This window comes from Hydrogenobacter hydrogenophilus (assembly GCF_900215655.1).
In the GTDB taxonomy this organism is placed as follows: Bacteria; Aquificota; Aquificia; order Aquificales; family Aquificaceae; genus Hydrogenobacter; species Hydrogenobacter hydrogenophilus.
Genome location: NZ_OBEN01000011.1, coordinates 1 through 49,932, shown reverse-complemented (window position 1 = coordinate 49,932; position 49,932 = coordinate 1). Strand labels below are relative to the sequence as shown.

The 49,932-nt window shown below is 42.2% G+C and carries 48 protein-coding genes, 1 tRNA gene and 1 CRISPR repeat array; of the genes, 29 read left to right on the top strand and 20 right to left on the bottom strand.

All coding sequences use genetic code 11. The features are described 5' to 3' along the window. Positions 1 to 293 precede the first annotated feature (293 nt). The 4 genes from CP948_RS07970 to CP948_RS07955 are packed head-to-tail and all read right to left on the bottom strand — an operon-like array spanning position 294 to position 2,971. Positions 294 to 491, bottom strand: a complete 198-nt coding sequence (locus tag CP948_RS07970; RefSeq protein ID WP_096603174.1) for a DUF542 domain-containing protein — start codon at positions 489 to 491, stop codon at positions 294 to 296. Between the two features lie 15 nt (positions 492 to 506). Beyond that, entirely contained in the window at positions 507 to 809 is a 303-nt protein-coding gene (locus CP948_RS07965; protein ID WP_096603171.1) for a cupin domain-containing protein, read from the bottom strand. A gap of 3 nt (positions 810 to 812) precedes the next feature. Beyond that, a complete protein-coding gene (locus CP948_RS07960) occupies positions 813 to 1,211 on the bottom strand; it encodes a hypothetical protein (RefSeq protein ID WP_096603180.1) in 399 nt (132 codons plus the stop codon). A 50-nt stretch (positions 1,212 to 1,261) separates the two neighbouring features. Then, on the bottom strand, positions 1,262 to 2,971 hold the full coding sequence (locus CP948_RS07955; protein WP_096603168.1) for a proline--tRNA ligase: 1,710 nt from the start codon (positions 2,969 to 2,971) through the stop codon (positions 1,262 to 1,264). 241 nt (positions 2,972 to 3,212) lie between these two features. Between CP948_RS07955 and CP948_RS07950 the strand changes: the two genes are divergently transcribed. The 7 genes from CP948_RS07950 to dprA all read left to right on the top strand — a co-directional run bounded on the left by CP948_RS07950 (position 3,213) and on the right by dprA (position 10,134). Continuing rightward, positions 3,213 to 3,536, top strand: coding sequence for a hypothetical protein (locus CP948_RS07950; protein ID WP_143441279.1), 324 nt, complete (start codon positions 3,213 to 3,215; stop codon positions 3,534 to 3,536). 160 nt (positions 3,537 to 3,696) lie between these two features. After that, positions 3,697 to 4,254, top strand: a complete 558-nt coding sequence (gene thpR, locus CP948_RS07945) for an RNA 2',3'-cyclic phosphodiesterase (RefSeq protein ID WP_096603162.1) — start codon at positions 3,697 to 3,699, stop codon at positions 4,252 to 4,254. Continuing rightward, positions 4,247 to 5,245, top strand: a complete 999-nt coding sequence (purM, locus tag CP948_RS07940) for a phosphoribosylformylglycinamidine cyclo-ligase (RefSeq protein ID WP_096603159.1) — start codon at positions 4,247 to 4,249, stop codon at positions 5,243 to 5,245. Before thpR ends, purM begins: the two co-directional genes overlap by 8 nt. Beyond that, on the top strand, positions 5,229 to 7,565 hold the full coding sequence (gene bamA, locus CP948_RS07935) for an outer membrane protein assembly factor BamA (protein ID WP_096603156.1): 2,337 nt from the start codon (positions 5,229 to 5,231) through the stop codon (positions 7,563 to 7,565). Before purM ends, bamA begins: the two co-directional genes overlap by 17 nt. Beyond that, on the top strand, positions 7,565 to 8,350 hold the full coding sequence (gene thiD, locus CP948_RS07930) for a bifunctional hydroxymethylpyrimidine kinase/phosphomethylpyrimidine kinase (RefSeq protein WP_096603153.1): 786 nt from the start codon (positions 7,565 to 7,567) through the stop codon (positions 8,348 to 8,350). The genes bamA and thiD overlap by 1 nt, the downstream gene beginning before the upstream one ends. A gap of 7 nt (positions 8,351 to 8,357) precedes the next feature. After that, entirely contained in the window at positions 8,358 to 9,131 is a 774-nt protein-coding gene (gene moaC, locus CP948_RS07925; RefSeq protein WP_096603150.1) for a cyclic pyranopterin monophosphate synthase MoaC, read from the top strand. Continuing rightward, positions 9,124 to 10,134, top strand: a complete 1,011-nt coding sequence (gene dprA / locus CP948_RS07920) for a DNA-processing protein DprA (protein ID WP_096603147.1) — start codon at positions 9,124 to 9,126, stop codon at positions 10,132 to 10,134. The genes moaC and dprA overlap by 8 nt, the downstream gene beginning before the upstream one ends. Here dprA and CP948_RS07915 read toward each other — a convergent pair. Together CP948_RS07915 and CP948_RS07910 are read right to left on the bottom strand one after the other, a co-directional pair. Next, positions 10,131 to 11,039, bottom strand: coding sequence for a GNAT family N-acetyltransferase (locus CP948_RS07915; RefSeq protein WP_096603144.1), 909 nt, complete (start codon positions 11,037 to 11,039; stop codon positions 10,131 to 10,133). The two genes, dprA and CP948_RS07915, sit on opposite strands and share 4 nt — an antisense overlap. Next, positions 11,039 to 12,205: a type II secretion system F family protein gene (locus CP948_RS07910; protein ID WP_096603141.1), complete on the bottom strand. Its 1,167-nt coding sequence runs from the start codon at positions 12,203 to 12,205 to the stop codon at positions 11,039 to 11,041. Before CP948_RS07910 ends, CP948_RS07915 begins: the two co-directional genes overlap by 1 nt. Positions 12,206 to 12,245: 40 nt before the next feature. On the opposite strand from CP948_RS07910, the gene CP948_RS07905 reads away from it, so the two are divergent. Genes CP948_RS07905 through nadC form a run of 3 tightly spaced genes read left to right on the top strand, consistent with a single transcriptional unit; the run spans position 12,246 to position 14,973 of the window. Further along, entirely contained in the window at positions 12,246 to 13,442 is a 1,197-nt protein-coding gene (locus tag CP948_RS07905) for a glycosyltransferase (RefSeq protein ID WP_096603138.1), read from the top strand. Between the two features lie 11 nt (positions 13,443 to 13,453). Beyond that, a complete protein-coding gene (locus tag CP948_RS07900; protein WP_096603135.1) occupies positions 13,454 to 14,104 on the top strand; it encodes a DUF554 domain-containing protein in 651 nt (216 codons plus the stop codon). Next, positions 14,101 to 14,973, top strand: coding sequence for a carboxylating nicotinate-nucleotide diphosphorylase (nadC, locus tag CP948_RS07895; protein WP_338033541.1), 873 nt, complete (start codon positions 14,101 to 14,103; stop codon positions 14,971 to 14,973). Before CP948_RS07900 ends, nadC begins: the two co-directional genes overlap by 4 nt. On the opposite strand, the gene CP948_RS07890 is transcribed toward nadC, so the two are convergent. The 9 genes from CP948_RS07890 to CP948_RS07850 all read right to left on the bottom strand — a co-directional run bounded on the left by CP948_RS07890 (position 14,955) and on the right by CP948_RS07850 (position 25,517). Continuing rightward, a tRNA-Ala gene (locus tag CP948_RS07890) sits at positions 14,955 to 15,026 on the bottom strand. The two genes, nadC and CP948_RS07890, sit on opposite strands and share 19 nt — an antisense overlap. Continuing rightward, positions 15,017 to 16,480 (bottom strand): leucyl aminopeptidase, encoded by a 1,464-nt coding sequence (locus CP948_RS07885; protein ID WP_096603130.1) that lies wholly within the window; start codon positions 16,478 to 16,480, stop codon positions 15,017 to 15,019. Before CP948_RS07885 ends, CP948_RS07890 begins: the two co-directional genes overlap by 10 nt. Further along, entirely contained in the window at positions 16,471 to 17,046 is a 576-nt protein-coding gene (gene ilvN, locus CP948_RS07880) for an acetolactate synthase small subunit (protein WP_096603127.1), read from the bottom strand. The genes CP948_RS07885 and ilvN overlap by 10 nt, the downstream gene beginning before the upstream one ends. A 13-nt stretch (positions 17,047 to 17,059) precedes the next feature. Beyond that, positions 17,060 to 18,814 (bottom strand): biosynthetic-type acetolactate synthase large subunit, encoded by a 1,755-nt coding sequence (gene ilvB / locus CP948_RS07875; protein WP_096603125.1) that lies wholly within the window; start codon positions 18,812 to 18,814, stop codon positions 17,060 to 17,062. Positions 18,815 to 18,878: 64 nt separating this feature from the next. Continuing rightward, positions 18,879 to 20,069 carry a cation:proton antiporter gene (locus tag CP948_RS07870; protein ID WP_096603123.1) on the bottom strand — a complete coding sequence of 397 codons (1,191 nt, stop codon included), beginning with the start codon at positions 20,067 to 20,069 and terminating at the stop codon, positions 18,879 to 18,881. Positions 20,070 to 20,072: 3 nt separating this feature from the next. Beyond that, a complete protein-coding gene (gene prfA, locus CP948_RS07865) occupies positions 20,073 to 21,146 on the bottom strand; it encodes a peptide chain release factor 1 (protein ID WP_096603121.1) in 1,074 nt (357 codons plus the stop codon). Next, on the bottom strand, positions 21,146 to 21,340 hold the full coding sequence (rpmE, locus tag CP948_RS07860; RefSeq protein ID WP_096603119.1) for a 50S ribosomal protein L31: 195 nt from the start codon (positions 21,338 to 21,340) through the stop codon (positions 21,146 to 21,148). Before rpmE ends, prfA begins: the two co-directional genes overlap by 1 nt. A 2-nt stretch (positions 21,341 to 21,342) precedes the next feature. Continuing rightward, complete coding sequence (gene alaS / locus CP948_RS07855) at positions 21,343 to 23,952, bottom strand: alanine--tRNA ligase (protein ID WP_096603118.1); 2,610 nt, start codon at positions 23,950 to 23,952, stop codon at positions 21,343 to 21,345. Between the two features lie 2 nt (positions 23,953 to 23,954). Continuing rightward, positions 23,955 to 25,517, bottom strand: a complete 1,563-nt coding sequence (locus CP948_RS07850) for an AAA family ATPase (RefSeq protein ID WP_096603116.1) — start codon at positions 25,515 to 25,517, stop codon at positions 23,955 to 23,957. Positions 25,518 to 25,554: 37 nt separating this feature from the next. Between CP948_RS07850 and atpA the strand changes: the two genes are divergently transcribed. The 8 genes from atpA (at position 25,555) to CP948_RS07810 (ending at position 30,855) form a co-directional block, all read left to right on the top strand. Beyond that, positions 25,555 to 27,066 carry a F0F1 ATP synthase subunit alpha gene (atpA, locus tag CP948_RS07845; protein WP_096603113.1) on the top strand — a complete coding sequence of 504 codons (1,512 nt, stop codon included), beginning with the start codon at positions 25,555 to 25,557 and terminating at the stop codon, positions 27,064 to 27,066. After that, on the top strand, positions 27,063 to 27,854 hold the full coding sequence (locus CP948_RS07840; protein WP_096603111.1) for a DUF72 domain-containing protein: 792 nt from the start codon (positions 27,063 to 27,065) through the stop codon (positions 27,852 to 27,854). Before atpA ends, CP948_RS07840 begins: the two co-directional genes overlap by 4 nt. A gap of 62 nt (positions 27,855 to 27,916) precedes the next feature. Next, positions 27,917 to 28,396, top strand: a complete 480-nt coding sequence (locus CP948_RS07835) for a tetratricopeptide repeat protein (protein ID WP_096603109.1) — start codon at positions 27,917 to 27,919, stop codon at positions 28,394 to 28,396. A 14-nt stretch (positions 28,397 to 28,410) separates the two neighbouring features. Next, the gene (gene gspG / locus CP948_RS07830) at positions 28,411 to 28,812 is read left to right on the top strand and encodes a type II secretion system major pseudopilin GspG (RefSeq protein WP_096603106.1); all 402 of its coding nucleotides are present in this window, start codon (positions 28,411 to 28,413) and stop codon (positions 28,810 to 28,812) included. After that, positions 28,796 to 29,083 (top strand): type II secretion system protein, encoded by a 288-nt coding sequence (locus CP948_RS07825; RefSeq protein ID WP_096603103.1) that lies wholly within the window; start codon positions 28,796 to 28,798, stop codon positions 29,081 to 29,083. The genes gspG and CP948_RS07825 overlap by 17 nt, the downstream gene beginning before the upstream one ends. Continuing rightward, positions 29,043 to 29,582 carry a pilus assembly FimT family protein gene (locus CP948_RS07820; protein ID WP_096603101.1) on the top strand — a complete coding sequence of 180 codons (540 nt, stop codon included), beginning with the start codon at positions 29,043 to 29,045 and terminating at the stop codon, positions 29,580 to 29,582. Before CP948_RS07825 ends, CP948_RS07820 begins: the two co-directional genes overlap by 41 nt. Positions 29,583 to 29,678: 96 nt before the next feature. Next, positions 29,679 to 30,536, top strand: coding sequence for a glycine--tRNA ligase subunit alpha (locus tag CP948_RS07815; RefSeq protein WP_096603099.1), 858 nt, complete (start codon positions 29,679 to 29,681; stop codon positions 30,534 to 30,536). After that, on the top strand, positions 30,514 to 30,855 hold the full coding sequence (locus CP948_RS07810; RefSeq protein WP_096603097.1) for a hypothetical protein: 342 nt from the start codon (positions 30,514 to 30,516) through the stop codon (positions 30,853 to 30,855). Before CP948_RS07815 ends, CP948_RS07810 begins: the two co-directional genes overlap by 23 nt. Before the next feature lie 14 nt (positions 30,856 to 30,869). Here CP948_RS07810 and CP948_RS07805 read toward each other — a convergent pair whose 3' ends face one another. From CP948_RS07805 to CP948_RS07790, 4 genes are read right to left on the bottom strand one after another with little or no spacing between them, the layout of a single operon-like run. Next, positions 30,870 to 31,166: a c-type cytochrome gene (locus CP948_RS07805; RefSeq protein WP_096603095.1), complete on the bottom strand. Its 297-nt coding sequence runs from the start codon at positions 31,164 to 31,166 to the stop codon at positions 30,870 to 30,872. A 47-nt stretch (positions 31,167 to 31,213) separates the two neighbouring features. Next, positions 31,214 to 33,136, bottom strand: a complete 1,923-nt coding sequence (locus CP948_RS07800; protein ID WP_096603093.1) for a S8 family serine peptidase — start codon at positions 33,134 to 33,136, stop codon at positions 31,214 to 31,216. Continuing rightward, a complete protein-coding gene (gene lpdA, locus CP948_RS07795) occupies positions 33,133 to 34,536 on the bottom strand; it encodes a dihydrolipoyl dehydrogenase (RefSeq protein WP_096603091.1) in 1,404 nt (467 codons plus the stop codon). The genes CP948_RS07800 and lpdA overlap by 4 nt, the downstream gene beginning before the upstream one ends. Then, positions 34,533 to 34,730, bottom strand: a complete 198-nt coding sequence (locus CP948_RS07790) for a hypothetical protein (protein ID WP_096603088.1) — start codon at positions 34,728 to 34,730, stop codon at positions 34,533 to 34,535. The genes lpdA and CP948_RS07790 overlap by 4 nt, the downstream gene beginning before the upstream one ends. Before the next feature lie 28 nt (positions 34,731 to 34,758). Here CP948_RS07790 and CP948_RS07785 point away from each other — a divergent pair, with 28 nt between their 5' ends. The 6 genes from CP948_RS07785 to CP948_RS07760 are packed head-to-tail and all read left to right on the top strand — an operon-like array spanning position 34,759 to position 38,382. Continuing rightward, positions 34,759 to 34,992 (top strand): sulfurtransferase TusA family protein, encoded by a 234-nt coding sequence (locus CP948_RS07785; RefSeq protein WP_096603177.1) that lies wholly within the window; start codon positions 34,759 to 34,761, stop codon positions 34,990 to 34,992. Continuing rightward, on the top strand, positions 34,989 to 35,291 hold the full coding sequence (locus CP948_RS07780; protein ID WP_096603086.1) for a DsrE family protein: 303 nt from the start codon (positions 34,989 to 34,991) through the stop codon (positions 35,289 to 35,291). The genes CP948_RS07785 and CP948_RS07780 overlap by 4 nt, the downstream gene beginning before the upstream one ends. Positions 35,292 to 35,293: 2 nt before the next feature. Then, entirely contained in the window at positions 35,294 to 35,638 is a 345-nt protein-coding gene (locus CP948_RS07775; protein WP_096603084.1) for a DsrE family protein, read from the top strand. Continuing rightward, complete coding sequence (locus tag CP948_RS07770) at positions 35,632 to 35,874, top strand: sulfurtransferase TusB (protein WP_096603082.1); 243 nt, start codon at positions 35,632 to 35,634, stop codon at positions 35,872 to 35,874. The genes CP948_RS07775 and CP948_RS07770 overlap by 7 nt, the downstream gene beginning before the upstream one ends. Before the next feature lies 1 nt (position 35,875). After that, entirely contained in the window at positions 35,876 to 36,370 is a 495-nt protein-coding gene (locus CP948_RS07765; protein WP_096603079.1) for a 6-pyruvoyl trahydropterin synthase family protein, read from the top strand. Continuing rightward, on the top strand, positions 36,367 to 38,382 hold the full coding sequence (locus tag CP948_RS07760) for a primosomal protein N' (protein ID WP_096603077.1): 2,016 nt from the start codon (positions 36,367 to 36,369) through the stop codon (positions 38,380 to 38,382). The genes CP948_RS07765 and CP948_RS07760 overlap by 4 nt, the downstream gene beginning before the upstream one ends. Here CP948_RS07760 and trpB read toward each other — a convergent pair. Next, on the bottom strand, positions 38,354 to 39,541 hold the full coding sequence (gene trpB / locus CP948_RS07755) for a tryptophan synthase subunit beta (RefSeq protein ID WP_096603075.1): 1,188 nt from the start codon (positions 39,539 to 39,541) through the stop codon (positions 38,354 to 38,356). The two genes, CP948_RS07760 and trpB, sit on opposite strands and share 29 nt — an antisense overlap. Before the next feature lie 25 nt (positions 39,542 to 39,566). Here trpB and pheT point away from each other — a divergent pair, with 25 nt between their 5' ends. The 5 genes from pheT to lepA all read left to right on the top strand — a co-directional run bounded on the left by pheT (position 39,567) and on the right by lepA (position 49,834). After that, positions 39,567 to 41,882, top strand: coding sequence for a phenylalanine--tRNA ligase subunit beta (gene pheT / locus CP948_RS07750; protein ID WP_096603073.1), 2,316 nt, complete (start codon positions 39,567 to 39,569; stop codon positions 41,880 to 41,882). Between the two features lie 192 nt (positions 41,883 to 42,074). Continuing rightward, the gene (locus CP948_RS07745) at positions 42,075 to 42,650 is read left to right on the top strand and encodes a 5-formyltetrahydrofolate cyclo-ligase (RefSeq protein WP_096603071.1); all 576 of its coding nucleotides are present in this window, start codon (positions 42,075 to 42,077) and stop codon (positions 42,648 to 42,650) included. Then, positions 42,640 to 44,340, top strand: coding sequence for a ribonuclease Y (gene rny / locus CP948_RS07740; protein WP_096603069.1), 1,701 nt, complete (start codon positions 42,640 to 42,642; stop codon positions 44,338 to 44,340). The genes CP948_RS07745 and rny overlap by 11 nt, the downstream gene beginning before the upstream one ends. After that, entirely contained in the window at positions 44,321 to 46,876 is a 2,556-nt protein-coding gene (gene mutS, locus CP948_RS07735; RefSeq protein ID WP_096603067.1) for a DNA mismatch repair protein MutS, read from the top strand. Before rny ends, mutS begins: the two co-directional genes overlap by 20 nt. A 402-nt stretch (positions 46,877 to 47,278) precedes the next feature. Next, positions 47,279 to 47,862: a CRISPR direct-repeat array (repeat unit 30 nt; unit sequence GTTTTTTAGCCCACTGTGTGGGATTGCGAC). A gap of 178 nt (positions 47,863 to 48,040) precedes the next feature. Continuing rightward, complete coding sequence (lepA, locus tag CP948_RS07730; protein WP_096603065.1) at positions 48,041 to 49,834, top strand: translation elongation factor 4; 1,794 nt, start codon at positions 48,041 to 48,043, stop codon at positions 49,832 to 49,834. Positions 49,835 to 49,932 lie beyond the last annotated feature (98 nt).

The following is a 49,932-nucleotide window of genomic DNA, read 5'->3' as shown; positions in this document are numbered from 1 at the left end:
TGGTGCTTTGGGGGATTTACTTATTTTTTGAGCTTTTGAGGGCTGTTTTTAGAAATCAAGTTTTGTCAATGCTCTGGGATTTTTCAAACAGCCTCAGTTAAAAGGAGCTTTTTTGATTAGAATTAAGTAAAATTATCGCTACCACTATCATATACTTTTGAGCTTTCATCCCATGAGGTTCTAATGGTTCGCAAACTACAAGATCGCCTTCTTGTACCTTTATCCACTCTTTTCCTTTTTTGACATACCAGAAGAGGTTTTAAGAGACTCTACATGAAAAGGAAATTGAAAAGCTATGTGCAGTTTTCCTCTTTCAGCTTTTGTTCTACATCCTTTAAAAACTGCTCAAGATCAAAGCAGTCTTGTTCCGCCACTTCTTGAAGGGTTCTGTGTCCTCCACAACAGTAGTCTATGTGATACTCTTCAAGAAGAGTTTGCAGGCAAGGGTAATTTCTCAAAAGCTCGTTAACTGTCATATTTTTGTTTATCATGCTATGTCCTCCTTTTCATGGTGCGGGTGCTATGATAGCTATCACGATCATATCCTTTTGGGCTTTCATACCGTGAGGTTCTAAGGGTTCGCATGCTACAAGGTCGCCTTCTTCCACATCTATCCAATCTTTTCCTTTAAGAAACTTTCCCTCACCTTTTGCACAGTATAGCAAAACCCTTGAAGGGCTGTTGTGAGGGGGAACTTCACTTCCGGAAGGCATAGAAAAAACCACTACCCTTGCTTCCTTTGAATCGTACGCAAGAACATGCCTAAGCCTTGAACCGTTTGGTTGAACCTTCAGAAGGTTGTTCTTCATAGCTCACCCCCAATTCATGCTTTTGAGTATGTTAAAAAGGTACATTAATATGGAAAAGAAGAGCAGGAGAGAACCAAGACTCACAAAGAGACCATCACCCGTGAGCCATCCATAAACCTGCGTCAACAGTCCTATATTCAGAAGAGTGATGTGTATATAACCTATTTTAAAGCTGTTTATTTTTCCCCTGCTCAGCATAGGAACTATGTGATAAGTAACGCCTATAATCATCTGACCGACAAAACCTACAAGTTGAATGTGTGCGTGAGCAAAGGAAGGAGTCCCACCAAGGGAATATAAAAGCTCTCTGGTACGCGCCGTGCTCAGCATAAGTCCCAGTGAGCTTCCTAAGAGAAGATAAAAGAAACTGAGCAGTATGTTTATTTTAGTAAGTGAATTCATACTTATAATTTTAAACAACGGAAAATGTGTGTAAATGATCACCATCATACCTACGCTTTGTCCTTGTCTATGAGTTCCTTTACTACCTGTATAGCATCTTGTATATTTATGTCAGTTTTCTCACCTGTATGTCTGTTTTGGAGTTCCACCTTTCCTTCTTTAACCTTTCTACCCACCACAAGTCTGTAGGGGAATCCGCACAGGTCCGCATCTGCAAATTTAAAACCTGCACTTGCCTCTCTGTCATCGTATATGACATCTAAGCCTACTTCCTGAGCCATCAGGTAGAGTTTTTCTGCTACCTCTTTTTGTTCCTGATCAGAAGGGTTTAGACATATGATGTCAAGCTCAAAGGGGGCAACTATTGTGGGCCATTTTATGCCAAGATGGTCATGATACTGTTCCACTATAGCGGACATGCACCGTGATATACCTATGCCGTAGCATCCCATAAATATAGGTTTGTCTTCGCCTTGCTGATCCTTGTAGTATGCCTTCATGGGTACAGAATAGCGAGTGCCAAGTAAGAATATGTGCCCCAACTCTAAACCTCTACCCACCTTTAGAGGAGATGCACACTTGGGGCATGGATCTCCCTCCATAACTTGTGCCAGGTCAAGGAAATCACCGTAGGAAAAGTCCCTTTCGGGGTTAGCGTTCACATAGTGGTAATCTGGCTCGTTAAAGGCAATCACTGCGTTTTTTATACCAAAGGTGGAGTTATCCCATAGGACTTTCACATTAGTAGGTACATTAAAAGGACCTATAAAGCCTTTCTGTGTTCCAAAAAGCCTGTAGACCTCTTCGTCTGTAGCGAGCCTGAAGTTTTCTGTGCCAAGAGCTTGCGCAAGTTTGTTCTCATCCACTTCCCTGTCTCCCCTTATCATAACCATCACGGGCTGATCCTCAACCATGTAGAGCACCGCTTTGAGTATTTTGCTTTTTGGCACTTTTAAGAACTGGGAGAGCTCTTCTATGGTTTCTGTGTTGGGTGTATATACCTTTTCTAAAGGTTTTTCTTCTTCCTGCTGTTGTTTTCCAAGAGGGAGTTTTACTATCTCTGCGTTAGCAGAGTAGCCACAACTTGGGCAGTAAGCTACTTTTGCCTCTCCGTAGTCTGTGAGGATTACAAATTCGTGAGAGCTTATACCCCCTATGGCTCCCACGCTTGCCTCTACCATCAGGGTGTTTAACCTTAGCTTTTTAAAGATTCTCTCGTAAGCAAACCTCATGGTCTCGTAAGACATCATCGCGGAAAACTCATCTGTATCAAAGGAGTAAGCATCCTTCATGATGAACTCTCTTCCACGGATAAGGCCAAAACGGGGTCTTTTCTCGTCCCTGAACTTTACCTGTATCTGGTAGAGTATGAAAGGTAGTTGTCTATAAGAATTCACAAAACTTCTGACCAAGTCCGTTATCTCCTCTTCGTGGGTGGGTCCCAAGCAGTACTCTCTGCCGTGCCTGTCTTTTAGAGTAAAAAGCTCTCTTCCGTAAAGATCCCACCTTCCTGTCTCTTTCCAGAGCTCCGCAGGGTTTAGAACTGTGAGTAGAACCTCCTGTGCACCGCTCCTTTCCATCTCTTTCCTTACTATATTCTCTATCTTCCTTATCACCCTATAGCCGGGGGGCGTAAGAGCGTAAATGCCGGAAGCGACCTGCTTTATAAAGCCACCTTTGAGTAAATACTTGTGTGAAGGTGCTTCTGCATCCGCAGGGTCATCTTTTGAAGTGTACCAAAAGTAAAGGCTCCATCGCATGGAAAGTTTTATTATACCAAAACTTAGTTTATAATCTTCTCTAAAAGACGCTTAGTGGGAAATCAAGTACATAGCTGAAGCTTTACATTTCTGTAGTTATAAGCATTTTAGTGCCTCATTTAACTTAAGTACCTTTCGGAGGGAGGAAATGTAGATGCTTATACTTCACGCACGGTGTGTGCCTTAGGTTGCGCTCTTACCTCTTTAGTTTCTTTGATGAACTACGCAGGCTGTAATGTTGATGTGTGTAAGGTTAATAGATGTAGGGATTGCTTTACCGAGGATGGTAGTGTCAAGTGGGATAATAATAAGAAAGTACTGCCCCAAATTGAGGTTTGCGGAAAAAAGAGCTTGTCCAAGAGCTATTAATGAATTCAAGAAAATGGTTTGTAATAATAGGAGTGAAGTGTTTATTATAGAAACAGTATCACCAAAAAATCGTAACGATTCTCATTTTGTAATTATTAAGTGCGTAGAAGATAATGTTATTAGAACTATGGATCCGGCTTTTCATGGGTGTGAACATGGTGCAGGAGGGTCTCAAGAGGTATCTGATAAGGAATAGGTAAAAATTTGAGTTTGTTTATAGCCTTTGCTTCACTTGATGATGAAGCTTATATAAGACCACCTATTCACATATGCTGAGTGAGAAATCAAGCACATAGCTTTACACTAAATACTAATTTCTCTACTGGACGTAAAACTTAGTTTATAATCTTCTCTAAATGATCAGAGCTTTCGTAGGTTTTTTTACTACAAAGAAATTGTATGAACATATAGAAAAATTGGAAAAGCAAACGGAGAGCTTTATAAAAGGCAAATGGGTAGAACCCCAGAACCTTCACATAACCTTTCAGTTTCTGGGTGATATAGAGGAAGAAAAACTGATGGATGTTATAAAAAACATACAAACTGTAGCGAACAGATACAAACCTATACAGGTAAAGTACAGGTCTTTGGGAGTTTTTCCTTCAATTGATAAAGCAAGGGTTTTGTGGATAGGCGTCTCGGAAGGTAGTAATCAACTGAGAGATCTTGCTAAGGAAGTTATCAGAGCCAACAGAAGGTCAGGTATAAGAGAGGAGGGTAAACCTTTCCATCCGCATGTAACCATATGTAGGATAAAGGAGTTTGATCGGAAGAAACTCAGAGATCTTCTAAAACACTACGAAAACACAAACTTTGGAGAAGATGTCGTAGATCGCATAGCTTTGGTTAAAAGCTCGCTGAGTTCTATAGGTCCCATTTACACCATTTTGGAGGAGTTTTACTTCCATGGATAAGCTTACTTACAAGTCTGCTGGTGTAGATATTCAAAAGGCTGAGGAGTTCGTAGATTACATAAAACAGAAGGTAAAGCATCTTTCAAAGGGTGTTCTGCTTTGGGGAAGTTTTGCAAGTGGATTGGAAATAAGGGGATACAAAGAGCCTGTGATCATGATGTCCACAGACGGTGTGGGGACAAAGTTAAAGATAGCACAGGCAGTAGGCATTCATCACACTATAGGTATAGACCTTGTTGCCATGAATGTGAACGATGTTATCACATCGGGTGCTAAGCCTATTGCCTTTCTGGACTACATAGCCACTGGAAAGATAGACCTCAATGTTTTGAAGAAGGTTATTGACGGTATAGTTGAAGGTTGCAAAATAGCAAACGTGCCTTTGGTAGGTGGTGAAACCGCAGAAATGCCAGACTTTTATCCTGATGGAGTTTATGACCTTGCAGGTTTTTGCTTGGGAGTTTGTGAGAAAGATGAGCTTATAACGGGTGAGGATATAAAAGAAGGAGATGTTTTAGTGGGTTTTGCATCTTCTGGTTTTCACTCCAATGGCTTCTCTCTCATAAGAAAGGTCTTGGAACTTAAAAGAGTCAGCTACACAGACAAAGTAGATGGCAAATATGTTTATGAATTACTTCTTGAACCTACACGTATATACGCACAAGAGATTGAAAAGCTCAAAGGGAAGGTCAAGCTCAAAGGTATGGCGCACATAACGGGAGGCGGTATAAAGGGCAACTTGATAAGAATTCTGCCAGAAGGCAAAAGGGCGGTGGTGGAAAAGAAACTCATACCCAAAAACTACGTTTTTGATTGGATAAGGGAGCTGGGAGCTATAGAAGAGGATGAGATGTATAGGACCTTTAATATGGGACTTGGTTTTGTGCTGGTAGTAGAAGAAGGGCAAGTTCATAAAGTAAAAGAGCTTGCTGAGTCTGCTTTTGTATGTGGATACATAGAGGAGGGCAAGAAAGATGTCCTACTTGTTTAGAAAAGCATTTTTGATGAGCTTGCTTTTTGCAGGCTTTTCCTTTGGTCAAGTCATACAGAGGGTGGAAATATCCGGAGCTAAGTATGTGCCTGATGAGGTCATAAGAGCTCTAATAAAGGCAAGGGAGGGTATCACTTATACACCTGACTTGGTTAGAGAAGACATAAGAAGACTATACAGAACAGGATTTTTTGATAAGATAGAGGTGCGGGAAGAAAGAGAAGGTGATAAAGTTATACTCTACTATAATGTGGTAGACCTTCCTATTATCTATAAGATAGAATTTACGGGCAACAGAAAGATAAAGTCAGAGGACCTGGAGAGAAAGATAGGCATAGAGACGGAGGTGGGCAAGATAGATATAGAGGAGCTCACCAAAGGCTACACATCATCTCCTGCCATAGAGGAAAAGGTGGAGATCCAAAGGAGACTAAAACTTGGAAGGGTTTTAAGCAGAGAGGAGATGGAGTACATAAAGAGAAAGATCATAGAAGCTTACGCCAAAGAGGGTTATCCCAATGTGGTGGTATCCTACCAACTGGTTCCAAAGAAAGGGGCTTCTAAACTGGTTTATCAAATAGTGGAAGGCTCTCCGGAGTATGTGTCCTCAATAGTATTCAAAGGAAATAAAACTTTCAGGTCTGGCAGGTTGTTGGACCAAATGGAAACAAAACCTCCCAGCCTTTTGGCTTTTAGGCTACACCCACCTTTTAGTGAAGAAGTCCTAAAGGATGATATTAGAAGACTTGAGGACTTTTACAGGTCTGAGGGTTTTTTGGATGCGAAGATATCTTACAACATTACTAAAAAAGACAGCAAATACACGGTGGAAATAGACATATATGAGGGTAAAAGATACAAGCTTGATGAACTTAAAATAGAAGGTAATACCCTTTTCTCTTACAATGAGCTCGTAGGAAAAATCTTGAAAAAAAACAAGGGTGGTTATTACAGAGAACAGGTCATTAATGATCTTATAGAGAATATAAAAAAACAATACTCCTCTATAGGTTTTCTCAATGTTTCTGTTTCCAAAGATGAAAAGGTAGACAGTGAAGGCAAAAAAGTGAACGTGGTACTAAAGATAAACGAAGGAGAACCCGTTTATGTGGATAGAATTCAAATAAGAGGTAACTATGAGACAAGGGACTATGTGATAAGAAGGGAAATGAGATTACAAGAAGGTGAGCTTGCGGACGAAAAAGAGATAGAACGCTCAAGGACTAGGATATTCAACCTCGGATATTACGAGGATGTGTCCATACAGCCTTTACCTTCTGAAGGCAAAAGGTGGGACTTTGAAGTTAATGTCAGGGAAAGGTTTACCGGGCAGTTCTCTGTGGGTCTTGGGTACAATCAGGTCACAAAAGTGGCAGGCTTTGTGTCTCTAAGAAAGGGCAACTTTTTGGGCACGGGTGATATAGCGGGTATATCTGTATCCTACGGTAGCAGATACAAGGACAATTCGGTATCTTACACTAAAAAGTGGTTTCTCAATAGACCCATGGATCTTACCGGGTCTTTATACGATAGGCGTATAGACTACACTACATACACAGTATCCAGAACGGGAATTGATCTTATACTCTCTCGTGAGCTTGCAGAATATTGGCGCGTGAGCGGTGGATTCAGCTTACAAAAAGTCAGGTACTCTAACATTTCACCTAATGCATCTCCTGTAGTCCAGCAGGAAGCAGGCACAAGACAGTCAAGAAAACTCATCTTGGGCATTACCAGAGACACAAGGGACAACTACCTTTTCCCAACAAAGGGAGCTCTGACGGACCTTAACTATTCTGTTGCTGTTCCCGTTCTGGGAGGTACAGAAAAGTTCAACAAGGTGGTTCTGTCTCATCAAATGTTCATGAAGGATAACATCTTTGATACAGGTCTTATATTATCTTTAAAAGGTGTGGTGGGTGTGGTAGAGCCTTACGGTGGAAAGACTGTTCCCCTTGATGAGAGGTTCTTTGTGGGTGGTGATTTTACCATAAGGGGCTACAAGTACGGCTACGCTGGACCTCTTGACCCTAACACCAACGACCCTATAGGAGGAAATAGGGAGCTTATACTGTCCGCAGAACTTAACTATCCCATATACAAGAACATACTTTACGGTGCTGTATTTTATGATACTGGTTTGGCTGCTAACAGCTGGAAGGACTTTAAACCTCAAAACTTCCGTGGTGGCTATGGTGTAGGCATAAGGTTCATAACTCCCTTTGCTCCCATAAAGCTTGACTGGGCTTTCAAGACCAAGAAGGTACCGGGCGATACATCAAGAAGCAAACTTCACTTTGTGCTTGGGGTGTTCTTCTGATGATACCAAAGGCTTTAACCATTGCAGGGTCTGACAGCGGGGGCGGTGCGGGCATTCAGGCGGACCTCAAAACTTTTACCGTTCTTGGCGTTTACGGTATGACTGCAATAACCTCCATTACTGTCCAAAACACAGTGGGAGTGTTTGGTGTTTATGACCTCCCCGCGCATGTAGTATACAACCAGATAAAAGTGGTGGTGGAAGATATAGGCGTAGATGCTGCAAAAACAGGAATGCTCTCTTCTGAAGAGATCATAAAGGCCGTCTCAAAAGCAATAAAGGATTTCAGGATAGAAAATCTCGTGGTAGACCCAGTTATGAGGGCAAAGTCAGGAGACTCACTGCTTGCACCATCTGCAAAAGAAACGCTCATTAAAGAACTTTTACCTCTTGCTCTTGTCGCAACACCCAATATCCCAGAAGCTCAGGAGATGTGCGGTTTTGAGATAAAAGGCTTAGAGGACATGGAAAAAGCTTGCAAAGTCATCTACTCCTTTGGTCCTTCTTATGTGGTAGTAAAGGGTGGGCATCTGGAAGGCGATAAAAAGGTAGATGTGGTTTATGACGGAAAAAGCTTTCACTATCTGGAAGGTAAGTATGTGCTTACAAAAAACACCCACGGTACAGGATGCACCTTTTCTTCCGCTATAACAGCCTTTTTGGCAAAAGGAGAAGAACCTCTTGAAGCCATCAGAAAGGCAAAACACTATCTTCAGTCTGCCATAGAGAAAAGCCTTGACATAGGACACGGGCATGGACCCCTGAACCACATGTGGATGTTATAATTTTCCCATGCGCACTGTAGATGTAAGCTCAAAACCAACTACTCTGAGAACCGCAAAAGCTTACGGTAGGATAAGATTAAGCCCACAAACGGTAAAAGCCATACTGGAGGGAAAGATACCCAAGGGAAATGTCCTTGAGGCAAGCAAGCTTGCTGGTATTATGTCTGTAAAAAGAACCTCAGAGCTTTTGCCTTTCTGCCACCCACTAACTTTTCAACATGCCCAGGTGGATATAAACATTAAGGAAGATACTATAGAAGCATTTTCTTACGTAAAAGGCATAGAAAGGACAGGTTATGAGATGGAAGCTCTAACTTCGGTAGCCATATGTTTGCTTACCATCTACGATATGTGCAAAGGCATGGACCCAAGTATGGTTATTGAGGAGATAAAGCTTATTGAAAAGACGGGCGGCAAGTCTCATTGGGCAAAAGACTTAAGCGATAAAAGAGTGCTTGTCCTTGCAGAAGAAGAACTTTTTAATATTATCGCAGGTTATCTTGAAAAGCTTAATCCGTTGGTAGTATCTACACAAGAAGCTGAAGGATACCATATGGTCATATCTACTCAGGACATACCCATTGCTGAGGAGTTTTATGGGCTTGAAATTGTTGTAAACCAGACATTGTTTAGCTTACTTCCCACATATCTAAGAAAAGGTGTGCGCGTTGGAAAAGATCCTTTGGGGCGTGTGGTTATACATATAGAACCTTCTGAACACATCATATCAGCCTTCTTTGAGAACTTTTCACAACTTCTTGGAACATGGGCAGATGGATAAGCTCTACTTTTGGCTGACTCTCAAAGCCATAAAGGGTTTAGGAGAGAGAAGCATAAAAAAGCTCTACACTTTTTACAAAGACCCAAAGCTCATACTTGAAAGTCATGAAAAAGAGTTAGAGCAAGTAGTAGGCAAAGAAAAAGCCTTTAGGATAAAAAATAGAGAACTGTCCTTTGATCCTCAGGAAGTTCTCAAACAAGTGGAAAGAGAAGGTATAAAGTACCTGACCTTAGATGACGAGGACTACCCAAAACTTCTAAAAAGTATAGAAGACCCTCCGCCTGTGCTCTTCTACATGGGACAGATAAAAGAGCTTCCCTTAGTTGCGGTAGTAGGCACGCGTAAACCTGAGTATTACAGTGTGAGTTTTACAAAGGACTTGATAAAACAGCTTCTTGGTATGTCCTTTGGGGTTGTCTCAGGAGGTGCAAAAGGTATAGACCTGTTATCTCATAGGTATGCGGAGGAGTTTGGCGGATACACTGTGTGTGTGCTTGGTTTTGGTATTCTCAACATGCCCAAATATCTTGAATTTCTTTTATCCAAAGGTTCATCTATTATCTCCGAGTTTTTACCCGCAGAACCTCCCAGCGATTATACCTTTCCCAGGCGCAACAGGATAATAAGCGGTATGTCTCAAGCGGTTTTTATAGTAGAGGCAGGAATAAACAGTGGAGCTCTTATAACTGCAGAGTATGCTTACAAACAAAAGAAGCCCGTCTATGCTCATATTGGTGTAGGCAAAAGCGACAGATGGGATGGATGCGCAAAGCTCATCAACGAAGGGAAGGCAAAGTTTTTCAGAAGCATTGAAGAGATCATACCAAAGGGTAACGTGCATAAAGGAAACGACGAAATTCTGACGCTACTTGCAAGTCCCAAAACCTTTGACGAGCTAATAGACATTTCTGGACTTCCCGCTAAGGAGCTTCTCAGAATACTCACAGACTACGAGCTGAGCGGTAAGGTAGTAAAGGTGGGAGCTTACTACAGACTGGCTTAGGTATCTTCATCAGCATGCATATAAAAAAACTTACCTCTGACTTCCCAAGCCCTTGGTCCTGTAAGAGCGTTAGCCACAAGGTAAGTTTCTGAAGGGATCTCTTCCACATCCAAACCTTTAACCAAAGGTGCTGTCCAAGAGGGAAGCCTCACACTGAAGGGTCCTGTATGCTTGGCAAGACAGGATAAAGCCCTGCTCAGATATTTTAGTTTTCCCACATAGTCATAGAGTCTTGGAGGGTCAGTATCTTTTCTTAAAAGGAGGAGAGCTTTTGGTGTAAATAGAGAGCCGTACATAAAAAGGGAAAAATGAGCATCTGGCATGCTAAGGCGCCACTCTAAGGTCTTCCCATCTCTAAAATTAATGATCAGCTCTCTGTTTTTCATCTGGTGCCACAGAAAGTTAGCAAGAGATATGTCTTTTACTTCCTCAAGCCTCTCGTAAAACTTTCTATTCCCACCTTTTACCACAAGCTCCTTTACAGGTTCTACATCTTCGTAGATGCCAAGTCTTAAAGCCAAAAGCCGAGCTCTCTCCATGGGAAAGCCATAGCCAAAGTGTATAATGCGCTTGCCTTCTAAAGGTGCGTAATGCGTAATGTACTCTTTTACCAACTTGGCAAAGACACCCTCCTTTTTAAAGAACCCTCTGTAGCTTGGGTCTACCATGCTATCAGAGATGACTGCAGATATAACTTCTCTTCCAAAATAAAGGCATCTCCTTGGAACACCACCATAGTGGGCAATTATCTTACCTTTGTCTTCTGCTACAAAGACCATAGTACCAAGTCCGTGTGCTTTGTACTTCCAACGCCAGAGCTCTTGGGACATTTCCTTATTAAAGACTTTGTGAAAAAGCTCCCTTATGCCTTCTTCGTCGCCCTCTCTATAAGGCCTTATTTCCATCAGAGTCCCTCCGAAAGACTAAAGACAGCGAGGATCATGGAAAAGACTATCAGACCTACCACCAAGCCCATTATGAGGATAATGGCAGGTTCCAACAAGCTTATGAACCTTTTCACCGAAGCTTTAAACTCTTCGTTGTAAGTGGTGTATATTTGGTAAAAGGCACCCGTAAGCTCGCCCGTTTGCTCTCCTACTGAAACTATCTCTATGACCATCTCAGGAAACACCGAGCGTAGCTTCATGGCTTTAGAAAGAGATGCTCCCTTTACCACGTCGCTGTGTATAGCTTTGATAGCATCTCTCATTCTGAGAGTTGTGGGCACATCAGTTGCGAGTTCAAGAGCATGGTTTAGTGCTACACCACCTTTAACAAGAGTGTAAAGGGTCTGAAAGGTTCTTATGATCTCCGTGTCTAAAAGGAGCTTTCCCAAAAAGGGTATTTTGTAAAGGATGCTTTCTAACCTTAACCTGTGTTTTCTTATCTTGATAGCGTACCTTAAGTATGCGAACAAGATAAGAAGGGAGATGAGCGCACCTATTATGATGTAGTTTATGGCATCGGTTAGAGAGAACATGAGCCTCGTAAGCAAAGGAAGCTTTATGTCCGTACTCTGAAATACAAGCTTGAACTTAGGTACCACATAAGAAGATATTACAAGCAGAGAAAAAACAGAGACACCAAAAACAAAGGAAGGGTATATCATGGCGGTAAGAATACTACTTTTTAGTTCATTCTCCTCCTTTATAAAGTCAAGGATCAGGCTCAAAGTCTCTTCAAGGCTTCCGCTCTCTTCTGCAGATCTTATCATCTGCACGTAAAAGTCTGGGAACAGATTGGAAAGACGAAGAGCCATACTGAGAGTACTTCCAGACCTTATCTCTTCGTAAACTTTCAGGAGCTTCTCATGGTGCTTTTTCTCCCTCTCTGCTATAAATAAGATGGCTTTATCTACCGTAAGACCAGACTTTAAAAGTTGAAAAAGGTTTGAAGTAAACCTCTCTAAGAACTTAGTATCTATGCGTGAAGCTTTTGAGCTTACCTCTTTTAAGCTCAGGACTTTTATACCCTGAGCCTTGAGCTTAGAGAGTGCGGAAGCTTTATTTTCCGCTTCGAGAAGTCCTTCCACAAGACTTCCCTTGTAAAGGCCTTTGTACGAAAAAATCATCTTTCCAAAGTATTATACACTGTAGTATAATCTTTTAACCATGAAATTAGCCTTTTTGAAAACGGGAAACGAAAAGGGAGTAAACAGACACATACTTTCTTTGCTTGATTACTTTAGAAGTAAAGGTGTAGAGGTTAGGGAGTTTGAACTTGATCATGAAGATGTACAAAGGACCATCAACGACATTCTTGAGTTCTCCCCCACCTTTTCTATGGATATAAACTCAACGGGTATGATAGTAGGACAACAGGAGCAGAACAAGGTACCCATGTGTGACGCTTTTGGGTTTGTGCATGTAAGCATCTTTACTGATGACCCTCTTTTGTACTTTCCCATATTGCTTGAGATTAGACACGCAAACAACTTCCTTCCGGTAGTGTGTGATCTGAAATACGCAGATAGCTTGAAACTGCTTGGTATAAACAAAGGGCTCTTTTACATAACCCCCTTCTTGGACCAAAAGAGTATGAAGCATCCAAGTGGTGATAAGGACATACAAACAGTTTTTGTTGGTCCAGTGGTAGACCCACAGATAATCGCTCGTCAAGTTGTAGATACCCTTCCCCAATACGCTGTACCTCTGTTTTTTGAAGTGGGCGAGTTTATGTTTAGAAATCCAGAAGTGCCTGTTTTTGTTGCCTCTGAGTATATACTTTCCATGTTTCAACAGAGTTTTCAAGAACAGATAGATGAATGGAGGAGGGAAAAGCCAGAGGAGTACCTGCGCTTTCTAAACGATGTGTCCATATACGCTACCTTTAGAAAAAGATGGTACATTCTGAGCTTTCTTGAGGGTATAAACCTGAAGATACTTGGTGATTTTCAAGGTGAGCTCATGGAAGGACACGAGCTTATAGATGCGGATTCTCATGAGGACTTTCTTGAGGTATTTGACAGGTCTTACATGGCTGTGCTCAGCTTTCCCTTTAACATGCCTTCTGGCATAGGGTTTACTCCTCTTGAGGTAGGTTTTATGGGTTGTGCCCCAGTTATAGATTATAGGATGACCCTTCCTGGCTTTCTCACACCCGGGAGCGAGTGTATTACGTATCTGCCTCTTGACAGAGCGGACATAGAAGAAAAACTCCTTTACTACCTTGAACATTTAGATGAGGCACTCTCTATAGGACAGTCTCTACGGGATAAGGTTTTGGAAAAGTTCTCTCCTGAAGATAGGGGTGAGTTTTTGCTCGGTGTGTTTGAGCAGATCCTCAATCAGGCAAGTAAAAACACCTGATACCGAAACTTATGTTTCCGGGCTTTGGTACTTTGGTAAACGCAAGCTTGATAGTTGTGGGATCTTTTTTGGGTATTAAGGCACAGCGTTATATTCCTTGCAGTATTAAAGAAGGGACTATGAACGCCATAGGACTTTTCACTCTCATGTTGGGAATAAAGCTCCTTTATGAAAACAGACCAGAAACGCTGAAGGTGTTTTTTCTTCTGATGGTGGGCTCCATCTTTGGACATGGGATAAAGTTAGAAGAGAGGCTTCATAGACTTTTAAAAGGTAGTGAATCCACGAAAGGTTTCATAACTGCTTCTTTGCTTTTCACTGTAGGACCCATGACACTTTTAGGGTGCATTTTAGAAGGCTCAAAAGCAGATAGTAGTCTTTTACTCTCTAAGGCTTTTATGGACGGTTTTTCTTCTATCATCTTAGCTTCTTCTATGGGAAAGGGCGTAGCTTTCTCAGCTCTTTTTGTTTTAGTCTTTCAGGGCACGCTAACCCTTCTTGCTTTTTACTTGGGCGGTTTTATTTCCCAAAGCTCTATGGCAAACACACTCTTTATAGGAGGTGGGCTTATAATACTCACATCTGCTAAGATATTCGGACTTTTGGAAAAGGTTAAACTGCTCAACATGGTTCCCTCTTTAGTGATAAGTCTGTTTGTGTGAGCTATAATTTTCATGGGTTGTACATGCCAGAACACTTTGCGGAAGAACTGCTAAAAAACTTTCTTAAGGAAGACATAGCCACAGGTGACATAACTACAGAGGGTGTGTGTAGAGGAGAAAAGGCTATAGGTACCATAAAAGCCAAAGAGGAGGGTATGCTTGCTGGAATGCCTTTTGCTATAAGGGTTTTTGAACTTCTCGGAGATGTTAAAGTTATTTATGCAAAAACTGACGGAGAGAGCTTTCAAAAAGGAGAAACTCTAATGACCCTTGAAGGTCCTGCAGAGGTCCTGTTGAAGGGGGAAAGAACCGCTTTAAACATACTTCAGAGGTTAAGTGGGATAGCCACACTGACCAATAAGATAGTTAAAGAGCTTAAAGGTACAAACATTGAGCTCTTGGATACAAGGAAGACTACACCCGGTTTTAGGTACTTTGAAAAGTACGCGGTAAAAGTAGGTGGTGGTAAAAACCATCGCTTCGGACTGTATGACATGGTTTTAATAAAGGATAACCACAAAAAGGTTGCAGGTAGCTTAAGGGAGGCGGTAAGAAGAGTAAAGCAGATGGTAGGACCGGCCTATAGAGTAGAGGTGGAGGTAGAGAGTTTAGAAGAACTCTCAGAAGCTCTGAGCTGTGAGGTAGATGTGGTTATGCTTGATAATTTTAGCCCAAAGGATGTCAGAAGAGCAGTGGAATTGGTAAAGGGTAAAGTCAAAGTGGAAGTTTCTGGCAACATAACGCCCGAGAACATAAAGGAGTATGCAATAGAAGGAGTCAATTACATATCATGCGGTTTTATAACTCATTCTGCAAAATGGATTGATATGAGCATGAAGATAGAAAGGTGTGGAGACGAGGGGATTTGAACCCCCGACCTCCTGCTTGCGATGCAGGCGCTCTCCCGCTGAGCTACGTCCCCTTATCTAAGCTCAGGATATATTCAAGACAAGTCCTGACGCCAAAGCCGGTAGCACCTTTTGAGTAGTATCCAAACTCTTCCTTAAGGTATGCAGGACCTGCTATATCAAGGTGTATCCACTTTATACCTTCACCCACAAACTCCTCAAGGAACATGGCTGCGGTTATAGCACCTCCGTACCTACCACCTGTATTTACTATGTCCGCATCGGACTTTTTTATCTTCTCTTTTAGCTTTTTGTCATCCATGGGAAGTTTCCAAAGTCTCTCCCCCGTCTCTTTAGATATTTCAAAAAGCTTGTTTCCAAACTCATCGTCGTTGGTAAATAGCCCCGCAGTGTACTCTCCCAAAGCTACTATGCAAGCTCCTGTAAGGGTTGCCATGTCTATGATGTAAGAGGGTTTAAGGTTGGAAGCGTAGTGAAGTGCATCTGCAAGTGTGATCCTTCCCTCTGCGTCTGTGTTGTCCACCTCAATGGTCTTTCCGCTCATAGTTTTTATGATGTCATCGGGTCTGTATGCGCTACCGCTTGGCATGTTTTCCGCAGCACCAATTATACCGTGCACTTCTATTTGAGGCTTTAGCTGAGCAAGAGCCTTCATTATACCCAAAACAGCGCAAGCTCCAGACTTATCCATCTTCATAGTCCTCATGTAATCGCCAGTCTTTATGTTGAGCCCACCGCTGTCAAAGGTAAGCCCCTTACCCACAAGAGCTATTCTGTCTTTTGGCTCTCCCTGAGGTTTGTATGTTAGGTGTATGAACCTTGGAGGTGTGGAAGAACCCTTACCTACGCTCCAAAGAGCGTGCATACCCATCTCTTGAATCTGCTTCTCATCGTAAATTTTGCATTCAAGCCCGTAATCCTGAGCGAGCTTTTGTGCTATCTCTGCAAGTGTTATGGGATTTATTACATTTCCAGGTTCGTTTACCAAGTCTCTGGCAAAGGTCTGCGCATCTGCAAAAACAGTACCTACCCTTATACCTTCTTTATCTCCACCGTAGAGCATCACTTTATCTACACGAAAAGAGTTCTCTTTGCTGGTTTTATATTTGTCAAAGCTGTAGTTTCCCAGCAAGAGCCCTTCGGTTATGGCTTTGCTTCTCTTGTAATCCAAGTTCTCCCCTGCGTAAAGGTGTGCGGTAGGAACTTTGTCCTTTCTGAGCCTCTTAACAAAGATAGCAGATGCCCTTCTATAATCGTCAAAGCTAACCTTGTCCTTTTTGCCCAGCCCTACTACATAGAAAGTTCTTACCTTATCTCCATCTAACACAGGCACCTTAGCTATGGTGTCTTCCTTACCCTTGAAGTCCTCCACCGAGAGGATTTTTTCTATAACTTTTGCTAACTCTCCCGCATACTCAAGATGCCCAAAGTCTTCTTCAAAAACAAAGATCCCAACAGGAAGGTCTTTTATAGATTCGTAAGGTTCCCTGTAAGAAATCACTTCCATGATGCATCCTCCTCAGTGTTTGCCATCTCTCTCTTTAGTGCTACCTTACCGGTTCTTGCCATTTCCATTATGCCAAAGGGTTTTACAAGTTCCAAAAAGGCGTTTATCTTGTCTTCTGTACCTGTTATTTCAACAGTATAGGTGCTTTGGGATACATCCACTATCCTACCTCTGAATATCTCGGTAATCCTAAGCACCTCGTCCCTGGCTCTGGGTGTGGAGGTGTGAATCTTGATAAGAGCAAGCTCTCTCTCTATATGAGGCGTATCTGTTAGATCCCTTACCTTTATAGTGTCTATGAGCTTTCTAAGTTGTTTTACTACTTGATCTATTACTACATCGTCTCCTATAACCTCTATAGTCATTCGGGAGAGTCCTTTTTCGTGCGTCTCACCAACTGATAGACCTTCTATGTTATAACCCTTGCCAGCTATAAGCGTGGCTATCCTTGCCAAAACACCAAGTTCATTTCTTACAAGCAGTGTTATTATGTGTTTTCTAACACTACCTTTTTTTGTCTCTCTGAGCATAGGCGTGGGAGCTTTAATTGAGTTTAGTTCATTCATTACAGATACCTCCTTACCCTACAAGGTACATGGTGTCTGCATCAACGCTCTTCTTCCCATCTTCGAGGATCATCTCCCTGTAAGACTTGCCCGCCGGAACCATAGGAAGGACATTTTCTTCTCTGTCTACATGAAAGTCAAGAAGTACAGGTTTGTCTTGGATCTTCATAGCTTCCTCAATTATCTCTCTCACTTCCTTGGGTTTTTCCGCCCTAAAGCCTACCGCACCGCATGCTTCTGCAAGTTTTACAAAATCAGGTTGTATGCTAAGGTCTACTTCTGAATAGCGCTTTTCGTAAAAAAGTTCCTGCCACTGACGTACCATCCCCAAGTATCCGTTATTTATTATAGCTATCTTTACAGGCACTTTGTACTGCACCGCAGTTATGAGCTCCTGCATAGTCATCATAAAAGAACCATCACCGTCTATCACAAAAACCTCTTTTTCTGGTCTTCCTATCTTAGCACCTATACCTGCAGGAAGACCAAAACCCATAGTTCCCAAACCACCCGAGTTTATAAACTGTCTTGGGAATGAATACTTGTAGAACATGGCAGCCCACATCTGATGCTGTCCCACGCCTGTGGCTATAATGGCATCTCCTTTGGTAGCTTTCCATATTTCTTCAATAACATACTGGGGTTTTATGACTTTATCAGAGTTTCTGTAAGTGAGGGGGTGTAGCTTTTTCCACTTTTCTATCTGCTCTATCCACTTTTGTCTCTCTTCTGGGAATAGGATCTTGGCACCTTCTTTTTTTATCTCTTCAATGAGCTTTCTGAGGACTACCTTCACATCACCTACTATGGGAACATCCACCACTATGTTCTTGGATATGGATGCAGGGTCTATGTCTATGTGTATGATACTCGCCTGAGGAGCAAACTCCTCTATTTTTCCTGTGACTCTGTCATCAAACCTTGCACCCACCGCAATAAGAAGATCACAGTTATAAACCGCCATGTTAGCGTAGTATGTGCCGTGCATACCAAGCATGTGAAGTGCCAGAGGATGTAGCTCTGGGAAAGCACCCTTGCCCATGTTGGTGGTAGTAACGGGTATTTTCATAAGCTCTGCGAGCTCCACAAGTTCTTTTTGAGCCTCTGAATGAACCGCACCACCTCCCACATAGAGAACGGGTCTTTTTGCGGACATGATGAGCTTTGCTGCTTTCTTTATCTGTTGGGGATTACCTTCTGTGTGGGGTTTGTAGCCTGGCAGAGAGTTCTTTACTTCATCTAAGGAGGGAATTTTTACATCAGAGAGCTTTTGGGTGATGTCTTTGGGTATATCTACAAGCACTGGTCCTGGTCTTCCTGTCCTTGCTATGTAAAAGGCTTGGCGCAGTATCAAAGGAAGGTCCTCTATCCTCTTTACTAAAAAGTTATGCTTAGTTATGGGTCTTGTGATACCTACTATATCCACCTCCTGAAAGGCATCGTTTCCTATAAGATGCGTAGGCACCTGTCCTGTGATAAAAACCACCGGAACAGAGTCCATATAAGCATCTGCTATTGCGGTCACCAAATTGGTGGCACCCGGACCTGATGTGGACATGGCAACACCTACTTTTCCTGTAGCTTTTGCGTAACCTTCTGCCATGTGTCCTGCGCCCTGTTCATGCCTTGTAAGTATGTGCTTTATGCCTCCGTCTCTGTAGAGAGCATCGTAGACCTCCATTATGGCACCACCGGGGTGTCCAAATATGTACTCAACACCTTCCTCTTTCAGAACTTCTATAACTATGTCCGCTCCTTTCCTTGTCATAACGAAACCTCCACTTTTTCGGAAATATAAAAGTATAAAATATAAAACTTTTGTGAAGATGGGTTTAAGAAATTCTCAGTAAAACCTTGAGGGCAACAGGGGAAAGGAAGGTGGTTATTCCTATCACAAATACTGTCATGGCATAAACAAGTGGATCAAAAGCGCCAGACTTCCTTCCAAGCTCTGCGAATATAAGACCCACCTCACCTCTGGGTAGCATGGAAAATCCTACAAGAAGCCTTTCCCTTAAACTTCCCTTGACTATAAAACCACTAAGGACTTTACCTGCAACTGCTACCATAAGTATAAGGAAAGACATAAGCCAAAACATATAAGAGCTAAGGTTTATGACTCTTAGGTTCATCTCAAGTCCCACATAGACGAAAAATATGGGTGTTAGTATCCACACCAAGGGTGTGATGGTCTGCTCTATTTTGTGAGTCAATTTCTCATCAGTTTTTGGAAGAAGAGCAAAAGGTAAAGAGAAACTTCTTGAGAGAGCAAGGCCTGCGGTAAAAGCTCCCAGTATCTCTGGAGAGCCTACTTTATGTGCCAAAAAGGCAAAGAGGAAGATAAGGGATAATACTGCAGGTGGTATAAAGTCTTCTGTACGAAGAAACACCGATAAAGTCTGTATAATCTTTGCCAATGTTTGCGCAAGTATGGGAGAAAGTATAAAAAATGTGGTTATGTAAAGCATCAGTGTGGTTGTAGCATCAAGTTTTACTACACCTCCTTTTGAGAACTCGTAAAGTCCTGCAAGGAGAACCACACCTAATACATCATCAAGCACCGCAGCACCAAGCACTATCTGAGCAAACCGTTCCTTCATCTTACCAAGTTCTTCAAGCACTTTTACGGTTATACCTATGCTGGTTGCGGTTAGTGTTCCCCCTATGAAAAGACTGGTCAGTAGAGGAAGGTTTAAAAAGTAATAAGAGATGATGGTTCCTAGAGCCATAGGTAAAAAAGCTCCTACAAAGGCAACAAGAAAGGCAAAAATACCTACCTGTTTTAGCCTCTGTAAGTCAGCTTCCAAACCCACATTAAAAAGCAAAAGTATCACGCCTATCTCTGCAAGAAGTTTTATAATCTCGTTAGGCTCTATGATACCCAACGCACTTTTGCCTAAAAGTATCCCTACGAGTATCTCGCCTATAACTGAAGGTATGCCAAGTCTGGAAAAAGTATCTCCCACGATGCGACCAAGAAAAAGAATTAGCGCAAGATGAAGAAAAACTGTGTGAAGGTCCATAGTTTACACCTGAACCTTGAGCTTTTCGTCTATGTCATGCTGTATTAGAGCTTCTATTATTTCGTCAAGCTTTCCTTCAAGTATATCGCTTAGTTTGTAAAGAGTAAGATTTATCCTGTGGTCTGTCACCCTGCCCTGTGGAAAGTTGTATGTTCTTATTTTCTCACTTCTTTCCCCTGTACCTACCTGTGTTTTCCTTTCTTTGGCTATCTCTTCCTCCTTTTGTCTTTCGTAGTAGTCTTTGAGCCTTGCATAGAGTATCTTTAGAGCTTTTTGCTTGTTTTGAAACTGGGACCTCTCATCTTGGCAGACAACTGTTATACCTGTAGGTATGTGAGTTACCCGGACCGCGGTCTCTGTTGTGTTCACATACTGCCCTCCTGCACCACTTGCCCTAAAGGTTTCTATCTTAAGGTCCTGTGGGTTTATTTCAAGCTCCGTTTCGTCCACCTCAGGAAGAACTGCCACAGTTGCAGTAGATGTGTGTATTCTTCCTCCTGATTCGGTACGAGGTATCCTTTGGACTCTGTGTACCCCGCTTTCGTATTTGAGCCTTGAATAAGCTCCTTGCCCTTCTACAAGCGCTATGACTTCTTTGTATCCGCCAAGCCCAGTTCTGTTGGCACTAAGTATGGTGAACTTCCACCCCTTCTCTTCCGCATACTTTTGGTACATGTTAAGTAAGTCTGCTACGAAAAGAGCAGCTTCTTCACCACCTACTCCCGCCCTTATCTCTATGATCACATTCTTTTCATCCCTTTCATCCTTTGGTAGCATAAGCACTCTTAAACGCCTTTCTGTTTCCTCCGCCTCCTTTTCTAACCTCTTTATCTCTTCCTTAGCCAGTTTTTCAAACTCCTCAGATTTTAGAAGTTCTTTAGCATCTTCCAGGTCCTTCTGTATCTTTTTGTATTTCCTGTAGGTTTCTACAACTTCCCTTATGTCCTTTATTTCTTTACTGAGCTTTGCAAACTCCCTTCTGTCCTGAAGCACTTCCTGAGAGGTCAGTTTATTTTGAATCTCTTCGTACTTCTTCTCTAAAGCTTCTAACTTTTTTTCTAACTCTGGAGGAAGCATCACTCCTCTTTTGCACTTCCTGTAAGCTCAAGATAATAAGGTTTTATTCTAAGCTTACCTGTATAGAAAGGATGGCACATGTTGCAAGTTTCAAGATAAACAGTACCACCCTTTGTGGAAAGCAAAGTGAAAGTGTTTCCACATCCACACACGAAAGTTGTGGGTTTTAGCTCTGGATGAATACCCTTTTTCATTGTTATACCTCCGCAAAGGTGCTATTATATATCAGTTCTTTTAGTCTATCAACAGCCTTGCTTATAGCCTCTACCTTTGTGCCGCCTCCTTGAGCCAAGTCTTCTCTTCCACCTCCACCACCTCCTAACAGAGCTCCTATGTCCTTTATCATCTCTTTGGCTGATAGCTTTTTAGTAAGATTTTTGGAAAGCGCCAACAGTGTAGAGAGTTTATCGCCTTTTTTACTTACCAAGAAAATTACACAGTTTCCACAAGAGTTTCTAATGGCATCTGCAGAGCCCCTAAGATCATCAACGTCTACATCTTCAAAAATAGCCCAATAGAGCTTTATACCTTTTACATCTTCCTCCCTGAGTTCCCTTTTCATCTTCTCCTTTAAAAGAAGTTCCTTTAGTTTAGCTAATTCTTTCTCTTTTTCTTTTATCTGCCTTTGTAGTCTTTCAACGGCGTCAAGAAGTTCTTCCTGCCTTGCGCCCAAGGTGGCACTAAGATCCTCAAGAAGTTTGTGCTCTTCAAAGGCTTGCTTCACCGCCCATCTTCCCGTTCTTGCTATAATCCTTCTTACTCCGGCACCCACAGAAGACTCTGATATGATCTTGAAATACCCTATGTCTCCTGTTCTGTCTACATGAGTTCCTCCGCACAGTTCCTTTGAAACATCACCTACCGTTATTACTCTTACTCTGTCGCCGTACTTTTCCTCAAAGATAGCTATAGCGCCTTCTTTTATAGCCTTTTCGTAGTCCATCTCCTGGATGTTTACCTCGTAGTTTTTGCGTATGTGTTCGTTTACCTTTTCTTCTATGAGGGCGATCTGTTCCCAACTTAAAGCTTCGTAGTGAGTAAAATCAAATCGGAGGTACTGATCGCTTACCAAAGAACCAGCCTGACGCACATGCTCACCTATGGTTTGCCTGAGCACAGCGTGAAGAAGGTGCGTAGCAGTGTGATTTCTTCTTATATCTTCCCTCCTCTCCACATCAATACTGGCATAAACTTCGTCTGAAACCTTTATACTTCCCTTTATCACCTTTCCTATGTGTAAGATTACTCCTTCAACAGGTGATTGGGTATCATCTACTACAAAATAAGAGCTCTCTCCCTTTATGAGTCCTCTATCACCTACTTGTCCTCCTCCCTCTGGGTAAAAGGGTGTTTCCGCAAGAAGGATCTCTCCCTCCTCACCTTCTTTAAGCTCTGATACCAGCTCGTCTTTTTTGACTATGGCTATGACCCTACTAATGGTAGACTGCTGACTGTAGCCCACGAATCTGGAGGTTTTGCCCAGATCCTTAAGATGCTGATAGATGGGTTTTACCTCTTTGGAAGATATCTTGAAGTGTTTTCTTGCCTTCTCTCTTTGCACCTGCATTTCCTTCTTAAAGCCTTCCATATCTATGACGAGACCTCGTTCTTTTGCCATATCTTCAAGCATGTCTAAAGGGAAGCCGTAAGTATCATACAGGGAGAAAACATCGGAACCCTTCAGAACACGGTCTTGTATGGATTTTTCCATAATCTCTTCCACCACTGGCATGGCGTTTTTGAGAGTGTGTATAAACCTTTCTTCTTCCGCTTTTACAACACCTTTCACATAGTCTGCGCTCTGCTCAAGTTCTGGATAAGCTCTTTTCATAATACTTACGACCAGATCTACACCCTTGTGCATAAAAGGTTCTTGTATGCCAAGTTTGTAGCCATACCTTAAAGCCCTTCTTAAAATTCTTCTTATAACATATCCCCTGCCTATGTTAGAAGGCAGAACACCGTCAGATATGGCAAAGGTGATAGCCCTAAGATGGTCCGCTATAACTCTTAATGCCACATCTGTCTCAAAACTCTCACCGTAGGTTTTTGAAGATAGCTCTTCCCCAAAAGCTATAAGAGGTCTTATAATGTCTATTTCGTAATTGGTTTTGGTCCCCTGTAGTACACTGGCTATACGCTCAAGTCCCATTCCTGTATCTATGTTAGGCTTAGGAAGGGGCGTTAGATTTCCCTTCTCATCTTTATTGTACTGCATGAAGACGAGATTCCATATCTCCAGATACCTCTCACCGCCTTCACCTTCGCCTCTATCGTAGTGTATCTCCGAAGAGGGACCACAAGGACCTGTTTCTCCCATTTGCCAGAAGTTATCCTCCTCACCCATCTTCCATACGTGATCTTCTGGCAGACCTATGTGGTCTGTCCATATTCTGTAGGCTTCTTCGTCATCTTTGAATACTGTTATGTAGAGTTTTTCCTTTGGTAGTTTGAGATGTTCTGTCACAAACTCCCATGCGTACTCTATAGCTGTCTTCTTAAAGTAATCTCCAAAAGAGAAGTTGCCCAACATCTCAAAAAAGGTGTGATGTCTGGAAGTATAACCTACACTCTCAAGGTCGTTGTGCTTTCCAGAAACGCGCAAACACTTCTGACAAGACACAGCTCTTGTATAGGGTCTTTTTTCTATACCCAAGAAGACATTTTTGAAAGGCACCATGCCTGCGTTCACAAAAAGGAGTGTGGGGTCAGACTCAGGTACTAACGGAGCACTTCTTACTCTTGTGTGCCCTCTCTTCTCAAAAAAGCTAAGAAACAGTTCTCTTATCTCGTCAGTGGAAAACATGGCTATAAATTATAAACTACTTCCCGTATCAGCTCTTTTGCGCTCTCTACGGTTTTTTCTGAAACTATACCCATTAGACGGGCTATTTCTTTTATCCTGTCTTCGCCTTTTAACTCTTCTATCCTTACAAAAGCCATGTTGCCTATAAATTCTTTTTTAGTCAGAATATGTCTGTGAGAAGCGCTCGCTATAGCAGGAGAGTGGGTTATTACTATGATTTGCATGCTTTCGGAGAGCTTTCTGAGCAATCTTGCAAGCTTTACAGACGCTTCTCCGCTTATACCCGTGTCTATCTCATCAAGCACATAAGTCTCTGTAGATGGAGACAAAAGAAACAGAGAAAGAGCTAATCTTGAAACCTCTCCCCCAGAGGCTACCTCCTCTAAGGGTTTTTCATCTCTGCCGTAAGATGAAAAGAGGAACTCTATGTCCTCACTTCCGTATCTTCCCTCTTGGGATATAAAGTTCACCTTAAAAACCGCCTTTTCTAAACCTATGTCTTTGAGTGTTTCCATTACCTTACTTTCAAAGGCATCTTTATAAGAGAGCCTCCTCTCTGATAGTATTTGGCCTAAATGTTTCAACTTTTCTGTAAGTTCCAGGATTTGCTCTTCTAAAAGGCTTTTGTCTTCCTCTTCCTCTAAGCTTTTTATCTGGGATTGCAGGCTTTTTGCGTATTTAAGTATTTCTGAGTAGTTCATACCGTAGCGTCTTTCAAGTTTTTGTACCTCATAGACCTTCTCGTTAAGCCTGTTTATCTCTTGAGAGTCCAGATCAAGAAGTTTGGTACGAAGGGTGCGTTCTAAATATCTCAGTTCTTCCACCATACCTTCTACGCTTCTTACAAAGGATTCAAGAGATTTATCGTAAAGGGACAGCTGTGCAACGGTTTTTTTCAGGTCAAGCAGTTTGTCTATAAGCCCACCTTCCACAAAATTAGACAGAGCGCGCCCTACAAGCGTGTTTATCTTTTCCATACTGCTTAGCATGCTTAGTCTTTCTTTTATGTTTTCATACTCCTGAGCGGTTAGCCCAACGCTCTGTATGTCTCTTAGCTCCTCACGCAGGATCTGTAGCCTAATGGCTCTTTCACGCTGTCTTTGGGTCCAATCCATTAGCTTTTCTTTGAGTTCTTCAAGTTTTGAGTAAAGCACTTCGTACTCTTTCCTTAGCTCCATCACTTGCGAAAACCTATCGTAGGTATCCCTTTGAAAGTCTCTTCTGAGGATCTTTAGCCTGTCGTTCTGTCCTTGAAGGAGCACCATCTGAGAAACTATGTCCTTTACTACCTTTTGCACGCTTCCCACACCGTTCAGATAATACCTGCTTCTACCCTTCTTTATCTCCCTCCTGACAACAATGTGCTCTCCATCTTTGAAAAATTCCACCTCAACCGCTGTTCCTTCTGGATACTCATTTTGCTGACCCATGAGGAAAAGTAGAGATGACACCGTTAGAGACTTCCCTGTGCCAGACTCACCAGTGATCACATTCAGACCCTTTTCAAACTCTACCTCTTGGTCCTTTATTAGAAAAAAATCCTCTAAGCTTATACGGATCAGCATGGTATAATTTTTATAAAGTTATACAAGGAGGTTTATTATGGCAACACTTACCTACGAAGAGGCTTTGCAACTTCTGAGAGAACATATAAAAGGTTTCGAAGCAAGCGCCAAGATGGAAGAGATAGGAGTAGTTTACTATGTGGGTGATGGTGTTGCAAGAGCTTACGGACTTGATCATGTGATGGCAAACGAGCTTGTAGAGTTTGATAGTGGAGTTATGGGTCTTGCTTTTAACTTAGAAGAGGACAATGTGGGTATCATAATCCTTGGAAGTGAAAGCGGTATAAGAGAAGGTTCTATAGTAAAAAGGACTGGAAGGATACTTGATGCCCCTGTAGGTGAAGGACTCATAGGCAGAGTTATAGACCCTCTTGGAAACCCTCTTGACGGAAAGGGTCCCATAAAGTACGAATATAGATCACCAGTTGAGAAGATAGCGCCCGGTGTAGTCAAAAGAAAGTCTGTTCACGAACCCCTTCAAACAGGTATAAAAGCCATAGACGCCATGATCCCCATAGGAAGAGGACAGCGTGAGCTCATTATAGGTGATAGGTCAACTGGAAAGACCACTGTATGTATAGATACTATACTTAACCAAAAGGATACGGATGTTTATTGTATATATGTAGCTGTAGGACAGAAGCGTTCAACTACCGCAAGGATCATAGAACTTCTTGAAAAGCATGGAGCTATGGAATACACATGCGTGGTGGTAGCTTCTGCAACAGACCCAGCATCTTTGCAGTATCTTGCCCCCTTTGTAGGATGTACCATAGGTGAGTACTTCAGAGACACAGGAAGACACGCCCTTGTTATATACGATGACCTCTCAAAACACGCAGAAGCTTACAGACAGCTTTCCCTTCTTATGAGAAGACCCCCCGGAAGAGAGGCATACCCTGGAGATGTGTTTTATTTGCACTCAAGGCTTTTGGAGCGCGCTGCTAAACTAAACGACGAACTTGGAGCAGGCTCACTGACTGCTCTTCCCATAATAGAGACAAAAGCGGGAGACGTGGCAGCATACATTCCTACCAACGTTATATCCATAACGGATGGACAGATATACTTAGAGCCAGACCTTTTTAACAAGGGTGTGAGACCTGCCATAAATGTAGGCCTTTCCGTTTCTCGTGTAGGAGGTGCAGCGCAGATAAAGGCTATGAAACAAGTAGCAGGTACTCTTAGGCTTGATCTTGCTCAGTTCAGAGAGTTAGAAGCTTTCGTACAGTTCGCTTCTGAACTTGACAAAGCAACCCAACAAACCATAAACAGGGGACTCAGGCTCGTAGAACTTCTCAAACAGGAACCCTACAGTCCGATACCTGTGGAGAAACAGATAGTAGCCATATATGCAGGCACAAATGGATATCTTGATGACATACCCGTTGAGGCCGTGAGAAAGTTTGAAAAAGAACTTTACGCCTACTTGGACAGAGAGAGGCCAGATGTACTCAAAGATATAAAGGAGAAAAAGGCTTTAGATGATGACCTCAAAAGAAAGATAGAGAATGCTCTTAAAGACTTCAAATCTAAGTTCATACCTTGAAGGTTTATGTGGGATGTAGTGGCTTTTCTTACGAAGAGTGGAGGGGGGTGTTTTATCCCCCTACTTTGAAAAAAGAGGAGTTTATAGTCTACTATTCTAAATTTTTTCATGTAGTAGAACTAAACTTCTCTTTTTACTCTTTTCCCAGCAGAGGGACCATAAAGAGCCTCATATTAAGGACAAAAGAGTTGAAGTTTTCTGTAAAAGCTCACAGAACCTTTACCCATACAAGAAACTACACAAGCCAAGATGCTAAGAAGTTCCTTTACAGTATAGAGCCATTGCTTGAAGAGGACAGGTTTATAGCCATACTTTTCCAGTTTCCCGAGAGTTTTCACCGAAGGGAAGAAAGTTTAGAGTATCTAATAAAACTCTCTAAAGATTTTAGAGGCGTACAGAAGGTCATTGAAGTAAGAAGTAAAAGCTTTAGGAGTGCAGACTTTTATAGCTTTCTTGAGGAGCAGGGTTTTTCACTTGTTAATACGGACGCACCAAAAGACAGCAAGTTTTTAGTAGGACCGTGGGTGTCTGCAGGTGATATAAATTATGTAAGACTTCACGGAAGAGATCCGCTGAAACCTTATGACTACCTTTATTCTCTTGAAGAGCTAAAAAAAATTAAAAGCAAGATAAAGAAGTTGGGAGACAAACCTACCTATGTATTTTTTAACAATACCGCTAAAGGACAGGCTGTTTATAATGCACTGCAGATGAAAATGCTCTTTGGCTTGCAAGTATCTATTCCTAAGAAGATGGAGGACTTTTATAGAGATAGGGAGTGGGAATAGTTTAGTGATATATTGTCAACATTTCTAAAAGGATTATATTAAGTAGAAGGAGGTGAGCTCCTATGGAAGACCTCAGGAAGGATGCGCAAGAACTTTTTAACAAAGCGTACGCTTATCACATGATGGGGGATATCAAAAAAGCAATAGAGTTATACGAGCAGTCCATAGAGATGTATCCTACTGCCATAGCTTATACCTTCCTTGGATGGGCTTACAGCATGTTGGGGGATTACGAAAAAGCTATAGAACTTTGCAAACAAGCCATAGAGTTAGACCCTGACTTGGGAAACCCTTACAACGACATAGGGTCTTATCTTATAGCGCTGGGCAGGTACGAAGAAGCTATCCCTTGGCTCAAAAGGGCCATAACCGCAAGAAATTACGAACCAAGACACTATCCCCACATGAACTTGGCACGTGTTTACCTTGCCATGGGTAAGTTTAAAGATGCCTTAGATGAGCTTGAAAATGTTATAAGACTTGCACCAGATTACAAACCTGCACACCTATTAAAACACCAGATTCTTGCCATGCTCAACTGATAAAATAGTTTTTTATGAGAAAGGGTTTTACACTCATAGAACTTTTGGTAGTTATAGTAATTCTTGGCTTGCTTGCTGCTATAGTGGTGCCGAGGATCACAGGAAGAGTAGAAGAAGCCAAGATAGAAACTACAAAGATCCAGATGAAGGCTATAAAAGATGCCCTTGAACAGTACAAGATAGATAACGGATTCTATCCAACCACTGAACAAGGACTAAAGGCTCTTGTGGAAAAACCTACAACACCACCCATACCACAAAGGTGGAGGCAATACTTGGATAAAGTGCCCAAAGATGGCTGGGACAGGGACTTTATATACCTCTCACCAGGTGTAGGACATCCCTACGAGCTAAAATCTATGGGTCCAGATGGTAAAGATGGTACAGATGATGACATAGATGTGTGGAAACTCTAAAGGCTTTACCCTTTTGGAAGTGCTCGTTGCAACAGTACTTTTAGGCGTATTTTTCAGTGTTCTGTTTGACCTGCTTTCAAACGCAAGGAAGAACTACTACGAATCACAGCTGTTATTTACAGACATGCTCATTTTGAACAACAAGCTCATACTTAATCAAAAAGAGAACCTTGAAGTCAAAAAAGAACCTCTTAAAGATTATCCACAAATAGAGGAGACTACATACTCTTATGGAAAAGCGCAGATCTACATCTACACTCCTAAAAGATAAAAAGGGCTTTACCCTTTTGGAAGTATTAATTGTTCTCATGCTCGTTGGCATACTTTTTGGTGTTCTCTCTTACAGCTTTTACTCTTTCTTGACAAACTCCACAAACCTTTTAGCAGATAGTGAAAAACTCAAGCAAGAAGCGAATCTGCTTCTGGACATACAACGAAAGGTTTTGTCAGCAAAAACCCTTTATATGGAAAAGGACAAACTGTTTATGATTACCTCTGTGGGAGACTACTACGAAGGAGTGGTCAAGTGCGCTTACATATACAAAGATAAAACTCTCTACTACTACGAGTTTCCATACCCTTACGGAGACATAAGGTTTTACGAAGAGGACAAACTTATAAAACTTGGGAGGTTCGATACTTTTTATGTAAAAGCTTACGACAAAGGACAGTTCATTGATTCCTTCCAAGGCATACCGCAAGTAGTTTATGTAAAACTAAACAGCCACGAGCTTTTTATAAAAACCTTAAGCTCTCAGAGAGATTCTTGAACCTTTCTCTCAAACTTGAAACAAACAGAGATGACCTCATGAAAACCTATAATAAGTGGAGACATCATACCAAGAACTAAAGTTATAATAACCCTTATGTACTTTCAGGACGTAGTTATGAACCTTCACAGGTTTTGGGCTCAAAAGGGGTGCGCTGTGTGGCAACCTTACGATATAGAAACGGGTGCTGGGACTATGAACCCTGCTACCTTTTTGAAGGTTTTAGGTCCCGGAAGGTGGAATGTTGCCTATGTAGAACCCTCAAGGAGACCAAAGGATGGCAGGTATGGAGAGAATCCTAACAGACTTCAGCACTACTTTCAGTTTCAGGTCGTCCTAAAACCTTCCCCAGAGGACCCACAAGAATTATTCTTAGAGAGTCTAAGAGCCTTGGGCATAGATCCATCAGAGCACGACATACGATTTGTAGAAGATGACTGGGAGTCTCCCACCTTAGGAGCTTGGGGGCTTGGTTGGGAGGTCTGGCTTGATGGTATGGAAATTACCCAGTTTACTTACTTTCAACAGGCGGGTGGGCTTGACCTTGAGGAGATATCTGTAGAGATCACTTATGGACTTGAAAGAATAGCTATGTATCTGCAGGATGTGGAAAGTGTTTTTGAAATAAAGTGGAACCAGTGGCTCACTTATGGTGATGTATTTAAAAAAGCTGAGTACGAATGGAGTCTTTATAACTTTGAAAAGTCAGAACCTGAGGTACTTTTTAAACTCTACGACATTTACGAAAGTGAGGTAAAGAGACTTTTATCAGAACAGTTAGTACTTCCCGCTTATGATTATCTTCTGAAATGCTCCCATACCTTTAACCTACTTGATGCCAGAGGAGTCATCTCCGTTCAGGAAAGGGCAAGGTACATAAGGAGGATGAATAACCTTGCCAGAGAGGTAGCAAGACTCTATCTTGAAATATATGACGGAAAAGGAAAAGTTTGAAAAACTCCTGCAGAAGGCACAGCTTGTAGATAAAAATGTGCAGATCAACTTTGTGATCCTTGACCTAAATCCCAAGTGGATGAAGTGCAGAAGAACCAACAGACTGGTCTTTCAGTTTCACAAACTGGGAGATGAGGAAGGGAAAACTATGTGTGGAGCTCTTTTGGAAAAGTACCAGATACTACCAGAAAGACAAGAAAACTTAGTGATAACACAAATAAATATGATGTTGGGAGGCTTGGGACTTTTGGTCTTCTTTGACCTGTGTCCTAAGTGTTTTGGAAATATAAACAGGTGTAATCCCATAGAGGGGGCATAGTGCCCCCATAAAGATCATTTTACAGAAAGCACCCACTGAGCAAGTTGTTTGGCTTCTGCGTCTGTTACATTCTGAGGAGGCATGGGTACAGAACCCCAAACACCCGAACCACCCTGTTTTATCTTTTTGGCAAGATAATCAACAGCGTCCTTCTTTCCTGCATACTTCTTAGCTACGTCTACATAAGCGGGTCCTACCTTCTTAGCCTTGATGTCGTGGCATGCAAAACAGCCCTTTTGCTTTGCAAGCTGTTCGTTAGCAAAAGACAGACCCACAAGTCCTGCTACTGCCACCAGCAGAAGCTTCTTCATACTACACCTCCTTTTAAAGTGTTCGTAATATTATAATACACTCGCTTTCATGAAACAAAGATGAAAAACCTCTTTCTGAGTAGCGCAACAACAAGAATCAAAAGCCATGCGAACAAGCTCACAGGCGAACCAGAGCTCACCATAGAGCATCCACCTCCACTACTGCCTCCTGAACTGCCTGTGCTTGATGGCGTTTCCTTCCACACAGCCTTACCGTATCCGTAAGCTATGTTGGGAGCTGTCCCTTCTGTGTCATAAAGGGCATTTCCTGTAAGCCAATTTTTCACCTCAATGGGGTCTGCTGAAGGATGATCTTGCATGTACATGGCTATCAAAGATACTACCGCAGGTGCAGAAAAAGATGTGCCTGCCATAGCAACATAGTAAGATCCACTACCAACTGATCCGCAAAGGTTTGGGTTTGAAGTATTAGAAAAGTTAGCGTTTGCAGTGCATTGAAAGTATCCATCTGCAACCACATCTGGCTTTATCCTATTATCTCTTGTTGGTCCTCTTGAAGAGAAGAAAGCAATACGGCCGTAGTTATCAAAGTAAGATGAACCTATGTAGTTGGCTCCTATGGCTCCCACCGTTATAGCACTCTTTGAGGTGCCTGGCGAGGAGACAGTATAAGAAAAGCCACCAAAACCGTCATCTACCTGACCGTTGGTAAATCTACCTTCTCCTTCAAGCCACATGTCTATAATACCGCTTGGGCTGAGCCTGGTAAGCCTGAGAATAAGGTTTGTTGGGTTTGTGCAAGACACTTGAATGTAAAGCTGGCCATCACCGTTAAGAGGTGAGGAAAGAGTTGTGTTATCAATGTAAGCAAAGCAGAGAGTAGTACCTACCTGTGCGTTAGCGATATTACCTGGCTCTGCGCTCACACAGCTTGTGCCAGACTGATCGCAAACCTGAACCCTGTAAGAGGAACCTCTTGTGTACCATCCTTCTATATCCACGCTTGATGCGCTTATGCCCACATTACCGCTTGAAGAAGTAATTCTTGCGTGTATTCTGTCGCTTCCCTCATTCCCGGCAGAAACTACTACTACAAAGCCAGGTCCAGAAACCTGGTCTATGTACCTATCTAAAAGTCCAGTGCCGTCGTGGGGATCAAGATGCGTTCCTAAGGACAGGTTGACTACCGCAGGCATGTTAAGGCTTTGTGTCTTAGATTTTATGTAATCAAGCCCCATCATCACATCTGTATCCAGCAGGTTGGTTTTGTATATTATGAACTTGGCATCCTTTGCTGGACTGTTGTATCTAGTAGATGCCCAATAGCCACCTGCCACACCAGCCACCGCAGTGCCGTGCCCTTCATCATCGTAATTGCAAACACCGTTGTTTATCATACTGTTTATCTGCGAGGCGTTTAGCTCTATACCCGTATAGTCTCTGTAAAAAAGTACTCTTGTAGTCCCGTCAGGATTTCTAAAAGCAGGATGGCAGAAGTTTACGCCCGAGTCTATTATACCTATTACAACACCCTTACCCGTTTTTCCGCTAAGGCTTGCCCTAGTGCCCAGAAGGTACTTTCTCTCACCTCCTACTATGTCCTCAGAATTTATACCCTCACCTACCAAAATCAGCCTGTAGGAACCTACAGAGCTAATATTTAAAGTAGTTGAAGATGCACACTGAAAGAAAAGCCCATCTTGACTACATCCGTTCCCGCTTAGACTTGCACCAAATATGTAACCAAAGAAAGGCTTGTTGTAGCTTATCATTATGGATTGGTTTCCGCTTCCCCAAACTACATAAGATGAATTACTACTAACATCGTCAAGAAATCTGAGCTTTTTGGGTGGCTCTACATAGAGGATATCTCTTTGTTCTTGGAGGCTCTTGAGGTCTGAGTGAGAAAGGTTTATTACTTTTACTTTTCCATCCTTTGTAAGCACCTTCACATCCATACTGTAAGAAAAGGCAAAAAAGCACAATAAAAGCACAAGAAACTTCCTCATGTTTTCCCTCCTTTTACCCAAGATATAGGTCCAAAGTAAACCTCCATAGCGGACTGCCCTATGGCTTCCGACAATGAAGGGTGAGAGTATATGCTCTTAGAGAGAAAGTCTATCTTTAGTCCTGCTTTCATAACATGGACTACTTGATGTATAAGCTCTCCTGCATGGGGTCCCACTATATGACAACCCAGTATATCTCCCGTAGTTTCATCCACCACTAACCTGACAAATCCTTCATTTTCTCCATCGTCCATAGCCTTAGGGTTTGGAATAAAGGAAACTACTCCTACTTTTGGAGAGTAGCCCATTTCTTCCGCCTGATCTTCTGTGAGCCCTACAGAGGCAACTTCGTAAGCGGAGTATATGATCTTAGGGATTAGAAGGTCGTTCCTCTTCATGTCCCTATCGCCAAGCATGTGGCTTACCGCAACTCTACCCTCGTACATGGCTTTGTGAGCCAGCATAAGAGGAGAGGTTATGTCTCCACAGGCGTATATGTTTTCCACAGAAGTCTGACAGTAATCGTTTACCAGCACAAATCCCCTATCATCCTTCTTAACACCTACATCCTCAAGACCTATGCCTTCCGTGTTGGGCTTTCTACCTACACCCAAAAGAATTATGTCTACATCTACCTGAGAGCCATCTGAGAGCATTACCTTTAGCTCTCCATCTTTTTCTTGAACATTCTCAACAGATGTCCTTAGCCTCACATCTACCCCTAACTTCTTTAGCTTTCTTGCAAGGTATCTTGAGGACTCCTCGGGTATGTAATCTGATGGAAGAAGCCTATCTTTTAACTCCACAAGCATCACCTGAGATCCGTACATCCTGAATATGTAGGCAAACTCAACACCAACCGCTCCACCCCCTACAATGAGTAGTCTTTTGGGAAATGCCTCTATGTCCCATATTTGGTCCGTATCGTATATGCGCCTGTGATCAGGAGATAGCTGTCCCACCTTTGTGGTAGAAGAACCCGTTGCAAGTAAAATAAAGTCCGCATTTATCTTTTTATCCTCTCCCTCTACATAAACAGTCCTTCTGTCTTTGAGCACGCCTCTACCGTAAAATATGGGTATACCCACCTGCTGTGCAAACTTTTTGAAACCTTCCCTTATGCTCCTTATGATCTCCTCCCTACCACTCTTGAGCCCTTTTATGTCAATTTCAAAACCTCCTGGAACTATCCCATAGCCATGCATCTTTTGGAACTTCTCCAAAAGATAAGCTCCGTGTCTCATGTGTTTGGAAGGTATACAACCCTTATTGAGACAGTTCCCCCCCACGCTTTGGGGTGATAGTTCCACTAAAGCTACCTTCATACCCCTTCTGTGTGCATAAAGAGCTGCCTCGTATCCACCACTACCTGCTCCTAATATAACAAGGTCAAACTTCATCTTTTCTTCCTCCGCTCTTTGTAAACTTCCTTTCTGCACTCTTTTATGACCTTCCTGTACTTGTAATAAACAGAGGGTATCTTTATAGGAAGACCGTAATATCTTTCTAACAAAAGCATTATGTCCTCCGTTGTCATGTATTTGTGATTTCTTATCAGGGACTTGATGTACTTGATTATTCGTGAGTCTTTCATGGGATCGCCCGTGTTATATTATAATCTTATGAAGTATGATAAAGAACTGGACATAAGGGGTGATGTTTGTCCTTTTACCTTTGTTAAAAGCAAGCTCGTGCTCGAGCAGATGCAAGTAGGACAGATTCTGAGAGTGATAGTAGATTATGAGCCTTCAGCGGAAAATGTCCCCAAGAGCATGAGAGAAGAGGGTCAGGAGGTGCTTGCGGTTAATCAGATAGGAGAAGGGCAATGGGAGATAATAGTGAGAAAGTTAAGATGAGGTTTCTTTTTGTGGTGACTAGCAATCCTTTTGCCAAGGACTTTAGCACGCTAATTAACCTTGTTAAAGTTCTATCAAAAAGAGGTGATGTAGCGGTGTTCTTTTCTGGCAACGGTGTGTATTACCTTATTAGACCAGAAAGTAAAATTTTAAAAGATTTGGGAGCGAGACTTCTTTATTGCGCTCACTCCGCACATCAAAGGGGTGTCTCGTCTCATGCGGATTTTTTTGAAAGCAGTTCCACATACAACCTTTCAAAAATGCTTCCCGAGTATGATAAAGTTATAGTGTTTAACTGAAGATGAGAAAAGTGGTTTTTTTGCTAAAAGGTGATCCCTTCTCTTGGAAAGCACACGAAGCTCTGCGAGTAGGTCTGGCTATAGGTATAAACAGTGAGGTTAACTTTATCTTTATAAAGGATGGCGTTTACTCCTTGACTCGCTGGCATCCAGAAAAGCTTGAAATACAAGGCTTTGAAAAGCTACTTGAAAACATAGACTATGTTAATGTAAAGCTCTTCGTGGAGGACACTTCAGCAGAAGAGAGGGGACTAAAAGAGTCAGACTTTGTTAAGGAGGTAAACTTTATTAGCTCTGAGGAGATAAAGGAACTTATAAAGGACGCGGAGGCTGTTTTCGTATGGTGAACACGCTGTGGCTTGTGAGAAAACTGGGGGACTTCTCCTCTGATCTTGTTGACGAAGAGAGGGACATAGTGATACTTATACAGGACGGAGTGCTGAGGATTCCTACCAAAAAGGGGTGGTTTGTCTGCAAGGAGGACGCTCAGGCAAGGGGAATAAAAGTTCCAGAAAGCATAGCCAAAAGCTACGAAGAGATAGCTCAGCTTATAGTAGAGGCAAAAAAGGTAGTGGTGTGGTGATATGAAGTGGCAGATAACTAAGGTCTTTAACTTTGAAGCAGGACACAGGGTTTGGAAGCAAAACCTCACCTACGGAAGGGGTGCACAGTTTACCCAAAAAGAAGGAGTACCACAAAATAAATGTGTGAACCTTCACGGACATAGCTATACCCTTGAAGTAGTTTTGGGTTCAGACACCCTAAGCGAGCAAGATATGGTGATGGATTTTTACCATGTGAAGAATGCACTGAAGGACCTTATAGACACCATAGACCACAGTTTTATCATAGATATAAATGATCCCATATACCAAGAGTTGAAAGAGGTTGCGGAAAAGTATGGCGCTTTAAAAATATTTCCCGTAGACTTTTGCCCCACTGCGGAGGCTTTAGCCAAATACTTTTACGATTTTCTGAAAAAGAAACTTCAAGAAGCAGGCCTGCTTGGAGAGGTGAGGGTTGTTAAGGTTGTCCTCTGGGAGACAAAAACATCAAAGGCGGAATACATGCCAGAATGAATTTAAAGGTTGCTCTGAGCAACGGAAGGATTCTCATACTCTCCCTGGACTTTCCTTACGAAGGTGATCCCGTAGGCTACAGAGTAAAGATACCTTCTTTGGGTCGCACAGGGGTAGTGGTTGGTTTGAGCCAAAGTGCTCAGCAGTCTTTAGAGTGCATATTTCCAGATAAAAAACCCCTCATACTTTCTGATGTCATAGAGACGCTAAAGGAAGTTTCTTTAATTTACGGCATCAATCCTTGGTATGTGCTTTTTAGCTTACTTCCTAAGCATTTTGTGGAAAAACAGGAAGATTATGTGGTGCCTGCAGGCAGTTTTACTGTAGGGCTGGACAAAGTAAGTATGAAGGTAATCAGGTATGTTATCTCTAAGGGCGGTGTTAAAAAAGATCTCTTGAAGAATAAGTTTGGTTGGAGGTTGGTGGAGTTTCTAATAGACAAAGGCTTTCTAAAAGTGGAAAAAAGATGGAATGTGCTTGAAGAAGAACCTTCCATCCTTACGCTCCATGTTCCTTTTGAGGAAGCTTATAAAAGTCTCAAAAACTTGAAGAGAAAAGAGGAAAAACTCACCATATTGAACCTTGTAAAGGAGCGTGGTTATGTGTCCATAGAAGAGCTGGAAGACATGGGCTTTAGCAGTAGGGACATCTCTTACCTTCTGAAAAAGGGCATTCTTGCACCAGCTGAGGCTCAAGATATAGAAAATAAAACCCAAACCTTTGGACCACTCATTAAAAAGCTTGAGAATAACGAGGTGATCTTGGGTAGCTTTGAGTTTTTAATAGAGAGTCTCAAAAGCGCGGTAGGCGATGCTCTACAAAGAGGCTTTTCTTCCCTTGTGGTTTGCACTAACCTGTCCACTCTTTTTTATCTTGAGAGGGAGCTCAAAAGTGCCTTTGGTGATGACCTTCTGATTATATCTTCCAAAGAAAAACCAAGCAGGCTCATAAGAAACTGGTTTAAGGCTCAAGAAGAAAGCAAGGTAGTTTTGGGAAGCTTTCTGTCTCTTCTTGCACCTATCAGAAATGTAAAAGTGGTAGCGCTTTTTGATGATACTAACACAAAGCTTCCTAAGGCTGGCATAGATGTGAGGAACTTACTCTATATGAGGTCAAGGTATCTGGGTGCATCCTTTGTCATATGCACGCCCGCTATGGATATACAGACTTATCATCTGGTAAAATCCGGAAGAATTCAGATGGAGCGGTATTTATCAGATGTACAAGTGCAGGTGGTAAAAAGACAGGGAAAAGAGATATTCTCTGCGGACACTTTAAAGGTCTTAGAGGATTTCCTTGACAAGAAAGTGCTTTTTTTAGTTAACAAAAAGGGATACAGCTACGCTTACTGTCCCAGATGTCAGAGCCTTTGCATGTGTCCTGTATGTGAGACCTTTTTGACACTTTACAAAGATGATGAACAACTCGTATGTACCAACTGCAATTTTAAGAGTGAGGTGGTGTGTCCCGAATGTGGTGGAGTGGTGGAAAGCTCAAGCTTTGGAATAGATAGAGTGATGGAAGAGGTGGAAAACCTGTTTGGTCTTAGAGAAAACTTTACTTTTAGCACTTATCCCACTCTGTCTGGTTTTTACCATCTTGTGGTGGTAGTAAGTGCGGATAACCTTCTTTCTGTGCCCTTTTTCAATGCGGAAGAAAACTTCTATAGGTATGTGTGGAGGGCAAGAGCCTTGGCAAAAGAAAAGCTTTTGATACAAACTTTATTTGCTGAACATAGCATACTTGAGGACATCAAAAGAAACCATTGGGAAAACTACTTGGATAAGGAATGGGAACGCAGAAAGGAAGAGAATTTGCCACCTTTCTCAAAAATAATCTTGGCGAGTTTTTCCAAAGATGTAAGAAAGTCTTTGGAAAGTTTAGGTGTCAAAGGAAGATACAGAAAGACTAAACGAGGAATAGATGCGCTTTTGAAGGTGAACAGCGCACGCATGGGAGAGGTGCTAAAAAAGATTAGAAGCCTTAGTCCTCTTCGCTTGGAGATCTTTTGAGCAAATTCATAACATGATACATATCTTTGTCTCCTCTTCCTGAGAGGTTCAAAAGCACAATACCGTCTTTACCTAACTCTTTGGCAACTTGAACCGCTTTCAATACTGCGTGAGCAGGCTCTAAGGCAGGTATTATACCTTCAAGCTTGGAGAGGAGCTTAAAACCTTCTAAGGCTTCTTCGTCAGTGGCATACACATACTGAGCCCTTTTGGTCTCAAAAAGGTAGGCATGTTCTGGACCAACACCCGGATAATCAAGACCTGCAGATACAGAATGTGTAGGCATGATCTGTCCTTCTTCATCTTGCAGAAAGTAAGACTTCATACCGTGAAGAACTCCTACGCTTCCACCATTTATTGAAGCAGCATGTTTGCCACTGCTCAGCCCCAATCCTCCAGCTTCCACACCTATTAATCTAACTTCTGTATCTTCAACAAAAGGGTAGAATATCCCCATAGCGTTTGAACCTCCCCCTACGCATGCAATCACCACATCAGGTAGCCTACCTTCTGCCTTAAGTATTTGCTCTTTTGCCTCCTCACCTATTACTTTCTGAAAGTCTCTCACTATGGTAGGAAAAGGATGAGGTCCCACTACAGAACCTATTATGTAATGTGTAGTCTCCACATGGGAAACCCAGTCTCTTAGAGCTTCGTTTATGGCATCTTTTAGGGTTTTACTTCCACTTTTTACCACTTGAACTTTTGCACCCAAGAGCTTCATTCTAAAGACATTGAGTTCTTGTCTCTTTGCATCCTCTTCTCCCATATAAACGGTGCAGTCAAGTCCCAAAAGAGCGCAGGCGGTGGCGGTAGCCACACCGTGCTGACCAGCTCCCGTTTCCGCTATCACTCTCCTTTTGCCCATCCTTTTGGTAAGTAAAGCTTGTCCTAAGGTGTTGTTTATCTTGTGAGCACCCGTGTGCAAAAGGTCCTCCCTCTTTATGTATATCTTGGCGCCACCTGCATATTCAGTTAGGTTTTTAGCAAAGTATAAGGGTGTAGGTCTGCCTGCGTAAGTCCTGAGGTAATAGTTTAGCTCTTCCCAAAAGCTCTTATCTGACTTTATCTCTTCGTATTGACTTTCAAGCTCCTCAAGAGCGTACATGAGGGTTTCTGGAACGAACCTACCACCAAACTTTCCAAAGTATCCGTGCATAGTAGCATTATACTATAATGTTTATATGAGATTCCCTTACACTTGGCTCTCTGAGTTCATAGACATAAGCGACATTCCTCCAGAGGACATAGCTCGTGAGCTTACTCTAAGAAGTGTGGAAACAAGCCTACATAAATTTCATGTGGATATGGATGGTGTGGTTTTTGGCAAAGTAGTTGATGTAAGACCACACCCAACAAGACAAAACCTTGTGGTTTGCCAGATAGACATAGGTGGGCATTACTATCCCAAGGTGATCACTGCAGACAAAAGCGTAAAAGCAGGAGACGGTGTTATTGTGGCACTTCCTAATGCAAAAGTTGGAAACATGTGCGTAAGCAAGAGGGATTTTGATGGTGTTGTTTCCGAAGGTATGCTACTTTCTACACAGGAGCTTGGGCTTGAGTCCCATTCAGATGGTGTGCTTAAGGTGCAGGAAGATTTTAAGCCCGGCACATCCGCTTATGACCTTCTTGGCTTTGGTGAATATGTCTTTGAGATAGAGATCACTCCCAACAGGGGTGATATGCTTAGTGTAAGGGGGGTGGCAAGAGACCTGTGTGCCATATTTAGAAAAGACCTAAAGGAGGAAAAGGCGGTAAGTTTTGAAGACTTTGGAGACATAGATGTGCAGATACTTGACCCAGACTGCAAAAGATACAGAGGAGCTCTCATAGAAGGTGTTTCTGTCAAACCATCACCTCTTTGGTTAAGAAAAAGGTTGTGGCAATGCGGTCTTAGAACCATCAATAACATAGTGGATATAACCAACTACATTATGTTGCGCGACGGACAACCTCTTCACGCTTTTGACGCAGATACCCTAAAAGGCGGTATAAGGGTAAGGAAAGCAAGGCAGGGTGAGAAGGTACTTACACTTATGGGTACTCAGAAGGAACTCACAGAGGAGAACCTGGTCATAGCGGATGAAGAGAAGGCTATAGCCATAGCGGGAGTAATAGGTCTTGAAAATACCGCAGTAAGCAGTAAGACCAAAAGAATCCTCTTAGAGTCTGCTTACTTTGAGCCTTACAGGATAAGAAAGTCTTCTAAATTACTAAGCGTTCAAACAGACAGCTCCTACAGGTTTGAAAGAAGCATAGACATAGAGGGTGTAAAAAGGTATCAGGATAAAGCCATAGAGCTTATCCTTGATATAGCAGGAGGCAAGTTAGTTGCCCTAAGAGATGTGTATCCTGTACCTTACGAACCCAAAAGCATCTTTTTGAGCTTAGAAAAGTACAGAAGGTATGCTGGTGAGCATATGGACAGAAGGGAAGTATCGGACATACTAAACAGACTGTGCATTCCCAACAAGCCTCTCAGATGTGGTATTGAAGTTAACGTGCCTTCCCACAGGAGCTTTGACATACAAACAGATGTAGACATAATAGAAGAAGTTCTAAGGATAAAAGGATACGACAGTTTAGATGCCCAAGTTATGAAACTTCCGTCCGTGCCCTTTGAGAAAGATGAGCGCTTTGACAAGGTAAGGTGCTTACTCAAAAGCAGGGGACTCTTTGAGGTCATATCCTTCTCCTTTGAGGATTTAACTTTGTATGAGCTTTTGGGAATTGAAAAGCCCAGTGTAGAAATAAGCAATCCCCTCGTAAAGAGCCAAGCCTACATGAGAACATCTCTTATACCTTCTCTAATAAAGGCATGCTTGCACAATCAAAGACAGCATAACTACCATATGGCTCTTTTTGAGTTAGGAAGAGTTTATTTCTCTAACAGAGAAGAAGATAGGTTAGGCATTCTTCTTGTAGGGACTCAGAGGCTTTATCCACAAGAAAACTACACTCCCTATCACGCTCTTAGTCTCTTTCTTGATGTGGGTAGGCTTTTTGGCATTAGTTTTGAAACAAACTTATCCTCTTACTCCTTCTTACATCCAAAACTGCAGGTGGAACTTCTCCATAAGGGTGAAAAATTCGGCTTTTTAGGACAGCTAAACCCCAGAATAACTCAAATCCTTGGTATAAAAGGCGATGTGTTTGTTGGAGAGCTAAAAATGGCACTTATTAAGGAAAGTAAAAAAAGATACAAACCTTTCTCCAAGTTTCCACCAGTCATAAGGGACCTTTCACTGGTTATAGACAAAGACACCCCTGTGGATAAATTAATATTCCATATGAAGGACATGCTCAAAGAGAAGTTGGAAGAAGTGAAAGTTTTTAGTATTTACACAGGCTCAGATGTTGGGGAAGGCAAGAAAAGTGTGAGTTTTAGGTTGATATTCAGAAGCTTTGAAGGTACCATGTCCGATGAGGAGGCTAACAGTGCTGTAAAAGCATTGGTTAGCTCCCTTGAGGAAAGTTTTGGTGCGAAACTTAGATAGAGCCTGCCCTGTTGGTGGTAGAGAGGTTTAATTTGGGGTCCACAAGGTGAGCCAGTAGGGAGCTCGGCTCCGGAACAGTCCTAAGGGCGTTCCGGGAGAGCACCCACCTATAGGGATTGGGGCCCACCGGAGCCTTCCTGCCACCACACGGGTGGGTTTCTTGCCTTCCCCTCCTGAGAAAGGAGGCGGAAGATGAAGTTGCTAAAAAAGAGCGAGCTAAGAAAGGAATTTTTAAATAAAAGAGATACCCTCACCGAGGAAGAAAGAAGTATATACTCGGAAAAGATAAAGGCTAAGCTCAAAAGCCTCAAAGAGTTCAAGGAAGCTAAAAATATCCTACTTTACTGCCCTATAAGGAAAGAGCCGGATCTCACTTCTCTCATATGGGAGTCTCTCTCTCTTAAAAAGCGAGTTCTTCTTCCCAAGGTGGAAGGACAAGAGCTAAAACTCTATAGCATTACAAGTCAAGAACAGATAAAGCCCGGATCTTTTTGCATACCAGAACCAATGGGAGGAAAAGAGTTTTCCCCTTATGAGGTAGAGCTTGCCATAGTGCCCGGAGTGGTCTTTGACGAAAGAGGATACAGAATAGGCTTTGGCAGAGGTTATTACGACAGACTTCTTCAAAAGATAATGGGGGTAAAGATTGGAGTAGCTTACAGTTTTCAAGTGGTGCAAGAGATACCTACAGACGAATGGGACCAGCCTGTAGATGTGCTGGTCACCGAATCATACATCTTAAAAGGAGGTAAAAGGTATGAGTGCTGAAGTGTTGTTAGTCTTATTTATAGTGGTTTTACTCTCTGGTGGGGTAGGATTTTTGGTTTCAAAACTGTTGGGAAAAAGCCAGCAAAAAGAGATGCCTCAGGTAGATATACAGAGAGTGGAAATGGAAGCCAGGCAGATAGTTCAAAGAGCTCAAGCAGAAGCGGAAAGAATTCTCAGTATAGCTAAGGAAGAGGCAGAAAAATACATAAGACTCTCCAAAGAAGAAGCCCAGAGCATACTTGCAAGAGCCAAAGGAGAAGCAGAAAAAATAAAAGAGGAACTGGAAAACAGACGGAAGGAGGTAGAAGAGGAGATCAGGGAAAAAAGGGCGCAGATCCAGAAATTAGAGCAAAGCCTTATGCAGAAGGAACACCAACTTGAGAGGCGTCTTGAGGTTTTGGAAAGAAGAGAAGAAGAGCTATACAGAAGAGAAAAGGACATAAGAGACGCAGAAAAACAGCTTGAAAAACTTCAAAAAGAGGCAGAAGAAAGACTAAGCAGCATTTACCAAAAAGAAAAAGAGATAGAGTCTTTGATTCAGAAGGAAATGCTTGAGCTACAGAGAATAGCATCCATGAGTATGGAGGAAGCAAGAGCGGAAATTCTCAAGAGAGCAGAAGAAGAAGCCAAGATAGAAGCTATAAAGATATTCAAACGAATAGAGGAAGAAACAAGAGAGAGAGCAGAGTTTGAAGCCAAAAAAGTCATAACCACAGCCATACAGAGATTATCACCAGAAATAGCCATAAACTACACAACAACCACAGTAGAACTTCCCAGCAACGAGTTTAAAGGTAGGATCATAGGAAGGGAGGGTAGAAACATAAGAACCTTTGAGCTTTTAACAGGTGTGGACCTTATAATAGATGACACACCTGATGTAGTAACCATATCGTCCTTTGATCCCCTAAGGAGAGAGATAGCCAAAGAAGCTTTGCAGATACTCATAGAAGATGGAAGAATACACCCTGCGCGTATAGAAGAGGTAGTAAATCAAGTCAAGAAAGAGATGGATGATAAGATAAGAAAGATGGGAGAAGAAACTTGTGTTGAGCTTGGACTCTACGACATAAATCCCGGTCTATACTACTACATAGGAAAGCTGTACTTTAGGACAAGCTACTCTCAGAATGTTCTTTTACACTCCAAAGAGGTAGCATACCTTGCAGGACTTATGGCTGAGGAGTTGGGGCTTGATGCCAAGATGGCAAGAAGGGCAGGACTTTTACACGACATAGGCAAGTCCATATCCCACGAGCTTGGTGGATCTCACACAGACATAGGTATAGAGCTTTGCAAAAAGTACGGAGAACCTGACCCAGTGCTAAACGCCATAAGGGCTCATCACAACGAAGAGCCAGTGAGATATCCAGAAGTTGCTCTTGTTTGCGCAGCAGATGCCCTATCAGCAGCAAGGCCTGGTGCAAGAAGGGAAAGCTTGGAAACCTATCTTAAAAGACTTGAAAAGCTTGAAAGCATAGTAAAGTCCTTCAAAGGTGTAGCCAACGCCTATGCGGTGCAGGCAGGTAGAGAAGTGAGGATCATAGTAAATCCTGAAGAGATAAGCGATGAGGAAGCCTACATGCTTTCAAAAGAAATAGCAAGAAAGATAGAGGAAGAGATGGAGTACCCAGGACAGATAAAGGTAGTGGTTATAAGGGAGACAAGACATGTGGAATACGCCAAGTGATGATGACCTTACGCCTATGCTCTCTCAGTATCACCACTTTAAAAGACTCTATCCAGACTGTCTTCTCCTTTTTCGCCTTGGGGATTTTTACGAGCTTTTTTATGAAGATGCTCACATAGGCTCTAAGGAACTGGGCCTTGTTCTTACATCAAGACCAAGCGGTAAGGGAAGAGAAAGAATTCCCATGTGCGGTGTGCCATACCATTCTTCTTCCACATACATAAACAGACTCGTATCCAAAGGCTACAAGGTAGCCATATGTGAGCAGTTAGAAGATGCAAGTCAGGCAAAGGGTATAGTCAAAAGGGATGTCATCAGAGTTATAACACCGGGTACTTACTTTGAGAAGGAATTATCTGGGCTTGTGTGCGTATACAACAAAGGTAAAAAGTACTTTTGCGCATACCTTAACCCTTCAACGGGAGAGTTTGTTGCAGGTGCTTTTTCAAAGGAGCAGGCCTACGAATTTATGTGTAAGTTTTCTCCAAAAGAAGTTCTTCTCAAAAAGGGCACAGACTTTGAGTTTGAGAAGCTTATAAAAGCTTACAGGACAGAGCTTGACGAGGATTACTTTACGGAAGGTCTTAGGGTACTCTTTAAGGATTTTAACGTATACAACAGTAAGGCTTTGGGGTTTGAATCCCAAGAAGAACTAATCCCGTGCGGAGGTGCCTACCTTTACCTTAAAAACACTCAAAAGAGCTTTACACCCTTTGTGAAAAAGCCAAGACCTTATGCAGATGAAGGGTATGTTAGGATAGACTACAGGGCAAGGCGTGGGCTTGAGCTTCTTGAGAGTTACGAAGGACGCGAAGATATATCTCTCTTTAGCGTCATAAACAGAACTCTCACTGGAATGGGCAAAAGAAGGCTCAAGTTTCACATTCTGCATCCTTTCAGAAGCAAAGAAAGGATCCTTAAGATGCAATCTGCGGTCGAAGAGTTAATAAATAGAAGGGAACTGCTTTTGCAGATAAGGGAAATTTTAGAGGACATGCCGGATTTGGAAAGACTTACATCTAAAATAAGCGGAAATCTTGCAACACCGAAAGATTTTGTCCTTCTAAAAAAAGCCCTTTTCTTATTAGCTGATCTTAGAGAAAAACTCATGAATGTAGGCTTCTCTTCTGAAGTACTAAAAGAGCAGTTGCAAGATATGGAGGATCTCAGAGATATAGCACTGGACATAGACACTACCCTTGTAGATGATCCACCACTGCATCTAAAAGAGGGTGGTTTAATAAAGGACGGTGTGCATCCAGAACTTGATCATCTTAGGGACATACTGAGGAATTCCGAAAAGCTTGTGAAAGAATACGAAGAGAAACTGCGAAAAGAAACCAACATTCAGAGCCTAAAGATAGGCTACAACAGAGTTATGGGCTTCTACATAGAAGTCACTAAACCCAATCTCAAGCATGTGCCTAAGTATTTTAAAAGAAGACAGACTCTTAGTAATTCTGAAAGATTCATCACGGATGAGCTCTCCCTTATGGAAGAAAAAATACTTTCCGCTCAAACAAGGATAAAGGACCTTGAATACGAGATATTCTTAGAGTTAAAGGAAAGGGTGCTCTCAAAGGTAGAAAACATAGCAAAGAGTGCCCAAGCGATAGGATACTTAGACTACATTCAGTCTTTGGCGTACTTAGCCCTTGAGCAGGGGTGGAAAAAGCCCATAATTACTGATGAAAAGGTCATAGAGATAAAGGAAGGGAAACACCCACTTATATGCGCCTTTGTAAAGGATTATGTTCCCAACGATACGCACATAACGGAAGATGAGCTCATCATAGTCATCACAGGTCCTAATATGGCGGGAAAGTCCAGTTATATAAGGCAGGTGGCGGTACTGACCCTAATGGCACATATGGGTTCTTTCTTACCGTGTGAGTATGCACGCATAGGTACAGTTTCTTCTTTGCACGCACGCATAGGTTCTGGAGACATGTTAGCGTTGGGGGTATCCACCTTTATGAATGAGATGCTGGAAGTGGCAAGCATACTTAACTCTGCGGACGAAAGAAGCCTAATAATTCTTGACGAAGTGGGAAGGGGGACTTCCACTTATGACGGCATAGCCCTGAGTAAGGCTATTTTAGAATACATAGCAGAAAACATAAAAGCAAGGACTCTTATTGCCACCCACTACTTGGAGATCACCAAGCTTGAGGAGCGCTTCCCTTGTATAAAAAACTATCACATGGCCATATCCAAAAACCAAGATAAGCTCCTTTTCCTATACAGACTCACGCGAGGAAAAGCAGAAGGAAGCTTTGGGATAGAAGTAGCTAAAATGGCAGGACTTCCCGAAAAGGTCATAAGGCGTGCAGAAGAGATACTCTCAGAGTACCAAGTTCCTTTTCTTGAGAAGGTTTATATACAGAGCGTCCATATAGAAAAAGAACACAAGTGGCAGGAAATCTTACAACACATTGAAAGTATTGACATAGCACACACCACACCTCTGCAAGCTCTTATGATACTTTCCGAACTCAAGGAAAGAGTAAAGACATTAAAGGAAAGTCTCATATAGTAGTGAAGCTGTTTGAAAAGTAGCAAAAGATCTCCCTACGATGAAGACCTGCTACAAAGAGTTTCTTTATACTCTTGCATTTTCTCGTAAAGTGTGGTAGATTATCTACCAAGCTGGAACTGAGGGTCAGGAAACTGACCCTTGTTATCTTGACAACTGAATAGGGTTTGTGTTTGTAGGAGAAGAGGGCTATATAGCTTTTATGTGTGCATCAAAACACTTTGGCATTTTGATGTTTTGATGAGGTACTTTGGGGATAATTGAGTTCCAATACTTATAAGTTGTACTTTTTTAGCCCATTTTTGGGAACTGAAAATTTCCGAAAATTAACTTCATTTAAAGAGGGTAGCCCTCTGGTGAAATGCTTGAGAGAGAATGAGATCAAGCATGTAAGGATTTGGGGTTTTTTAGCCCACTGTGTGGGATTGCGACTATTTCTTGAGATCAAAGAATAGTTGTGGGTACTGATGTTTTTTAGCCCACTGTGTGGGATTGCGACCAATGTTTTCTGGATGTACATACCTCAGCATGGCTACGTTTTTTAGCCCACTGTGTGGGATTGCGACCCTATAACTGAGAAGGGAAAGCCTTTTACAATGCCAAGTTTTTTAGCCCACTGTGTGGGATTGCGACCTCTCTCCTATCTTGATAGTGCATGCCATAGATACAACTATCATCTCGTTTTTTAGCCCACTGTGTGGGATTGCGACTATAACCTTCCGCTTCTGCTCGCATAGATTATCAGTGTTTCGTTTTTTAGCCCACTGTGTGGGATTGCGACCTTTCTAAAACCTCATGCACAATCTTATACACTTTAGGTTTTTTAGCCCACTGTGTGGGATTGCGACAATGCACATGAGTATCTAACAGTGCATTGGACAAAGAGTTTTTTAGCCCACCGTGTGGGATTGAGACAGCATGTAGTCCTTGAGACTGGACTTGAGTACTTGGCTTAAGTTTGTAAGCCCACTGTGTGGGATTGTTATTCCTAAAATATCCATTAACAAAGCTTCTTAAACTTGGTTTTCTCCAAGTCCTCATGGATAGGAGGTTTTAGATCCTGCAGGGTAAATAAAAAACAGAGCAATTTAGTTCTGTTTGAAAGGTTATGCCTTGTTTTTCTGAACTTAGACTTCGGAAAAAGCTCTTAAATTTATAAATACTATGGAGCTCATAAGAAACTTCTCCATAATAGCGCATGTAGATCATGGCAAATCTACCCTTGCGGACAGACTTCTTGAATACACTGGGAGCGTCTCAAGGCGAGAGCTAAAAGATCAGATGTTAGACACCTTAGAGATAGAAAGGGAAAGAGGTATAACCATTAAACTTCAGGCGGTTAAGATGTTCTACAGGGCAGAAGATGGAAATACTTATACTCTACACCTTATAGACACACCGGGACACGTGGATTTCTCTTATGAGGTTTCAAGGGCTCTTGCTGCGTGTGAAGGGGCTATACTCTTAGTAGATGCAACGCAAGGAATAGAGGCTCAAACAGTAGCTAACTTTTGGAAGGCTGTAGAACAAGATTTGGTGATCCTGCCAGTAATAAACAAGATTGACCTGCCTTCTGCGGACCCAGAAAGGGTTAAAAAACAGATAGAGGACATACTGGGTCTTCCCTCAGAAGATGTCCTTCTTATATCCGCAAAGGAAGGCATAGGCATAAAGCAAGTGCTTGAAGCCATAGTCAAGCGCATACCACCACCAAAAGGAAATGCTCAAGCTCCTCTGAAGGCTCTTATCTTTGACTCTTACTATGACCCTTATAGAGGTGCGGTAGCCTTTGTGAGGGTCTTTGACGGTGAGGTAAAACCCGGTATGCGCATAAGACTCTTCTCTACAGGCAAGGAGTTTGAGGTAACAGAGGTTGGAGCGCAAACTCCCAAGATGACCAAGTTTGAGAAACTCAGCGCAGGTGAGGTGGGATACATAGCTGCATCCATAAAGGATGTGAGAGACATAAAGATAGGGGATACCATAACAGACGCAAAAAATCCCGCAAGCAGTCCAGTGCCTGGCTTTAGACCTGCTAAACCCATGGTTTATGCAGGTATATATCCTTCAGAGGGATACACTTACGAAGAGTTAAGAGATGCTCTTGAAAAGTACTCTATAAACGATGCTGCCATTCAGTACGAACCCGAAACATCACCAGCCTTAGGGCTCGGTTTTAGGGTCGGCTTCTTGGGACTTTTGCACATGGAGATAGTCCAAGAGAGATTAGAGAGGGAATACGGAGTTAGTATCATCACCACAGCACCCAGCGTGGTCTACAGGGTAAGACTAAAAAATGGAGAAATAAAGGAGATAAGGAATCCTTCGGAACTTCCCGAGAATTGGGGTTATATTGATGCCATAGAAGAGCCTTTTGTGCTGATCACTATAATCACACCTAAAGACTATGTGGGAAATATTATGAGTCTGTGTCAGGAAAAGCGAGGTATCCAAAAGAAGTTTGTATACCTTGATCCCAACACGGTCATGCTTGAGTACGAAATGCCCCTTAGTGAGGTCATTATGGACTTTCACGATAAGATTAAGGGTGTTTCAAAGGGTTATGCATCTTACGATTATGAGTTTTTAGGCTTCAGAGAGGAAGACCTTGTAAAACTAAACGTGTTTATAAACAATGAACCCGTAGACGCGCTTTCTTTCATAGTTCACAGAGATAAAGCTTACAGAAGGGCAAGACAGTTGGTAGAAAAACTCAAGGAAGTGATCCCAAGGCAACTCTTTGAGGTCAAAGTTCAAGCAGGTATAGGCAACAAGATCATAGCCTCAGAAAGAATACCTCCATTGAGAGCAAATGTCACAGCAAAGTGCTACGGTGGAGACATCACAAGGAAGAAAAAGCTTTTAGAAAAGCAAAAGGAAGGGAAAAAGAGATTAAAGCAGTTTGGAAAGGTGGAACTTCCCCAAGAAGCCTTTCTAACGGTGCTAAAGGTAGAGTGATCTGAGGCTGTTTGAAAAATCCCAGAGCATTGACAAAACTTGATTTCTAAAAACAGCCCTCAAAAGCTCAAAAAATAAGTAAATCCCCCAAAGCACCA

Coding starts and splice junctions, on each gene's coding strand:
- moaC (WP_096603150.1), top strand. CDS start 8,358: ATGCGCACTGTAGATGTAAGCTCAAAACCAACTACTCTGAGAACCGCA.
- prfA (WP_096603121.1), bottom strand. CDS start 21,146: ATGCTTCCTCCAGAGTTAGAAAAAAAGTTAGAAGCTTTAGAGAAGAAG.
- CP948_RS07960 (WP_096603180.1), bottom strand. CDS start 1,211: ATGAATTCACTTACTAAAATAAACATACTGCTCAGTTTCTTTTATCTT.
- CP948_RS07815 (WP_096603099.1), top strand. CDS start 29,679: ATGTACTTTCAGGACGTAGTTATGAACCTTCACAGGTTTTGGGCTCAA.
- thiD (WP_096603153.1), top strand. CDS start 7,565: ATGATACCAAAGGCTTTAACCATTGCAGGGTCTGACAGCGGGGGCGGT.
- CP948_RS07760 (WP_096603077.1), top strand. CDS start 36,367: ATGAATTTAAAGGTTGCTCTGAGCAACGGAAGGATTCTCATACTCTCC.
- thpR (WP_096603162.1), top strand. CDS start 3,697: ATGATCAGAGCTTTCGTAGGTTTTTTTACTACAAAGAAATTGTATGAA.
- CP948_RS07825 (WP_096603103.1), top strand. CDS start 28,796: ATGTGTGGAAACTCTAAAGGCTTTACCCTTTTGGAAGTGCTCGTTGCA.
- CP948_RS07970 (WP_096603174.1), bottom strand. CDS start 491: ATGATAAACAAAAATATGACAGTTAACGAGCTTTTGAGAAATTACCCT.
- lepA (WP_096603065.1), top strand. CDS start 48,041: ATGGAGCTCATAAGAAACTTCTCCATAATAGCGCATGTAGATCATGGC.
- CP948_RS07810 (WP_096603097.1), top strand. CDS start 30,514: ATGACGGAAAAGGAAAAGTTTGAAAAACTCCTGCAGAAGGCACAGCTT.
- CP948_RS07905 (WP_096603138.1), top strand. CDS start 12,246: ATGAAATTAGCCTTTTTGAAAACGGGAAACGAAAAGGGAGTAAACAGA.
- CP948_RS07910 (WP_096603141.1), bottom strand. CDS start 12,205: ATGATTTTTTCGTACAAAGGCCTTTACAAGGGAAGTCTTGTGGAAGGA.
- rny (WP_096603069.1), top strand. CDS start 42,640: ATGAGTGCTGAAGTGTTGTTAGTCTTATTTATAGTGGTTTTACTCTCT.
- atpA (WP_096603113.1), top strand. CDS start 25,555: ATGGCAACACTTACCTACGAAGAGGCTTTGCAACTTCTGAGAGAACAT.
- CP948_RS07765 (WP_096603079.1), top strand. CDS start 35,876: ATGAAGTGGCAGATAACTAAGGTCTTTAACTTTGAAGCAGGACACAGG.
- mutS (WP_096603067.1), top strand. CDS start 44,321: ATGTGGAATACGCCAAGTGATGATGACCTTACGCCTATGCTCTCTCAG.
- CP948_RS07850 (WP_096603116.1), bottom strand. CDS start 25,517: ATGCTGATCCGTATAAGCTTAGAGGATTTTTTTCTAATAAAGGACCAA.
- CP948_RS07965 (WP_096603171.1), bottom strand. CDS start 809: ATGAAGAACAACCTTCTGAAGGTTCAACCAAACGGTTCAAGGCTTAGG.
- bamA (WP_096603156.1), top strand. CDS start 5,229: ATGTCCTACTTGTTTAGAAAAGCATTTTTGATGAGCTTGCTTTTTGCA.
- CP948_RS07775 (WP_096603084.1), top strand. CDS start 35,294: ATGAGAAAAGTGGTTTTTTTGCTAAAAGGTGATCCCTTCTCTTGGAAA.
- CP948_RS07870 (WP_096603123.1), bottom strand. CDS start 20,069: ATGGACCTTCACACAGTTTTTCTTCATCTTGCGCTAATTCTTTTTCTT.
- purM (WP_096603159.1), top strand. CDS start 4,247: ATGGATAAGCTTACTTACAAGTCTGCTGGTGTAGATATTCAAAAGGCT.
- CP948_RS07885 (WP_096603130.1), bottom strand. CDS start 16,480: ATGGAAGTGATTTCTTACAGGGAACCTTACGAATCTATAAAAGACCTT.
- pheT (WP_096603073.1), top strand. CDS start 39,567: ATGAGATTCCCTTACACTTGGCTCTCTGAGTTCATAGACATAAGCGAC.
- CP948_RS07820 (WP_096603101.1), top strand. CDS start 29,043: ATGGAAAAGCGCAGATCTACATCTACACTCCTAAAAGATAAAAAGGGC.
- CP948_RS07800 (WP_096603093.1), bottom strand. CDS start 33,136: ATGAGGAAGTTTCTTGTGCTTTTATTGTGCTTTTTTGCCTTTTCTTAC.
- ilvB (WP_096603125.1), bottom strand. CDS start 18,814: ATGACAAGGAAAGGAGCGGACATAGTTATAGAAGTTCTGAAAGAGGAA.
- gspG (WP_096603106.1), top strand. CDS start 28,411: ATGAGAAAGGGTTTTACACTCATAGAACTTTTGGTAGTTATAGTAATT.
- trpB (WP_096603075.1), bottom strand. CDS start 39,541: ATGCACGGATACTTTGGAAAGTTTGGTGGTAGGTTCGTTCCAGAAACC.
- CP948_RS07780 (WP_096603086.1), top strand. CDS start 34,989: ATGAGGTTTCTTTTTGTGGTGACTAGCAATCCTTTTGCCAAGGACTTT.
- rpmE (WP_096603119.1), bottom strand. CDS start 21,340: ATGAAAAAGGGTATTCATCCAGAGCTAAAACCCACAACTTTCGTGTGT.
- CP948_RS07955 (WP_096603168.1), bottom strand. CDS start 2,971: ATGCGATGGAGCCTTTACTTTTGGTACACTTCAAAAGATGACCCTGCG.
- CP948_RS07950 (WP_143441279.1), top strand. CDS start 3,213: ATGTGTGTAAGGTTAATAGATGTAGGGATTGCTTTACCGAGGATGGTA.
- CP948_RS07835 (WP_096603109.1), top strand. CDS start 27,917: ATGGAAGACCTCAGGAAGGATGCGCAAGAACTTTTTAACAAAGCGTAC.
- CP948_RS07900 (WP_096603135.1), top strand. CDS start 13,454: ATGTTTCCGGGCTTTGGTACTTTGGTAAACGCAAGCTTGATAGTTGTG.
- CP948_RS07915 (WP_096603144.1), bottom strand. CDS start 11,039: ATGGAAATAAGGCCTTATAGAGAGGGCGACGAAGAAGGCATAAGGGAG.
- alaS (WP_096603118.1), bottom strand. CDS start 23,952: ATGTTTTCCACTGACGAGATAAGAGAACTGTTTCTTAGCTTTTTTGAG.
- CP948_RS07785 (WP_096603177.1), top strand. CDS start 34,759: ATGAAGTATGATAAAGAACTGGACATAAGGGGTGATGTTTGTCCTTTT.
- ilvN (WP_096603127.1), bottom strand. CDS start 17,046: ATGAATGAACTAAACTCAATTAAAGCTCCCACGCCTATGCTCAGAGAG.
- CP948_RS07770 (WP_096603082.1), top strand. CDS start 35,632: ATGGTGAACACGCTGTGGCTTGTGAGAAAACTGGGGGACTTCTCCTCT.
- lpdA (WP_096603091.1), bottom strand. CDS start 34,536: ATGAAGTTTGACCTTGTTATATTAGGAGCAGGTAGTGGTGGATACGAG.
- dprA (WP_096603147.1), top strand. CDS start 9,124: ATGGATAAGCTCTACTTTTGGCTGACTCTCAAAGCCATAAAGGGTTTA.
- CP948_RS07745 (WP_096603071.1), top strand. CDS start 42,075: ATGAAGTTGCTAAAAAAGAGCGAGCTAAGAAAGGAATTTTTAAATAAA.
- CP948_RS07790 (WP_096603088.1), bottom strand. CDS start 34,730: ATGAAAGACTCACGAATAATCAAGTACATCAAGTCCCTGATAAGAAAT.
- CP948_RS07805 (WP_096603095.1), bottom strand. CDS start 31,166: ATGAAGAAGCTTCTGCTGGTGGCAGTAGCAGGACTTGTGGGTCTGTCT.